Annotated in this window: 59 protein-coding genes, 1 tRNA gene and 1 riboswitch (2 of these 61 cut by a window edge); of the genes, 37 read left to right on the top strand and 23 right to left on the bottom strand. The window is 67.8% G+C overall.

The genetic code is table 11. From position 1 onward, the window contains the following. The 6 genes from IBJ06_RS11810 to IBJ06_RS11785 form a co-directional block, all read left to right on the top strand. Positions 1-218: the 3' portion of an ABC transporter permease gene (locus IBJ06_RS11810; protein WP_292160558.1), read on the top strand. The gene continues 631 nt to the left of window position 1, outside the view; the window shows 218 of its 849 coding nt (coding positions 632-849); its start codon lies beyond the left edge, outside the window; its stop codon occupies positions 216-218. A 136-nt stretch (positions 219-354) separates the two neighbouring features. Then, complete coding sequence (locus IBJ06_RS11805) at positions 355-1,527, top strand: aspartate aminotransferase family protein (RefSeq protein ID WP_292160767.1); 1,173 nt, start codon at positions 355-357, stop codon at positions 1,525-1,527. 40 nt (positions 1,528-1,567) lie between these two features. After that, positions 1,568-1,975, top strand: coding sequence for a GxxExxY protein (locus tag IBJ06_RS11800; protein ID WP_292160556.1), 408 nt, complete (start codon positions 1,568-1,570; stop codon positions 1,973-1,975). 94 nt (positions 1,976-2,069) lie between these two features. After that, entirely contained in the window at positions 2,070-2,990 is a 921-nt protein-coding gene (argF, locus tag IBJ06_RS11795; protein WP_292160554.1) for an ornithine carbamoyltransferase, read from the top strand. A gap of 94 nt (positions 2,991-3,084) precedes the next feature. Further along, a complete protein-coding gene (locus IBJ06_RS11790) occupies positions 3,085-3,441 on the top strand; it encodes a hypothetical protein (protein ID WP_292160552.1) in 357 nt (118 codons plus the stop codon). A 382-nt stretch (positions 3,442-3,823) separates the two neighbouring features. Beyond that, positions 3,824-4,237, top strand: a complete 414-nt coding sequence (locus tag IBJ06_RS11785) for a hypothetical protein (protein WP_292160550.1) — start codon at positions 3,824-3,826, stop codon at positions 4,235-4,237. A 3-nt stretch (positions 4,238-4,240) separates the two neighbouring features. On the opposite strand, the gene IBJ06_RS11780 is transcribed toward IBJ06_RS11785, so the two are convergent. Genes IBJ06_RS11780 through IBJ06_RS11770 form a run of 3 tightly spaced genes read right to left on the bottom strand, consistent with a single transcriptional unit; the run spans position 4,241 to position 5,210 of the window. After that, positions 4,241-4,444 (bottom strand): hypothetical protein, encoded by a 204-nt coding sequence (locus tag IBJ06_RS11780; RefSeq protein WP_292160548.1) that lies wholly within the window; start codon positions 4,442-4,444, stop codon positions 4,241-4,243. Beyond that, a complete protein-coding gene (locus tag IBJ06_RS11775; RefSeq protein WP_292160546.1) occupies positions 4,444-4,953 on the bottom strand; it encodes a pyridoxamine 5'-phosphate oxidase family protein in 510 nt (169 codons plus the stop codon). The genes IBJ06_RS11780 and IBJ06_RS11775 overlap by 1 nt, the downstream gene beginning before the upstream one ends. Positions 4,954-5,012: 59 nt before the next feature. Next, positions 5,013-5,210 carry a hypothetical protein gene (locus IBJ06_RS11770; protein WP_292160543.1) on the bottom strand — a complete coding sequence of 66 codons (198 nt, stop codon included), beginning with the start codon at positions 5,208-5,210 and terminating at the stop codon, positions 5,013-5,015. A gap of 198 nt (positions 5,211-5,408) precedes the next feature. Here IBJ06_RS11770 and IBJ06_RS11765 point away from each other — a divergent pair, with 198 nt between their 5' ends. The 4 genes from IBJ06_RS11765 to IBJ06_RS11750 all read left to right on the top strand — a co-directional run bounded on the left by IBJ06_RS11765 (position 5,409) and on the right by IBJ06_RS11750 (position 10,291). After that, positions 5,409-8,111: a hypothetical protein gene (locus IBJ06_RS11765; protein ID WP_292160541.1), complete on the top strand. Its 2,703-nt coding sequence runs from the start codon at positions 5,409-5,411 to the stop codon at positions 8,109-8,111. A gap of 101 nt (positions 8,112-8,212) precedes the next feature. Then, the gene (locus IBJ06_RS11760; RefSeq protein ID WP_292160539.1) at positions 8,213-9,136 is read left to right on the top strand and encodes a sulfite exporter TauE/SafE family protein; all 924 of its coding nucleotides are present in this window, start codon (positions 8,213-8,215) and stop codon (positions 9,134-9,136) included. 2 nt (positions 9,137-9,138) lie between these two features. Further along, positions 9,139-9,963, top strand: a complete 825-nt coding sequence (locus tag IBJ06_RS11755) for a TIGR02186 family protein (RefSeq protein ID WP_292160537.1) — start codon at positions 9,139-9,141, stop codon at positions 9,961-9,963. A 1-nt stretch (position 9,964) separates the two neighbouring features. Continuing rightward, a complete protein-coding gene (locus IBJ06_RS11750) occupies positions 9,965-10,291 on the top strand; it encodes a hypothetical protein (protein WP_292160535.1) in 327 nt (108 codons plus the stop codon). On the opposite strand, the gene hisC is transcribed toward IBJ06_RS11750, so the two are convergent. The 3 genes from hisC to IBJ06_RS11735 are packed head-to-tail and all read right to left on the bottom strand — an operon-like array spanning position 10,288 to position 13,120. After that, complete coding sequence (gene hisC / locus IBJ06_RS11745; RefSeq protein ID WP_292160533.1) at positions 10,288-11,397, bottom strand: histidinol-phosphate transaminase; 1,110 nt, start codon at positions 11,395-11,397, stop codon at positions 10,288-10,290. The genes IBJ06_RS11750 and hisC overlap by 4 nt on opposite strands. A 23-nt stretch (positions 11,398-11,420) precedes the next feature. Then, a complete protein-coding gene (locus IBJ06_RS11740; protein ID WP_292160531.1) occupies positions 11,421-12,068 on the bottom strand; it encodes a hypothetical protein in 648 nt (215 codons plus the stop codon). Then, positions 12,068-13,120 carry a DUF2125 domain-containing protein gene (locus tag IBJ06_RS11735; protein WP_292160529.1) on the bottom strand — a complete coding sequence of 351 codons (1,053 nt, stop codon included), beginning with the start codon at positions 13,118-13,120 and terminating at the stop codon, positions 12,068-12,070. Before IBJ06_RS11735 ends, IBJ06_RS11740 begins: the two co-directional genes overlap by 1 nt. A 131-nt stretch (positions 13,121-13,251) precedes the next feature. Here IBJ06_RS11735 and IBJ06_RS11730 point away from each other — a divergent pair, with 131 nt between their 5' ends. Continuing rightward, positions 13,252-13,686 carry a VOC family protein gene (locus IBJ06_RS11730; protein ID WP_292160528.1) on the top strand — a complete coding sequence of 145 codons (435 nt, stop codon included), beginning with the start codon at positions 13,252-13,254 and terminating at the stop codon, positions 13,684-13,686. A 17-nt stretch (positions 13,687-13,703) separates the two neighbouring features. On the opposite strand, the gene IBJ06_RS11725 is transcribed toward IBJ06_RS11730, so the two are convergent. Both IBJ06_RS11725 and IBJ06_RS11720 read right to left on the bottom strand, forming a co-directional pair. Then, a complete protein-coding gene (locus tag IBJ06_RS11725; protein ID WP_292160525.1) occupies positions 13,704-16,571 on the bottom strand; it encodes an ATP-dependent DNA helicase in 2,868 nt (955 codons plus the stop codon). Positions 16,572-16,630: 59 nt separating this feature from the next. Beyond that, positions 16,631-17,257, bottom strand: a complete 627-nt coding sequence (locus tag IBJ06_RS11720) for a hypothetical protein (protein ID WP_292160523.1) — start codon at positions 17,255-17,257, stop codon at positions 16,631-16,633. Between the two features lie 660 nt (positions 17,258-17,917). Between IBJ06_RS11720 and IBJ06_RS11715 the strand changes: the two genes are divergently transcribed. Beyond that, positions 17,918-18,451: a transposase gene (locus IBJ06_RS11715; protein ID WP_292160521.1), complete on the top strand. Its 534-nt coding sequence runs from the start codon at positions 17,918-17,920 to the stop codon at positions 18,449-18,451. Positions 18,452-18,609: 158 nt separating this feature from the next. On the opposite strand, the gene IBJ06_RS11710 is transcribed toward IBJ06_RS11715, so the two are convergent. After that, positions 18,610-19,239, bottom strand: coding sequence for a glutathione S-transferase family protein (locus IBJ06_RS11710; RefSeq protein WP_292160519.1), 630 nt, complete (start codon positions 19,237-19,239; stop codon positions 18,610-18,612). Between the two features lie 79 nt (positions 19,240-19,318). Next, on the bottom strand, positions 19,319-20,380 hold the full coding sequence (locus IBJ06_RS11705; RefSeq protein ID WP_292160517.1) for a ribonucleotide-diphosphate reductase subunit beta: 1,062 nt from the start codon (positions 20,378-20,380) through the stop codon (positions 19,319-19,321). 326 nt (positions 20,381-20,706) lie between these two features. Here IBJ06_RS11705 and IBJ06_RS11700 point away from each other — a divergent pair, with 326 nt between their 5' ends. Both IBJ06_RS11700 and IBJ06_RS11695 read left to right on the top strand, forming a co-directional pair. Then, a complete protein-coding gene (locus IBJ06_RS11700; protein WP_292160516.1) occupies positions 20,707-21,303 on the top strand; it encodes a tail fiber protein in 597 nt (198 codons plus the stop codon). Between the two features lie 12 nt (positions 21,304-21,315). Beyond that, the gene (locus IBJ06_RS11695) at positions 21,316-21,900 is read left to right on the top strand and encodes a tail fiber protein (protein WP_292160515.1); all 585 of its coding nucleotides are present in this window, start codon (positions 21,316-21,318) and stop codon (positions 21,898-21,900) included. 52 nt (positions 21,901-21,952) lie between these two features. Here the strand turns inward: IBJ06_RS11695 and IBJ06_RS11690 are convergent, their stop codons facing one another. Both IBJ06_RS11690 and IBJ06_RS11685 read right to left on the bottom strand, forming a co-directional pair. Further along, positions 21,953-22,531 (bottom strand): TMEM165/GDT1 family protein, encoded by a 579-nt coding sequence (locus IBJ06_RS11690; RefSeq protein ID WP_292160514.1) that lies wholly within the window; start codon positions 22,529-22,531, stop codon positions 21,953-21,955. 107 nt (positions 22,532-22,638) lie between these two features. Then, positions 22,639-22,756: riboswitch (yybP-ykoY riboswitch) on the bottom strand. 6 nt (positions 22,757-22,762) lie between these two features. Beyond that, the gene (locus IBJ06_RS11685; protein WP_292160512.1) at positions 22,763-23,533 is read right to left on the bottom strand and encodes a phosphatase PAP2 family protein; all 771 of its coding nucleotides are present in this window, start codon (positions 23,531-23,533) and stop codon (positions 22,763-22,765) included. A gap of 277 nt (positions 23,534-23,810) precedes the next feature. Here IBJ06_RS11685 and IBJ06_RS11680 point away from each other — a divergent pair, with 277 nt between their 5' ends. Both IBJ06_RS11680 and IBJ06_RS11675 read left to right on the top strand, forming a co-directional pair. Continuing rightward, positions 23,811-25,709 carry a ribonucleoside-diphosphate reductase subunit alpha gene (locus IBJ06_RS11680; protein WP_292160510.1) on the top strand — a complete coding sequence of 633 codons (1,899 nt, stop codon included), beginning with the start codon at positions 23,811-23,813 and terminating at the stop codon, positions 25,707-25,709. A 145-nt stretch (positions 25,710-25,854) separates the two neighbouring features. Continuing rightward, a complete protein-coding gene (locus IBJ06_RS11675) occupies positions 25,855-26,760 on the top strand; it encodes a lipid A-modifier LpxR family protein (protein WP_292160508.1) in 906 nt (301 codons plus the stop codon). 4 nt (positions 26,761-26,764) lie between these two features. Here the strand turns inward: IBJ06_RS11675 and IBJ06_RS11670 are convergent, their stop codons facing one another. After that, positions 26,765-28,516: a gamma-glutamyltransferase family protein gene (locus tag IBJ06_RS11670; RefSeq protein WP_292160507.1), complete on the bottom strand. Its 1,752-nt coding sequence runs from the start codon at positions 28,514-28,516 to the stop codon at positions 26,765-26,767. Between the two features lie 201 nt (positions 28,517-28,717). Here IBJ06_RS11670 and IBJ06_RS11665 point away from each other — a divergent pair. After that, positions 28,718-28,794: transfer RNA gene (locus tag IBJ06_RS11665), tRNA-Arg, on the top strand. A gap of 28 nt (positions 28,795-28,822) precedes the next feature. Here IBJ06_RS11665 and IBJ06_RS11660 read toward each other — a convergent pair. The 3 genes from IBJ06_RS11660 to IBJ06_RS11650 form a co-directional block, all read right to left on the bottom strand. Continuing rightward, positions 28,823-29,014, bottom strand: coding sequence for a hypothetical protein (locus IBJ06_RS11660; RefSeq protein ID WP_292160505.1), 192 nt, complete (start codon positions 29,012-29,014; stop codon positions 28,823-28,825). A 7-nt stretch (positions 29,015-29,021) separates the two neighbouring features. Next, positions 29,022-29,243 (bottom strand): hypothetical protein, encoded by a 222-nt coding sequence (locus IBJ06_RS11655; RefSeq protein ID WP_292160503.1) that lies wholly within the window; start codon positions 29,241-29,243, stop codon positions 29,022-29,024. Positions 29,244-29,448: 205 nt separating this feature from the next. Further along, positions 29,449-29,754: a plasmid stabilization protein gene (locus IBJ06_RS11650; protein ID WP_292160501.1), complete on the bottom strand. Its 306-nt coding sequence runs from the start codon at positions 29,752-29,754 to the stop codon at positions 29,449-29,451. Positions 29,755-29,895: 141 nt separating this feature from the next. On the opposite strand from IBJ06_RS11650, the gene hemN reads away from it, so the two are divergent. After that, positions 29,896-31,236 (top strand): oxygen-independent coproporphyrinogen III oxidase, encoded by a 1,341-nt coding sequence (gene hemN, locus IBJ06_RS11645; RefSeq protein ID WP_292160499.1) that lies wholly within the window; start codon positions 29,896-29,898, stop codon positions 31,234-31,236. Positions 31,237-31,239: 3 nt separating this feature from the next. Here the strand turns inward: hemN and IBJ06_RS11640 are convergent, their stop codons facing one another. The 4 genes from IBJ06_RS11640 to IBJ06_RS11625 all read right to left on the bottom strand — a co-directional run bounded on the left by IBJ06_RS11640 (position 31,240) and on the right by IBJ06_RS11625 (position 35,654). Then, the gene (locus IBJ06_RS11640) at positions 31,240-32,835 is read right to left on the bottom strand and encodes a carboxylesterase/lipase family protein (RefSeq protein WP_292160497.1); all 1,596 of its coding nucleotides are present in this window, start codon (positions 32,833-32,835) and stop codon (positions 31,240-31,242) included. A 65-nt stretch (positions 32,836-32,900) separates the two neighbouring features. Continuing rightward, positions 32,901-33,290 (bottom strand): hypothetical protein, encoded by a 390-nt coding sequence (locus IBJ06_RS11635; protein WP_292160495.1) that lies wholly within the window; start codon positions 33,288-33,290, stop codon positions 32,901-32,903. Positions 33,291-33,360: 70 nt separating this feature from the next. Beyond that, entirely contained in the window at positions 33,361-34,845 is a 1,485-nt protein-coding gene (locus IBJ06_RS11630; protein WP_292160493.1) for a HAMP domain-containing sensor histidine kinase, read from the bottom strand. Next, entirely contained in the window at positions 34,842-35,654 is an 813-nt protein-coding gene (locus IBJ06_RS11625; protein WP_292160491.1) for a TVP38/TMEM64 family protein, read from the bottom strand. The genes IBJ06_RS11630 and IBJ06_RS11625 overlap by 4 nt, the downstream gene beginning before the upstream one ends. Positions 35,655-35,791: 137 nt before the next feature. Here IBJ06_RS11625 and rpmH point away from each other — a divergent pair, with 137 nt between their 5' ends. Genes rpmH through yihA form a run of 4 tightly spaced genes read left to right on the top strand, consistent with a single transcriptional unit; the run spans position 35,792 to position 38,843 of the window. After that, entirely contained in the window at positions 35,792-35,926 is a 135-nt protein-coding gene (gene rpmH, locus IBJ06_RS11620; RefSeq protein WP_003164000.1) for a 50S ribosomal protein L34, read from the top strand. 37 nt (positions 35,927-35,963) lie between these two features. Continuing rightward, complete coding sequence (locus IBJ06_RS11615; RefSeq protein ID WP_292160489.1) at positions 35,964-36,353, top strand: ribonuclease P protein component; 390 nt, start codon at positions 35,964-35,966, stop codon at positions 36,351-36,353. Positions 36,354-36,387: 34 nt separating this feature from the next. Further along, the gene (gene yidC, locus IBJ06_RS11610; RefSeq protein WP_292160487.1) at positions 36,388-38,205 is read left to right on the top strand and encodes a membrane protein insertase YidC; all 1,818 of its coding nucleotides are present in this window, start codon (positions 36,388-36,390) and stop codon (positions 38,203-38,205) included. Then, entirely contained in the window at positions 38,202-38,843 is a 642-nt protein-coding gene (yihA, locus tag IBJ06_RS11605; protein WP_292160485.1) for a ribosome biogenesis GTP-binding protein YihA/YsxC, read from the top strand. Before yidC ends, yihA begins: the two co-directional genes overlap by 4 nt. A gap of 49 nt (positions 38,844-38,892) precedes the next feature. On the opposite strand, the gene ppk2 is transcribed toward yihA, so the two are convergent. Beyond that, positions 38,893-39,657 (bottom strand): polyphosphate kinase 2, encoded by a 765-nt coding sequence (ppk2, locus tag IBJ06_RS11600; RefSeq protein ID WP_292160483.1) that lies wholly within the window; start codon positions 39,655-39,657, stop codon positions 38,893-38,895. 66 nt (positions 39,658-39,723) lie between these two features. Here ppk2 and IBJ06_RS11595 point away from each other — a divergent pair, with 66 nt between their 5' ends. From IBJ06_RS11595 to IBJ06_RS11555, 9 genes are all read left to right on the top strand, one after another. Next, a complete protein-coding gene (locus IBJ06_RS11595; protein ID WP_292160481.1) occupies positions 39,724-40,443 on the top strand; it encodes a 16S rRNA (uracil(1498)-N(3))-methyltransferase in 720 nt (239 codons plus the stop codon). Positions 40,444-40,503: 60 nt separating this feature from the next. Continuing rightward, positions 40,504-41,865: a glutamate--cysteine ligase gene (locus IBJ06_RS11590; protein WP_292160479.1), complete on the top strand. Its 1,362-nt coding sequence runs from the start codon at positions 40,504-40,506 to the stop codon at positions 41,863-41,865. Positions 41,866-41,922: 57 nt separating this feature from the next. Further along, complete coding sequence (locus tag IBJ06_RS11585; protein ID WP_292160477.1) at positions 41,923-42,264, top strand: hypothetical protein; 342 nt, start codon at positions 41,923-41,925, stop codon at positions 42,262-42,264. 672 nt (positions 42,265-42,936) lie between these two features. Then, positions 42,937-43,089 (top strand): hypothetical protein, encoded by a 153-nt coding sequence (locus tag IBJ06_RS11580; RefSeq protein WP_292160475.1) that lies wholly within the window; start codon positions 42,937-42,939, stop codon positions 43,087-43,089. A gap of 420 nt (positions 43,090-43,509) precedes the next feature. Further along, positions 43,510-44,259, top strand: coding sequence for a DUF72 domain-containing protein (locus IBJ06_RS11575; RefSeq protein WP_292160472.1), 750 nt, complete (start codon positions 43,510-43,512; stop codon positions 44,257-44,259). Beyond that, positions 44,256-44,630, top strand: a complete 375-nt coding sequence (locus IBJ06_RS11570; RefSeq protein WP_292160470.1) for a GFA family protein — start codon at positions 44,256-44,258, stop codon at positions 44,628-44,630. The genes IBJ06_RS11575 and IBJ06_RS11570 overlap by 4 nt, the downstream gene beginning before the upstream one ends. A gap of 61 nt (positions 44,631-44,691) precedes the next feature. Then, positions 44,692-45,753 carry an NAD(P)-dependent alcohol dehydrogenase gene (locus IBJ06_RS11565; RefSeq protein WP_292160468.1) on the top strand — a complete coding sequence of 354 codons (1,062 nt, stop codon included), beginning with the start codon at positions 44,692-44,694 and terminating at the stop codon, positions 45,751-45,753. Between the two features lie 99 nt (positions 45,754-45,852). Further along, positions 45,853-46,578: an acetoacetyl-CoA reductase gene (gene phbB / locus IBJ06_RS11560; protein WP_292160466.1), complete on the top strand. Its 726-nt coding sequence runs from the start codon at positions 45,853-45,855 to the stop codon at positions 46,576-46,578. A gap of 48 nt (positions 46,579-46,626) precedes the next feature. Beyond that, positions 46,627-47,418 carry a DUF4908 domain-containing protein gene (locus IBJ06_RS11555; RefSeq protein WP_292160464.1) on the top strand — a complete coding sequence of 264 codons (792 nt, stop codon included), beginning with the start codon at positions 46,627-46,629 and terminating at the stop codon, positions 47,416-47,418. Position 47,419: 1 nt separating this feature from the next. On the opposite strand, the gene gloB is transcribed toward IBJ06_RS11555, so the two are convergent. Further along, complete coding sequence (gloB, locus tag IBJ06_RS11550) at positions 47,420-48,148, bottom strand: hydroxyacylglutathione hydrolase (protein ID WP_292160462.1); 729 nt, start codon at positions 48,146-48,148, stop codon at positions 47,420-47,422. Between the two features lie 47 nt (positions 48,149-48,195). On the opposite strand from gloB, the gene IBJ06_RS11545 reads away from it, so the two are divergent. The 5 genes from IBJ06_RS11545 (at position 48,196) to IBJ06_RS11525 (ending at position 52,890) form a co-directional block, all read left to right on the top strand. Beyond that, positions 48,196-48,957: a methyltransferase domain-containing protein gene (locus IBJ06_RS11545; RefSeq protein WP_292160460.1), complete on the top strand. Its 762-nt coding sequence runs from the start codon at positions 48,196-48,198 to the stop codon at positions 48,955-48,957. 9 nt (positions 48,958-48,966) lie between these two features. Next, positions 48,967-49,473, top strand: a complete 507-nt coding sequence (locus IBJ06_RS11540; protein ID WP_292160457.1) for a histidine phosphatase family protein — start codon at positions 48,967-48,969, stop codon at positions 49,471-49,473. Next, positions 49,470-49,832, top strand: coding sequence for a DUF952 domain-containing protein (locus IBJ06_RS11535; RefSeq protein ID WP_292160455.1), 363 nt, complete (start codon positions 49,470-49,472; stop codon positions 49,830-49,832). The genes IBJ06_RS11540 and IBJ06_RS11535 overlap by 4 nt, the downstream gene beginning before the upstream one ends. Continuing rightward, a complete protein-coding gene (locus IBJ06_RS11530; protein WP_292160453.1) occupies positions 49,829-50,860 on the top strand; it encodes a quinone-dependent dihydroorotate dehydrogenase in 1,032 nt (343 codons plus the stop codon). Before IBJ06_RS11535 ends, IBJ06_RS11530 begins: the two co-directional genes overlap by 4 nt. Before the next feature lie 65 nt (positions 50,861-50,925). Continuing rightward, positions 50,926-52,890 carry an ATP-binding protein gene (locus tag IBJ06_RS11525; protein WP_292160451.1) on the top strand — a complete coding sequence of 655 codons (1,965 nt, stop codon included), beginning with the start codon at positions 50,926-50,928 and terminating at the stop codon, positions 52,888-52,890. Here the strand turns inward: IBJ06_RS11525 and IBJ06_RS11520 are convergent. Beyond that, positions 52,887-53,369, bottom strand: a complete 483-nt coding sequence (locus tag IBJ06_RS11520) for a peroxiredoxin (RefSeq protein WP_292160449.1) — start codon at positions 53,367-53,369, stop codon at positions 52,887-52,889. The two genes, IBJ06_RS11525 and IBJ06_RS11520, sit on opposite strands and share 4 nt — an antisense overlap. 144 nt (positions 53,370-53,513) lie before the next feature. Here IBJ06_RS11520 and IBJ06_RS11515 point away from each other — a divergent pair, with 144 nt between their 5' ends. Beyond that, positions 53,514-53,687, top strand: the 5' end (the start) of a protein-coding gene (locus IBJ06_RS11515; protein WP_292160447.1) for a YqgE/AlgH family protein. It continues 396 nt past the right edge of the window; 174 of the gene's 570 nt are visible here — the first part of the coding sequence; its start codon is at positions 53,514-53,516; the stop codon falls past the right edge of the window.

Here is a 53,687-nt window from a genome sequence, read left to right as displayed (position 1 = left end):
CGGGGGCCTTCTATCTGGTCGAGCGCCTGCCCGAGCCGTTCGCCACCTTCAGCCGCTTCAACCCCTTCTTCTATCTGATCGACGGATTCCGGGCGGGTTTCATCGGCCAGGCCGAGAGCAATCTGCTGATCGGCGGAGCGGCCGCGGGCGTGCTGACCGTGGTGTTCGCCGTGATCTGCTGGGCCGTGCTCCGCTCGGGCTGGCGGCTGAAGAGCTGAGCGGGCGTATCCGGGCCGGTGTTGACTAAGCCCGGGCGGAGGCGGACAAGGCGAAGGTCTGTTTCATCGGTCCCGGTGCCGTCCGTGCGCCGGGGCCTTCGTCTTTTGGAGGTCTGATCCCGTGTCCAGCCATCTGATGGGTGTCTACAACCGCGCGCCGCTGGCCGTGGACCATGGCAAGGGGTCGCGCCTGTATGCGACGGACGGCACCGTCTATCTGGACTGCGTCTCGGGCATTTCGACCAATGCCCTGGGCCACGCCCACCCCCGGCTGGTGCAGGCGGTCAAGGACCAGGCCGAAAAGCTGTGGCACGTCTCGAACATCTTCCGCATTCCGGGTCAGGAAGAACTGGCCGACCGGCTTTGCGCCGACAGCTTTGCCGATGCGGTGTTCTTCACCAACTCGGGCTCGGAAGCGGTCGAGTGCGCGCTGAAAACCGCCCGCAAATATCACCACGCCAACGGCCAGCCCGAGCGGATCGAGATCTACGGCTTTGACGGCTCGTTCCACGGCCGCACCTATGGCGCCATCAATGCGGCCGGCAATCCCAACTATGTCGAGGGGTTCGGCCCGCGCCTGCCCGGCTATTCGCAGCTGACCTTCGGCGACCATGAGGCGATCAAGGCGGCCATCGCCCGGCCGGACACGGCGGCCATCATCCTCGAGCCCGTGCAGGGCGAGGGCGGGGCGCGCTCGGTGCCCGAAGTCTGCCTGCGCGGCCTGCGCGAGCTGTGCGACGAACACGGCGTGCTGATCATCTTTGACGAGGTCCAGTGCGGCATGGGCCGGACGGGCAAGCTGTGGGCCCATGAATGGGCCGGCATGGCGCCCGACATCATGGCCATCGCCAAGGCGCTGGGCGGCGGCTTCCCGATCGGGGCGTGCCTGGCCTCGGAAAAGGCGGCCAGGGGCATGACGGTCGGGGTGCACGGCTCGACCTTTGGCGGCAATCCGCTGGCCATGGCGGTGGGCCTGGCCGCCTATGACGAGATCTCGAAGCCCGAGACGCTTGAGAATGTGCGCGAGATCGCCGGCTATCTGAAGCAGCAGCTGGCCGGTCTGCAGGAGCGCTACCCCGATGTGATCGAGGATGTGCGCGGCAAGGGCCTGCTGATCGGGGTCAAGCTCAAGCCCAACAACCGCGAATTCATGGGCTGGGCCCGCGACGAGGCCCGGCTGCTGGTGGCCGGCGGCGGCGACAACTGCGTGCGCATGCTGCCCCCCCTCAACTTCACCCGCGAAGACGCCGCCGACGCCATCGCGCGGTTCGAGCGGACCTGTGAATTCGCGCGGTCCAAGGCCGGCTGACGGGTGAGGCAGGTTCGGTTCTTCACGGAGGACACGGGGGATGCACGGAGAGCACAGAGATCGCGAGCCGATCCCCGCCGCTGTGAACGACGTCGGCACCGCCGTTTTGAAGGCAGCCTTCTCTGTTCATGACTCTCTTGGGCCGGGCCTTCTGGAGTCAGTTTACGAGCATTGCCTGGCAGAGGAATTGCAGAGCGCGGGCCTGGCGACGGAGCGACAGGTAGGCGTACCCGTCAGCTATCGTGATGCTCGACTTGATGTCGGATTTCGCATCGATGTTCTGGTCGAGCGTTCGGTCGTCGTTGAAATCAAGGCGATCGACGCCCTGGCGTCGATCCATTCGGCTCAGGTTCTGACTTACCTGAGATTTTCAGGAGTGCGTCTCGGCTATCTGGTAAACTTCAACTCCGTGCGACTTAAGGACGGCATCCGCAGGCTTGTCCTTTGAAGTCGAGCGATACCCCCTCCGTGCCCTCCGTGTCTCCTCCGTGCTCTCTGTGATGAACCCCTTCTACGCCGCCCCCCTTTCCTCCCGCCCCTGAATGCCCATGACCCGACATTTTCTCGACATTTCCCGGCTGCCGGCCGAAGACCTGCGGGCCATTCTGGATGATGCCCATGCCCGCAAGGCGGCGCGCAAGGGCAGGCCGAAGGGCTGGGTCGATGCCGATGCGCCGGCGCGCGACCATGTGCTGGCGATGATCTTCGAGAAGAATTCGACCCGCACCCGGTTCAGCTTCGATGCCGCCATCCGCCAGCTGGGCGGATCGTCGATCATCGCCACGGCGTCGGACATGCAGCTGGGCCGGGGCGAGCCGGTCGAGGATACGGCGCGGGTGCTGTCGCGCATGGTCGATGCGGTGATGATCCGCGCCAATGACCATGAGGACGTCGAACGCTTTGCCCGTTTTTCGACCGTGCCGGTGATCAATGGCCTGACCGACCGCAGCCACCCCTGCCAGATCCTGGCCGACCTGATGACCATCGAGGAGCATCGCGGCCCGATCGCCGGCAAGACCGTGGCCTGGGTCGGGGACGGCAACAACGTCTGCCACAGCTTCATGCATGCCGCGCAGAAGCTGGGCTTTCACCTGAATGTGGCCTGCCCGCCGGAATACCATCCCGACCTGCGCGACCTGACCATTGGCGGGCCATCCGTGACCCTGACCTCTGACCCGCAGGAAGCCGTGCGCGGCGCCGATGTGGTGGTCACCGACACCTGGGTGTCGATGGGCGACAAGGACTATGAGGACCGGCTGGAAGCCTTCGAAGGCTATACGGTCGATGATGCCCTGATGAACGAAGCCGCGCCGGATGCCGTCTTCCTGCACTGCCTGCCCGCCCACCGGGGCGAGGAGGTCACCGACGCCGTGATCGACGGCCCCCGCTCGCTGGTCTGGGACGAGGCCGAAAACCGCATCCACGCGCAGAAGGCCGTGCTGGCCTGGTGCCTGGCGGGCTGAGGTCCTCGCGTCATTGTTACCTGCTACGCAGGCGTTGTGATTTCAGGTTGCGTTCCCGGGAGGGCAGGGTCTCTTCTCATTCATGGAAGCGCGCATGACCGACACCGGTCCGGGAACAACTGTGGACGACATCGTTGTCACCGGCCAGCGCGCCCGCGGGGCGTCGCCCTTCGCGGGCCTGCAATGGCCGTCGCGCGGCGGCGGAGGCAACCAGCAACTGGGATTGGGGGACGATGAAACCGGCGGCGGCCTGGAGCTTTCGGATGAGGAGCAGCAGTGCGCGACCGAGGAAAGCCGTCGGCAGTGGAATGCGGATGCCCGCGCGGCGGAAGCGGTAAGGCAGTTTCTGGATGAAGCGCTTCGATTGTTCGGTGAGAACGATTTAGCCAACCGCGAATTCGGCGCTCTCTTGTGTGATACAGGAGGTGGTATGTCGTCTTGGGGCCAATAGTTTCCGGCCCGCCGGTTATGGATGAGAACGGCCAGCCACTGGTGTATGGGGGCGGGCGGCCAACGATGGATATTCCACCCGGGGGCTGCGGAGCCGGGATGGTGGTGGGCAGTGTCCATAGCCATCTGTCTCCGGGTTCGTCGATCCCTTCTAACTTCGATTTTGCACATGCCCGGTGGCATAATGAACATAATGGAGCGCCCTCGAATTTCGGCATTTACATCGTGAGTCTCTTGCCCAACCCTGTGACTGGTTTGCCCGAGTATGGCGTCTCTCGGGCTGAGATCAGCGACGAGGAAGCGGCAGGTGCCGGAACGCTGGAGCCAACCAAGGTTAACCCGCAGGCGCAACCGTGCCCCGGAAGTGGAGGGGATGCCTAGGCATGTGGATCGGCATTCTTGCAGTCATTGCCTTCGTCTCTCCCCCCAGATCGGGTTGGGTTGATGCGGGCTACGAAGGCCGTGATCGTGTCGCGGTCAGTATTATGGCCTTGCCAAATGAACCCATCGAGCAGTTCTCGACAAGCTATGTCGCCGTGCCGCCCCAGCCCGCCTCTCGTCCCCGTCGCTACGTTCTTTGGCTGTCATCGTGGGATTGCGTGGCGGGGACACGGCACAGGCTCTGGCGCATTGACTATAGTCCGCATCATGATCCACGGCGGACAAGGCTTAACGAAAAGGTCGAGGCTGCGACAGACAATCCCGTCGTGGCGCGGCAGCTGAATATCCTGTGCAACTGGCGCGAGCTGACAAACGACGACGTCATGTCAATCGCCGCCTTCGTCGCGGCCGACTGAGCCTCAGACGCGGGGTTCGTCCGGCGGCCCGCGGCGCTTTCCGAAGGTGCCCTTGTGCCAGGCGAGGATGCCCAGATAGCCGAGGATGGCGCCGACGATCAGGCCGATCAGTCCATCGAAGATCGCCGACCCGATCAGGGCGGCGGCGATCAGCAGCAGCCAGTCGGTCGTGCGGAACGCCTTCAGATGGGCGCGGATTTCGTCCATCAGCGGGTGCCTCCCAGATCGACGTCGGCGACGCCACCGCTGTCGGGGGTGGTCTTTGTGATGTTGGCCTTCAGGATCTCATAGGCAAAGCCGAAGGTGCCCTTGTCGGCCACCCAGATACGGCCGTCGCCCGGCGCGAACTGCAGCAGCGTCAGATGGGGATCGTCCTTGCCCTCCGGATACCATGCGGCGACGACCGGGTTCCACCAGCGGTCGATCTTCTCGCGGTCATGGCGGCGTGTCAGCGTGCCGTGGATACAGGCGAACACATGCTGGTCCTTCGCCGCATAGGTGAACATGGCCGTGGCCCCCGTCCCGGTGTCGCGGACCAGATCGGTGTCGTCGCGGGAGAAGAACCAGATGGTGTCGGTCTGGTCATCGTGGAACGCGGTCATCGGCTGGCTGTGATAGCCCGGGCGGTCCAGTCCCAGCATGCCGGTGTTGGACTTTTTCAGGTGACGCCAGAATTCGATTTCGGCATCGGCGGGGCTGAGGCGGGTATCGGACATGCGGTTACTCCTGTTCCGGGGATGGGAAGAGAACAGGAGAGGAAGGCCTGCGGTTCCGTTCAGCTTCGGCCGGTCACCAGCCAGACCAGATGGACGATGAGGGCGAGCGCGATGGCCGCCGATACCACCATCAGAAAGCGCCATGGCACCAGACGGGGGCCACGGATCAGGTCGGGCGGGCGGGCGCCCCGCCATCCGGCGAACAGGCCAAAGGCCACCACGGCGATCAGCCAGAGAAGGGACGGGATCAGCGACATCGGGGCCCGGTCTTTACCAGAGAGTTAATCTTTACGAGGCGTTAACCCTGTCTGTTCACAAATTCACGCGCGGGAGGGCCCGTGGCATCGGATGTCCACAGGAAGATAGCGGCGTCTCTATATCTTGGGGTTAACCACACGTTTACACCCCTGATCTGGATCAGTAGCGTCAATGCCTAAAGGTCGGGAGGCGAATCAGTGAGCGCAGCCGCGCCGTGGAGCGTTAAGGGGATAGACCCCAAGGCTCGCGAAGTCGCCAAGGACCTTGCCCGCCGTTCAGGGATGACCCTGGGCGAGTGGCTGAACTCCATGATCATGGAAGGCGACGACGAGGACGGCATTGTCCCCCTGCCGCGCCGGAGCCACGCCGCCGATACTTATGAGCGCCGCAATCGCAGCCGTCGTCTGGACGATGCCTATGGTCTGGGCGGGGACGATCCGGTCCAGCGGCTGTCGGCCACCGTCGAGATGATGGCCGAGCGGCTGGAGGCGGCCGAGCGCCGCTCCACGGTCGCGATCCAGGGCGTCGATCAGGCGGTCGCCGGTCTGGTGCGGCGTCTGGATGCCCAGGACGGGCGTGACAACGGCCTGGTCCGCCGGATCGACGACATCGCCGAGGAATTGCGCGAGGGTCACCGCCGCCTGCGCCGCTTCGAACAGGAGACCGGGCCGAGCACCGCTGAGGGCTTTGCCAAGACCGAGACCGCCATCGGGGCCCTGTCCAGCCGCCTCTATGACATCGAGGAACGCCAGCGGATCGGCACCCATGAGCTGCGCCAGCGGCTGGATGCCGTTGAAAAGACGGCCGAGGCCAATCGCGGTGTCGAGATTCTGGAGCACGTCGGCCGCCGGCTGGACGCTGCCCAGGCCCAGACGGGCGAGGCGCTGCGCGGGCTGGAGCGGGCCTTCTCCGAACTGGACCGCCGCCTGGGTCTGGCCGAGGCGCGCGCCGAAACCCGCGGGCGCGGTGTCGATCCCGCCGAACGGTTCGACGGCCGACTGGAGAAGCTGGCCGAGGCCCTGACCCGTCAGGTCGAGGCCAGCCGCACCGAAATGATGCACCGGCTGGACGCCGCCCAGTCCGAAAACCGCATGGAGCGGATAGAGCGCGCGGTGGCCGCCCTCGGCGATCAGCTGCGCCAGGCCGAGCGCGGCTCGGCCCAGGCGGTCGAGGCCATGGGCCGCGAGGTGCTGCGCATCGCCCAGAACCTGAACGGTCGGGTCCAGAAGATGGAGATCGACAGCCCGGCCCGCATGGACCGGCTGGAGCGCGATCTGGAGATCAGGACCCAGGGCATGGAGCGCCGGCTGGTCGCCAGCGAGGATCGCCATGCGCTGGCGCTGGAAAAGCTGGGCACGGAGATCGGCCGCATTTCGGACCGGCTCAGTGAGCGGATCGCAGAGTCGGAACGCCGGTCCAGCCAGGCGCTGGACGAGATCGGCCAGAAGCTGACCGACAGCTCCTCGCGCATCGAGCAGCGCTATGACCGGGCCTCGGGCGAGCTGGCCGAGCGCATGCGCCAGAGCGAGGAGCGCACCGCCCGCCTGCTGGCCGAGGCCCGCGAAAGCATGGCCCGCCGCGCCGAGCCCGATGCGCCAAAACCCGAACCGGTGGCCGAGCCCGAGCCGGTCGCGCCCGCCGCCGACTGGCGCGCCGGAGCCTTTGGCGTGGCGGCCATGGCCGATGATCCGATCTGGTCCAGCGACCCGTTGGACGGCCCCGCCGATCCCTTCCCGACCGGGCGCGCGGCGACACCTGAGGCGGACCCCGTTGCCGACGCTGTCAGCGAGCCGGAACTCCTCCAGACGCCGAGTTTTGCGGCACCCCGCGCCGCATCCGCCCCGTTCGGCAGTCCGGCCGCCGCCAATCCGGCCCCGGTCGCCCGTGCGCCGCACGATTTCGGCGGGGCCGATGTCTCGGATGTCCTGGCCGCCACGGCGCCGGAAGAGGACGAGTTTTCCGGCGACACCGACTTCGTCGATCCGCGCACCCTGCGGGCGGCGGCGGCGGCCGGGCGCGCGTCCAGCTCGACGCGGGGCGCGGTCGAAGCGGCGCGCGCGGCCATGGCGACCCCGGAACCGGAACCGGCCCGCTCGGCCTTTGGCCTGAAGCGCGGTGGCAAGTCGCGCCTGCAGGAGCGCATGGACCGTCAGGCCAGCCGCGACGGTGCGACGATGAAGAAGGCGCTGGGCGCCTCGGCGGTGGCGGTCACCCTGATGGGCGGCCTCTATGCCTTTACCGAACTGACCGGCCAGGCCATGCCCTGGACATCGACCGGCCCGGGCAACCCCGCATTGGGAACGCCGCTGGTGGCGCTGGCGACCAGCGCGGCCCCGCTGTCAGCCGAAACGGTGGCCCAGGCGACCGACCTTTATGAGCGCGCCCTGACGGCGATCGAGGAGGACGAGCCCGCCGGGCTGGATCTGCTGACGCAATCGGCCGAGCTGGGCTATGGCCCCGCGCAACTGATGCTGGCGGGCCTGTATGAAACCGGCCAGGCCGGGGCCCCCGTCGACATGGCCGAGAGCCTCGGCTGGACCCGGCGCTCGGCCGAGGGCGGCTATCCGCGCGGCATGTTCGCCTATGGCATGCGCCTGTTCGAGGGGGCCGACGGCACCCCGGACCGGCCGTCAGGCCTCAACTGGATCGAGCGCGCGGCCCGGGCCGGTCTGGTCGATGCCCAATTCAACGCCGCCGTCATCCATGAGCGCGGCGAGGGCGGCATGCCGGTCGACAACGTCCAGGCCTATGCCTGGTACCGGGTCGCGGCGCGTTCGGGCGATGAGCCGGCGACCCAGTCCGTCACCCGCGTCGGCGCCCTTCTGAGCCCGGCGGAGCGCGCCCGGGCCGAGGCCCTGGCCCAGCAATTCCTGCCCGGAACCGTGCCGGACGCCAGCTGATCCTCGCCTGTCGCGTTCGTGCACTGGCCACGGCCGGTCGGCGGGGCTAAGCCCTGACGGTCACGCCGGTTTCGGGTCCTGTTCCAGCCGAAGGTCGCCCTTTGGATATCTATCTGCCGATCGCCGAGGTTTCGGTGAACTGGCCTGTCCTGGTTCTGCTGGGCGGGGTGGTCGGCTTTGTCTCGGGCCTGTTCGGCATCGGCGGCGGCTTCCTGATGGCGCCGATCCTGGTGTTCCTCGGCATCCCGCCGACCGTCGCGGTGGCCAGCCAGGCCAGTCACGTCGTCGCCTCCTCGACCTCGGGCGTGATCAGCTATTCCTCGCGCGGGGCGGTCGACTTCCGCATGGGCGGCATCATGGCCGGGGGCGGGATCCTGGGGGCGCTGGTCGGGGTCGAGATGTTCCGCTGGTTGCGCCTGATGGGGCAGGCCGATCTGGTGGTGGCCCTCGCCTATCTGGTGTTCCTCGGCGTCATCGGCACCCTGATGCTCAAGGAGAGTCTGGAGCAGATCCTGCGGCGCCGGCGCGGCCAGCCGGCCCCCCGCAAGGAGCGCCGCCGTCCGATGTGGCTGTATGGCCTGCCCTGGCGGATGCGGTTTCCGAAATCCGGCCTCTATATCTCGGCCATTCCGCCGCTGGCGCTGGGCGGCGGGGTCGGCATCCTGTCGGCCATCATGGGGGTGGGCGGCGGCTTCATCCTGCTGCCGGTCATGCTTTATGTCCTGAGGATGAAGGCGTCTGTGGTGGTCGGGACCAGCCTGTTCCAGATCATCATCACCACGGCCATGACCACGGTGCTGCAGGCCGGGCGCAACCAGACAGTCGATATCGTCCTGTCGTCGCTGCTGCTGTTCGGCGGGGTGATCGGGGCCCAGTACGGCGCCCGCCTGTCGGGCCGGTTCCGGGGCGAGGAACTGCGGGCCATGCTGGGCCTGATCGTGCTGGGCGTCGGCATCTATATGGGGCTGGAGCTGTTCGTGCGGCCCGGCGACCTGTTCGCCATCGCGCCGGGGGTCCCGGAATGATGATGCAGGACCTGCCCCCGCCGCCGCCCGCCATCGTGGCCCAGGCGCCTGCCCCGGAGCGGGCGCGTGACCCGTCGGTCGCCACGGGACGGATCCTGCGCATCTCGGCGGCCCTGACCGATACGGAGGTCCAGGTCGACTCGGGCTTCACCGGGGCGTCGATCGTCCTTTACGGTGCGGTCTTCAATCCGACCGACACGCCCGCGGATGTGGTGGTGGTGGTGCGCGGCCCCGACGCGCCCCTGCGTCTGGTGCGCAAGACCCAGACGGCGGGCGTCTGGCTGAACAGCCGACCCGTGCTGTTCGAGGGCGCGCCCGGCTTTTACATGACGGCCTCGACCCGCCCGCTCAGCGACATCGCCAACTTCGGCCAGCTGCGGCGGCTGGGGGTGGGGCTGGATCACCTGCGCATCGCCGCACCGGAGGAACGCCGCACCGTCACCCGCTATGGCGTGCGCGACGTGGTGGTCAGCCGGCTGGGCGAGGACTATCTGGACTGGCGCCGGGCCGTGATCCGCCTGCGCGAGGCGGACGGCCTCTATGCCGCCGACCCGCAGGGGGTGCGCTTCGTCGACGACGGCCTGTTCCGTGCCGAGGTGGTGCTGCCGACAAGCGCGCCTACCGGCACCTATCACGCCGAGGTCTGGCTGTTCCAGAACGGCGAGCCGGTCTCCAGCGCCGAGCTGGAACTGACCGTCGAAAAGGTCGGCATCGAGCGCGGGATCTATGAATTCGCCCATGGCCGCCCGTGGACCTATGGCGTCCTGTGCGTCATCCTCGCCGCCTTCACCGGCTGGGGAGCCAGCCGGGTGTTCCGGAGGAACTAGCATGGGGTGGTTGGAGGCCGTCCGCCGTGAACACCGGAAACGCAAGCGCCTCTATGCCCTGGCGACGGGCATTACGGTGTTCGCCTATGTGGGTATCCTCTTCGGGATCTACACTCTCTTTTGGGTCATCCTGGACATACGCCTGCCAATTGGCGTTTTCGAACACTTCATCAGTGGCCTCATCGCCATTGGCACTGGTCTATTGACCGTTTTCGGGCCAAAGCCTGTCAGCGGGAAAGAGCCCCCCGAATACATTGCCGCGAAGGCTTTCCGGGAGAGGCGGGATGTCCGGGCCGATGACAACCATTTTGAGGACCATAAGCCCTAGCTCGCCGCGAACTCGCTCAGGGCATCCATGACGGCGCGGTTCTGGTCGTCGGTGCCGATGGTGATGCGCAGCGCCTCGGGCAGGCCATAGCCGCCGACCGGTCGCACGATAATGCCCTTGGTGTTCAGATAGGCATTGGCGGCCTGGCACTGATCGGCATCCTTGAACCGCACCAGCACGAAGTTGCCGGCGCTGGGCAGGACCTGAAAGCCGAAACCGCGGATGGCCTGGGTCAGGCGCGGACGCCAGGTCTGGATCAGCTCGCGCGAGGCCTGCTGGTGGGCCTCATCGCCGAGCGCCGCGACCGCCGCCTCGATCCCGGCGACCGAGACATTGAAGGGCAGGCGGATGCGGTCGACCGCCTCGGCCACCTTCAGCGGCGCATAGCCATAGCCGATGCGCAGGCCGCCGAGGCCGTGGATCTTGGAGAAGGTGCGGGTGACGACGATGTTGTCGCTGTCGCGGGCCAGGTCGAAGCTGGTCTGCCAGTCCGGCTCGGTGACATATTCGGCATAGGCCTCGTCGATCACCAGAAGGATGTCGGGCGACAGGGCGGCGTGCAGCCGGCGGATTTCCTCGGCGGTATTGTAGCTGCCGGTCGGGTTCGACGGGCTGGAGACATAGACGATGCGGGTGCGGTCATCGACCTGGCCCAGAATGGCCTCGGGCGTCAGTTTATAGTCCGGCTCGGGTGCCAGCTTGACCTCGGCCTGGTTGGCTTTCGCCGAAATGCGATAGGCCAGAAAGCCGTATTGGCCCGAGACGATATTGTCGCCGGGCGTCAGATAGGTCTGGTTCAGGAGGGCGAACACCTCGTCCGAACCGTTGCCGAAGACCAGCCGCTCGGGTTCGAGGCCCATTTTGTCGGCCACCGCAGTGCGCAGTTTGACTGCCCGCCCATCGGGATAGATGTGGATGCCGCTGACCGCCCTGGCATAGGCCTCGCGCGCCTTCTCGCCGGCCCCCAGCATGTTCTCGTTCGACGACAGCTTCATCGGCTCGGCCACGCCGTCGATCTTCGACTTGCCGCCGACATAGGGGGCGATGTCCAGAATGCCGGGCTTGGGGGCGGGGGGCGAAGCGGCGGGGGCCTTGGCGTCGGTCATGGGGTCCTCGCGGGGTCAGGATGTCAGAAGGTGGGCGCGGCGCCGATGACGCCGGTCAGGGTGCCGGGCAGGCCGTCCAGCCGCCCGTCGTCGGCCTGCACATAGCCCGCGATCATCATCAGCTTCAAGCCGCCGGTTGCGATCAGGGGCGCGGCGGCCAGACCGTTCAGGCCCAGAACCTCGACCAGACGGGGCTCGGGCATCGGCGAGTCGGTCACCCAGAAGGTCCGGTCATCGCCGGTCGGCTCAGGGCGCGTGCGCCCGATCATCAGGGCCTGGGGCAGGCGGGCGGCATCGTCGGGCAGGGCACCGATCACCCGGACGTCGGGTGTCGCCAGCAGCCGCCCCCACCAGGCCGTGACCCCGGCCAGATCCATCAGCACGCGGGCACCGCCCGCCGCCTGTTTCAGCCCGTCCTCGGCCCTGGCAAGCCGCTCGAAGCCGAGACCGTACCGGTCAGCCGCCAGCAGGGCCGACAGCCCGCCATGCACATGCAGGGGGCCAGACGCAGCGCCTTCCACCCGACCCAGCACCGCGCGAACGGTGGCCTTCTGAGCCTGCGGCAGGGCAGTCAGCGTCCGGCGCAGATCGGCGATCGCCTCGCCATCGGTGGCCGGAGGCCTGAGGTCGGCGATGGCCTCCACCAGCCGCGTCAGATCGCTCCCGGCCATCAGAACAGCCGGGGGGCGGGGGCCAGGGTGAAGGGGCCCAGCCAGGTGCGCCCGTCGCGGAATTCGAGGGTCAGGGACAGGGGGGTTCGCTCGGCCACGGCCGCGGCCCCTGCCGCCGCCGCCGTCTGGGCCCGATCCACCGCCCCGTTTTCTGTGCCGGACAGTCCGGCGAGCGCGGGCGCGGCGCGCTCGGCCTGCACGCTCAGGCTGCCCGTCAGTCGCCCGTCCTCATCGGCGACCAGCGGTCCGCCCGTCAGCAGGGCGCGGCTGTCGCCGGACTGCAGCTCGACCCGCACATTGGCAAAGCGTCCGCCCGCCTGGGTCCAGGTATCGAAGACCCCGGCGCTGTCCATGCCGGTCAGGGCCCCGGCGCGTTCCAGGGTGACCTCGGTGCGCACGCTCAGTCGTCCCTCACCGGTCAGCCGGTCGACGGGGCCTGCCTCCCGCCCCGTGCCCTCGACCATCTGGAACAGGACGTCGAGATCGTCCGGACCCGGCGCGGGCGCTTCGGCGTCCCGGGGCCGGGCCGTCGCGGGGCGCGCTTCCAGCGTCAGGCGCTCGGCCGCCGAGATCGGAAAGGGCTCGGCCCCCCGCTCGGCCCGAAAGGTCGGCTTGATCAGCTCCAGCGCCATCTGCGGCCAGGCTTCGGAGACGTCGCGCACGCTCATGCGGATGGCATCGCCGCGCACGAACACCCGGCCCTTGTCGGCGCGCACCATCGTCAGCCCGTCCGGCGCGATCACCACCCAGTGCAGCGGGGCATAGGCATTGGCCTCGGCCACCAGTTCGCGGGCGCGGCCCCCGTGGCCCGACGGCGCGATCACCTCGACATCCCGGAGGGCCAGCCGGGCGCGGAAGGGCCAGCCGTCGACCGCGATCCGGCCGTGCCCGATCGTCCAGCCCGCCTCCCGCAATCCCTCGGCCCGGGTCAGAATCTCGCGCTCGATCCTCTGGGTCAGCACGAACCACCAGCCGGTCCAGGCGACCAGCAGGGCCAGCACGATGATCAGCGGAATGAACAGGCCACGGCGGGAATGGCGGGGAGAAGTCATCGCGGCTCCGGGGGTGGGATGGGCTTGTGAAGCCCCGAAACTCCGCCGCGTCAAGCGATGGCACAGGTCACCCGGGGGGAACGCCCGTGCGGCCGGTCCGTTCGACTCCTCCAGGGCAGAAGGAGATCGCCATGGAAACCCAACGCCTGTACCGCGGCCGTCTGATCGATCACATCCAGCTGGTGGTGCGGGACCTTGAGGCCAGCCGCACCTTCTACCGTGCCCTGTTCGATGCTCTGGAGCTTCCGCTCAGCGGGGAGGGCGAGGACTATTTCTGGGTGGATGAACTGTTCGTCTCCACCGCCGACAGCGAGGCTGCGGCGGGCGAGCTGACCGGGCGTCACCATCTGGCCTTCCAGGCCAGGGACCGGGCCATGGTCGAGGCCTGGCACAAGGCTGGCCTCGGCGCGGGCGGGGTGGACAATGGCGGTCCGGGCGAACGCGCCTATCACCCCGGCTACTTCGCCGCCTTCCTGATGGATCCCGACGGCAACAATGTCGAGGCCGTCTATCACGGCGAAGCCAGAAAGAGCGCCGACAGCATCGAGGTCACCTTCGAGGCCTGACTCAGGCGAGGAGGCCCTCAGGCGAGGAAGCCGCCGACCTGGTCCACCGCCTGGGCCAGCTCCATGCGTTCGACCTCGACACCGGGGGGCAGTCCCCCGAACAGCCGGGTGGGGCAGGCCGCGTCCAGCATGACGAACACCCCCCTGTCATCGGCCCGCCGGATCAACCGGCCAAAGGCCTGGGCCATGCGCCCGCGTGCGAGCGCATCGTCATAGATGCGTCCTCCGCCCGACCCGTCCACCCGGGCGAACCGTTCCCGCCGCGCCCGGTGCAGCAGGTCCGGCCGGGGCCAGGGCACGCGGTCAAACACCAGTAGCCTGAGCGACCGGCCCGGCACATCCACCCCGTCGCGGATGGCGTCGGTGCCGAGCAGGCAGCTGTCGCGCTCGGTGCGGAACACATCGACCAGCGCCCCCACATCCAGCGGATCAATGTGCTGGGCATAGAGGGGCAGGCCCGCCCGGCCCAGCTCGGGCCCCAGCAGGCCATAGACCGCCTTCAGCCGGCGGATGGCGGTAAACAGCCCCAGCGCCCCGCCGCCCGAGGCGAGGAACAGGGCCCGCATGGCCGCCGCCGTCCGGCGCGGATCGTCGCGCGGCACATCGGTGACGACGATCACCTTCGACTGGCTGGCATAGTCGAACGGGCTTTCGACCTTGAGCGTGCGGGCCGGCATGTCCAGCCGTCCGGTGGCCGAGCGCAGCCGCGCCAGATGGAAGGGGTCCTCGCCGAACTCCGGATCGGTCAGGGTGGCCGAGGTGACCAGCACCCCGTGCGACGGGCGGATCACGGTGGCTTCCAGCGGCTGGGTCGGGTCGACCCAATGCCGGCGCAGCGACACATCCGACAGCCGGCCAAAGGCGCTCTCGGCCGCCAGCCAGTCGACGAACTCCGGGTCACCTGCGGCATCCCCCGACGCCAGATCATTCAGCATGGCCCGCCACGACGGCAGGGTCATGCGCGCCCGCCGGTCCAGCCCGCGCAGCGCCCCCTCGATCCGCGCCCGGGCGCCGCCGTCCAGCGTCTCGGCCTCCTCGTCCAGCACATCCTCAAGATGGCGCGACAGGGCCAGAAGCGGTGCCTCGACCGCGGCCAGCGCCTCGGCCGCCTTTGCGGCAGCGGTGATCAGGTCCGGCGTGGCCGGCCGCGCGGCGCACTCCATGCCCTGATCCTCGGACCCGCTGCGGGGGTCGGCCCGCGCGCGCAGCTGGTCCAGCGCGGCCGCCAGAAACACCTCGACCGGCCCGGTCGGCGCGCCCGAGTCGGCGCCGCGCAGGATGCGCCCCTGCGCCCCTTCGCCCGGCAGGCGGGTGGCGGCGGCCAGCACATCGCCCAGCGCCTTCTTCGCCGGACCGTCGTCGCCGATCAGATCGCCCAGCCGCTGCTCCAGCCCGCGCCCGCGCCTCGCCCGCGTCTCCGGCCCCCGGATCCAGCGGCGCAGCTCGGCGGCTTCCTGACCGGACAGGCTGGAGGAAAAGGCGCTGTCAGCCGCCTCGAACAGGTGGTGGCCCTCGTCGAACACGATCCGCTTCAGGGCGGCGGTCTCGGTGTCGCTGGTGGCGGCGGGCCGGGCGGCGCGCGCCCCGTCGAACGCGGCCTGCACCATGACCAGCGCATGGTTGGCGATCACCACATCGGCGTGGCGGGCGGCCCGGACCGTCTTTTCCACGAAGCAGCGGCGATAGTGGGCGCAGGCGGCGTGGATGCACTCGCCGCGCCGATCGACCAGATTGGCGGGCGTCGGCTGGTGCGTGGCGGGCCCGGCATACAGCCCCGGCAGCCAGGCGGGAAAGTCGCCGCCCGTCATGTCGCCGTCGGCACAGGCCCCGGCCCAGCGCGCCGTCAGGCCAAGCCCCACCACATCGCCCGCGCCCAGCTGGGCCTGCTGCACCATCTCCTGCAGGTTCAGCAGGCAGAGGTAGTTTTCGCGCCCCTTCCGCACCACCACCCGCCGCCGCGTCTGCCCCTCATGATCGGGCAGGGCCAGACCCTCGCGCGCGATCTGGCGCTGCAGGGCGCGGGTATAGGTCGAGACCCAGACGGTGCCGTGATTGCGCTCGGCCCACAGACCGGCGGGTGCCAGATAGCCCAGCGTCTTGCCCGTACCCGTGCCGGCCTCGGCCAGCAGGGCGCGCGGCTGGTCCTTGTGGTCGCGCGGGGAAAAGGCAAAGGCGGCCTCGGCGGCATAGTCGGACTGGGTGGGCCGCGCCTCATCCAGCCCCAGCCCCTTCAGCATGTGATCCAGCCGGATGCGGGCGCTCTCGCTGTCGACCGGGTGCGATCCGGCCTCGCCACGCGGCGCAACCTCCTCCCACTCCGACAGCCGGTTCCAGACGTCGAGGCCCGTGCCCGGCTCACGCCGATCGCGAACGCTGCGGCCCGCCGCCTCCAGCCCGGTCCTCAGCGCCGCATCGACCCGCTCGCCCCAGCTCCAGCCCGCGCGGGTCAGCGTCGCATTCAGCGTCAGGGCGGCCTCAAGGTTCGGATAGTCCGCCGCCATGAGCTCGCCCAGCAACCGCCCGGCCACCGCGCGCAGCGCCTCGGCCTGGGCCACCGCCCCGACCGGCTCATCCAGCCCCAGCGCAATCGCCAGCCCCGTCGGCGTCGGCGCACAGAACCGCGCCGGCCGCACAAACACAAACAGCTCCAGCACATCCAGCAGGTGAGGGGCGCGCGCCGGCGCCTCCAGCCCCAACCGCCGCGCCGTCAGCCCCGCATGGGCGACCAACACCGGCGCCGGGCCACAGAACAGGCCCTCGGCCGCCCCCCGCCCGATCGCCCGCGCCCCACTTGCATCCGCCACCGCCCCCGCCCCGGGCGGAGTCGCCAGCGCGGGAGGGAGGTCGAGGGTCAGCGACGAAGGAGGGGCGGTAACAAGGGACACCGCCCTTCCTTACCCGCGCCCGCGCGGAAACGGAACGGGAACAGGGTGGGGACTGGCGACTATCCCTTCAGCACATGTAGGGAGCGGTCGTGCTGGGCAATTACTCGGTCATAATTATACCGGTCGCCTTCTGCGCCGCAGTGCCTTGGGCTAGCGAGATAGAACTCGGATTCATTGTCGTGGGCGAAGCAGAAGCCTGTGGCAAACTCATTGCCAGCCAGATCCCTGTAGACGACAAATCCCAGAAGGAAGAGGGTATCGCCGCGAGGTTCGTCCATCCGCCGCTGCTCAAACATGGCGGTGATCGGAAGAGCGTGGCCGGTCTTGAACTTCTCCGACTTCCCGCCGCTAGCGATCGTGATGCCGTAGGGAAGCTGAGTGCCCACGGTTTCGATAGGGTCGATGTGGTTGGGAAGGCCATCAGAGCGCCGGTATGTGAAGTGCTGACGTATGAGAATCGCGGGGGTTCTCCCGAGATTTTTGAAGATGTAGTGCACCTTCCCAAACGTAGTCCCTCTATCCTTGCAGACCACACCGGACTTGGTGATTTCGATGGCCAAGTAGGGCCGCTCCACGGTGGAGAGCGCCCTTTCAGCGGTGTCTGCACTGCTCTTGGTGTGTTCGGCGGCATTCTTGGCGAACACGGCGGCAGCTATTGCAGCGCCCATCGTCACGGCTCCGATCAATAAGCCTATCCCAGTGAACCAGCCTACCCGTCGCGTCCAGATGGCGGCCTCGTGAGCGCTGTCCGCAGCATACCACTGGGCGCATAGATCGGACTGGCGATTGTCCTCACCCTTTTCGCACGCGGCATAAAGCGGGTTGGGGTTCGGAACCTGCGTTGGTGAAGCACCAGCCAGCCCCGCCGCCACGAGAACCGCACATATCGAAAGTAGAATCCGCCCCATACCGCTCAGCTAAGGCCCGATTCCGGCGGAAGGCAAATCCCACCTCCTCAGGGTTGGGCCATGGTCGCGGTTCCTCCCCCATCGGGGGAGGGGGACCCCGTCAGGGGTGGAGGGGGCAGCGCCGCCACTGCTCCGGAGCATACGCGCCTCGCGCACCTGAGCCCTCATCGGCCCTGCGGGCCACTTCCCCCGAGGGGGGAAGAATGATGATCAGGCCAACCGCCCGCGTGCCGCCGCCAATCCCCGCACCCCCTCGCTGTGTCCTTCGTGGCTTTTCTTCGCTGTGTTCTCTGTGAAGAACCCTGGACCGTCAGCCTCAGCAACGCCCTCAGACGCGACGCACGCCCCAGCCCCCATCGGCCCTGCGGGCCACTTCCCCCGAGGGGGGAAGAATGCCCCCGTCCGTTTCTGACGCACCCGCGTGCCACCGTCGGCGCCATGACCACCGCCGCCCTCCCGGACGCCCCCGCCGACGACCTCTGGACGGTCGCGCGCGAGGCCTTTCAGGCCGGGGCGACGGCGCAGCGGGTGTGCCGCGAGCTGGACATTTCGCCCACCACCTTCTGGAAGCGCGCCGCGCGCGAGGGCTGGTTGCGCCGCGATCAGCCGCCCCCTCGGGCCCCGCTCGACCCGGGCCGGGCTGTCGATGATCTGGCGACCGCGCTCGACAAGGTCTGGCGACGGATCTGCATGGCCCTCGATGCCGGCGATGCCCTGGCGGCCGTCCGCTGGACCCGCATCCACAGCCAGCTGAAGGCCGAGGCCCTGGCCGAAGGCCGCGCCGAAGCCGCCGACCGCCGCCACGCCGGCCACACCCTCAGCCTGAACGCCCTGCGGACCGCGCGCGAGACCCCCCGCACGCCCGTCATTCCGGAAGCAAAAGTGGAGAAAGGGGAGTCTGTTTTCCCGGACTCTCTCTCCCCCGATCACGACACGCTGGGCCGCCCCCCGAGCCGCGGGGCCGATCCCTGACCCGCCCCCTCCGTCACGCCGCCTTGCGGCGCGCCACCTCCCCCATGAGGGGGAGGAGATGAAAAGGTGCCGCCGTCGACCCCCGCACCCCCTCGCTGTGGTCTTTGTGGCTTTTCTTCCTTGTGGTCTCTGTGATGAACCCTGGACCGGCAGCCCCGTCACGCCCCCTTCGGTATCAGGGCGTCGTCGATTTCGGTGGCGCGAACATAGGCGGGGCGGGCGCGCAGGCGTTCGGCATAGGCGGCGAAGGCCGGACGGTCGGGGAGGCTCTTGAACATCAGGCCCCAGTTGATCTGCGAGCCGACATAGACGTCCGCCGCGCTGAACCGGTCGCCGAGGATCCACGGGCCCTCACCGGATATCGCACCCTCGAGCGCATCCACCATGGCGTCATAGCTGCCGTAGCCGACGGTACCGGCCTTGTCGGCGGGCGGCTCGAGGCCGAGCGAGCGGGCGGTGACGGCGGCCTCCAGCGGGCCGGCGGCAAAGAACATCCAGCGCAGGTAGGTGCCGCGCCCGGCCTCGTTTACGCCCGGGGCCAGCTCCGCCTCGGGGAAGCGGTCGGCGAGGAAGGTGCAGATGGCGGCGCATTCGGTGACCACCTCGCCGTCGCAGACGATGGCCGGCACCTTGCCCATCGGATTGATGGCCAGATACTCGGGCGCCTTCATGGTGGTGCCGTAGTCCAGCACCCGGGTGTCATAGGGGCGGCCCACCTCTTCCAGCATCCAGCGGACGATGCGCCCGCGTGACATGGGGTTGGTGTAGAAGGTGATCGCTTCGGCCATGGTGTCCTCCCGGGTTTTCCGCAGACTAGACCGGGATTGTGACGACGTCACACGGACAGGGAGGTTCGGCGAGGGCTGGCTAGCCCTCGGCCGTTTCCTTGCGCCGCTTGACCATCAGGTCGAAGCTGTCCCAGACGCCGTCGGCCCCGTGCCAGGAGCCCCGGGTCGCGGCCTTGGAGTATTCGGTGGCCCGGGCCTCGAAGAAGTTGGCGTGCTCGACGCCCGACAACAGGGACTGCAGCCAGGGCAGGGGATTCTCGCGCGACCCGCCGTACAGCTCCGGCAGCTGCAGCTGGCGCAGGCGCCAATCGGCGATGAAGCGGATGTAGGCCTTGATGTCGTCAGGGGTCATGCCGTTCACCGGGCCCATTTCGAAGGCCAGGTCGATGAACTTGTCCTCCATGGTCACGACGGTTTCGCAGCACTGCAGGATGTCGTCGGCGACCGCCCTGGTGACCGCGCCCGTCTCCTTGTTGAAGGCGTGGTACAGCTTGATGATGCCCTCGCAGTGCAGGCTTTCGTCGCGCACCGACCAGCTGACGATCTGGCCCATGCCCTTCATCTTGTTCTGGCGCGGGAAGTTCATCAGCATGGCGAAGCTGGCGAACAGCTGAAGCCCTTCGGAAAAGCCGCCGAACATGGCCAGGGTGCGGCAGATGTCGGCGTCCGTCTCGACGCCGAACTGGCCCATGTAGTCGTGCTTGTCCTTCATGGCCTCATATTCCATGAAGGCGCCGAATTCGCTCTCGGGCATGCCGATGGTCTCGAGCAGCAGGGCATAGGCCGCGATATGGATGGTCTCCATATTGGCGAAGCTGGCCAGCATCATCTTGACCTCGGTCGGCTTGAAGACCCGACCGTAGCGCTCCATGTAATTGTCCTGCACCTCGATGTCCGCCTGGGTGAAGAAGCGGAAGATCTGGGTCAGCAGGTTGCGCTCGGCACTGCTCAGATTGGCCGCCCAGTCCTTGCAGTCCTCGCCCAGCGGCACCTCCTCGGGCATCCAGTGGACCTGCTGCTGCTTCTTCCACATGTCGAAGGCCCAAGGATAGCGGAACGGCTTGTAGGCCGCCGACGGGGTCAGAAGGCCGGGCAGGGCCCCGGCGGGTCTGGCGGGCGAAATCGGGCTGTGGGCGTTCATGCGTGTCTCGTGAAGTGGAGGGGGCATCGCAGGATGTCGAGTCTCACAATGCGCGGACACCCGGGGCCTGCCAAGAGGCATCGGGCCCGGATGTTGTGATTGTGATCGAACACACCCCCAAATCTTGTGGTTAATCGCGTTGGGTCTGGGGAAGAGCAATGATCTTCACGCCTCGCTCACGAGGCGAAAGGCGCTTTCTGGCCACCATCTTTGCTAGAATTACTGGAAACCGTTGTTATAGTTCCCCTGTGGGGGGAATCGCGACGGCGCTGTCGTCCGGGGTGCCCTCCGTCGTGGACACATGTCCGAACAGGGAGGCTAAAATCATGAAACGACTGAAACTTCTTGCCCTGGGGGCCACCGCGGCCCTGGGCCTCAATTCGGCGATGAGCGCGCCGGTGCTGGCCCAGGCGTCCGAGCCCTATGTGGGCCAGCTGGCCCTGTTCGCGACGGACTGGTGCCCGCGGGGCTGGGTCAAGGCCGATGGGTCCCTGCTGCCGATCAACCAGAACCAGGCGCTGTATTCCCTTTATGGCGTGACCTACGGCGGCAATGCCTCGACCAATTTCGGCGTGCCCAATCTGCAGGGGCGCGCGCCCGTCAGCTATGCGGCCAGTATGCCCCTTGGCCAGGCCTCGGGGTCGGCGACCGCGACGCTGACCGTGGCGCAGATGCCCGCCCACAACCACGTGCTGCTGGCGGCCACTTCGCTCCCGAGCACCAACAATCCGTCGGGCGGAAGCCTCGCCACCTTCCCGGCGGGCAGCAACATCTATGCGGCGGCCACGGAAACCCCGTCGGTGGCCATGCATCCGAACGTGCTGACTCCGACCGGTGGCAATCAGCCCTTTTCGACCCAGAGCCCGATCCTGGCCCTGAACTGGTGCGTGGCCACCGTGGGCATCTATCCGCCGCGGCCGTAAGGGGAACCGATCATGAAACGGACACTGAAAATCACCGGGCTGCTGGCCGGTCTGGCCATGGGCGCGACCCTGGCGACCCCGGCGACGGCCCAGGACCCCTTTACCGGACAACTGCAGCAGTTCGGCATGAACTGGTGCCCTGAGGGCTGGCACCGGGCGGATGGAAGCCTGCTGTCGATCGCCCAGTACCCTGCGGTCTACAGCCTGCTCGGCACAAGATACGGCGGGGACGGCAGTCAGACCTTCGGCCTGCCCGACCTGCGAACCCGCATGCCGGTCGGCTATAATGCGCAGTTGCCGATCAGCGTCATGACGGGCACGACGACGACGACCCTGCTGTTGTCCAATCTGCCGACCCACACCCATGACCTTCAGGGGGACGAGACCGGGCCGGTGACCAACCAGCCCAATGGCACCATGCTGGGCACCTTCCCGACCGCGTCGCCGATCTATTCGAGCGGCAATGGCACGGTCCCGATGAACGTTCATATTGTGCAAATCACAGGCGGCAATCAGCCGGTCACGATCCAGAGCCCGATCCTGGCCACCAACTGGTGCATCGCCCTTGAGGGAATCTATCCCCCGCGGCCGGACTAGATCTCCGGTCGTGACGATCTGCCCCGCCGGATGCCGTCCGACGGGGCCTTTTCTAGTCGAAGATCAGGACCGCCAGGCCGGTCAGGGCAAACCCCAGCGCAGCCGCCAGCCGGATCCAGGTCATGGGCAGGCGGACAGCGGCCTTTTCGCCCAGGAAGACGGCGGGGCCGTTGGCCAGCATCATACCCAGGGTCGAGCCGATCACGACCGGGATCAGGGCCTCGAACCGCACGGCCAGCGCCGCCGTGGCGATCTGGGTCTTGTCGCCCATCTCGAGCAGGAAGAAGGCCGCGGTGGTCGTAAGAAAAATCCCCCGCCAGGTGGTCTCCTTCGGGGCCGGACGCTCCCCCAGCCGATCGGGGATCAGGGTCCAGGCGCCAAAGGCCAGAAAGGTCAGGCCGATCCCCCATTTGACCCAGGGCCCCTCGGCGAAGCTGGCCAGGACCGAGCCGGCGATGGCCGCCACCGCGTGATTGGCCACGGTGGCCACCAGTATGCCGGCGAGAATGGGGATCGGCCGCCGCCAGGACGCGGCCAGCAGCACGGCCAGCAGCATGGTCTTGTCGCCGATCTCGGCCAGGGCCACCAGACCGGTCGAGACGGCGAGGGCCTCCCAGAAGGGACCGTCCACGAGAGGAATCACAACAGGTCACTCGGGCGGGGGCGACGGGCGAACCGGCGGTCATCGCGAACGCCCCCGCATGGATGCGCCCCGCGATGCCAGCGGTCTTGTCAAACAGCTCCGTGACCCTGAGGTCTGCCGGAGCCCCGCGCGCGCCATTCCCTCCGGGCGAGGGAAAGTGTGTTGACGCGCGCCCCACTTTTGCGTGGGCGACTACTCCCCGATGACGAGGAGGCCGCTTTACGCCGGAGGGGCGCGCGGCGCAAGCCGGGCCTCGCGGTGCCGGCCGTACCGCTCCAGCGCCCAGGCGGCCAGCCACAGACTCATGGCCCAGGCCGCGCCCACGCACCAGCCGGCCAGCACATCCGACAGCCAGTGGGCACCCAGATAGACCCGGGTGAGGCCGACGGTCAGGGCCAGCAGGACCGCCGCTCCCAGCACCCAGGCCTTGTCGCGCCGCCGGGTCAGCCCCTGCGCCACCAGCGTCCCCAGACTGAGATAGAAGACCGTGGCCAGAAGGGCATGGCCCGAGGGAAAGCTGGCGTTCAGCGTCTCAACCGCCTGATAGGCGACCGGCGGACGCTCGCGCTCGAACACGGACTTCAGCCCTTCGCTGAGGCCGACGGCCCCGATCAGGCCCAGCACCAGCCGCAGCGCCGCGCCCCGGTGGCGTTGCAGCAGCAGGTAGCTGACGGCCAGCAGGGTGAAGAGGGACAGGACGGAAATGCCGCCAAGCGAGGTCAGGTCGGCCGCCGCCTCCTCGACCCACCAGGGCCCGATGGGGTTGCCCACATCGCCGGGCTCGCGCAGGGCCTCCAGCACCTGATGGTCGAGACCCCGGTCGCCCTGTTCGGCCATTTCCTCGGCCAGCTCGAGAAACAGAAGCCCGCTCATCCCCATCACCAGAAAGGCCCCCAGCGCGGCGGCTTCGGTCCGGGCCAGCCTCAGCACGCGCACGGCGAGCGGCGGCAGGATGAGGGTCAGGCGACGGCGGATTTCGGCGAAGGTCATCGCGGCCAAACGGCCAAGGTTGCCCCCTGTTCCGGACGGCGGAAGCCCCGATCACGATTTCGTGAGATGGAGCCGGGCGTCACCCCGCTGTCACAGGCCTTTCCACAGCCGTGAGCGGCTTGCCCCCCCGATTCGCCAACATTGTGATCGTCAAGCCCGTTGACGGGTCGTTAGCGATCTGTGCCCCATATGTGGCGTCGGGACCTGCTTCGGCCACTAGATCGTGTGGTCGTTCAGGAGGCGCTGTTGCATTGGCATTCGGGGATCATCGAGCACTATGGCTGGCGTGGAAGCACTGAAATCGGCGGAAATGAAGATGGCGGAGACGTCGGGGACGGCCGTGGGCGCGGCCGGTGAACGACCGCATCTGAAGGTGGTGCCCTCCATCGTGCTGGATCGGTCGCGGGACGACCTGCTCACCGAATTCGGCAAGAAGACGCTGGAAGACCGCTATCTGCTGGCGGGGGAAAGCTATCAGGACATGTTCGCGCGGGTGGCCAATGCCTTCGCGGACGATGCCGACCACGCCCAGCGCATCTATGACTATATGAGCCGCCTGTGGTTCATGCCGGCCACCCCCGTCCTGTCGAACGGCGGGGCCAATCGCGGCCTGCCGATCTCCTGCTTCCTGAACGCCGTCGGCGACAGCCTGGACGGCATCCAGTCGGTCTGGAACGAGAATGTCGCCCTGGCCTCGAACGGCGGCGGCATCGGCACCTACTGGGGCGGCGTCCGCTCGATCGGCGAGAAGGTCAAGGGCGCGGGCCAGACCTCGGGCATCATCCCCTTCATCCGCGTGATGGACAGTCTGACGCTGGCGATCAGCCAGGGCTCGCTGCGCCGCGGTTCGGCCGCCGTCTATCTGGATGTGCACCACCCCGAGATCGAGGAGTTCCTCGAGATCCGCAAACCCTCGGGTGACTTCAACCGCAAGTCCCTGAACCTGCACCACGGCATCAACATCACCGACGCTTTCATGGAGGCGGTGCGCGACGGCAAGACCTTCGACCTGATCTCGCCCAAGGACCAGGCGGTCATGAAGACCGTCGACGCGCGGGCCCTGTGGCAGAAGATCCTGGAAATCCGCCTGCAGACGGGCGAGCCCTATCTGATCTTCTCCGACACGGTGAACCGCCAGATGCCGCGCCACCAGCGCGAGCTTGGCCTGTCGGTCAAACAGTCGAACCTGTGCTCGGAAATCATGCTGCACACGGGCCGCGACCATCTGGGAGTGGACCGGACGGCGGTCTGCTGCCTGTCGTCGGTCAATGCCGAGACCTTCCTCGAATGGAAGGACGAGCCGCGCTTCATCGAGGACGTCATGCGCTTCCTCGACAATGTGCTGGAGGACTTCATCCGCCGCGCGCCTGCGGAAATGTCGGCGGCCGTCTATTCGGCCAAGCGCGAGCGGTCGGTGGGCCTCGGCCTGATGGGCTTCCACTCCTTCCTGCAGGCCCAGGGCGTCGCTTTTGAAAGCGCCATGGCCAAGTCGTGGAACATGCGTCTGTTCAAGCACCTGCGTCGCGAGGCCGACAAGGCCAGCCGCCTGCTGGCCGAGGAGAAGGGCGCCTGTCCCGACGCCGAGGAGCGCGGCATCATGGAGCGCTTCAGTCACAAGCTGGCCATCGCCCCCACGGCGTCGATCTCGATCATCTGCGGCGGCACCTCGGCGGGCATCGAGCCGATCCCGGCCAACATCTATACGCACAAGACCCTGTCGGGCTCGTTCGCGGTCAAGAACCCTTATCTGGAGCAGGTTCTGGAGGCCAGGGGCCTGAACACCGACGCCGTGTGGAACTCGATCCTCGAGAACGAGGGCTCGGTCCAGCATCTGGACGAGCTGACCGACGACGAAAAGGCCATCTTCAAGACCGCCTTTGAACTGGACCAGCGCTGGGTGGTCGAACTGGCCGCCGACCGCACGCCCGAGATCTGCCAGGCCCAGTCGATCAACCTGTTCATCCCGGGCGACGTCGAGAAATGGGATCTGCACATGCTGCACTGGTCGGCGTGGGAGCGGGGCCTGAAGTCGCTCTACTACCTGCGCTCCAAGTCGGTGCAGCGGGCGGCGTTCGCCGGTTCCGAGGACAAGGCCGAGCAGGATGTCGATCCGAACCAGCCCGATCTGTTCTCGGTGGCGCGCACCGATTACGACGAGTGTCTGGCCTGCCAATAGGGCCCGGCGTCGGCGAGAGGGAACGCGGGACCTGTCCTGTCCGTTAGAGGGACAGAGCCGCGTCGCCGAAAAGTCATTTGTCGGACGCGGGTGAATGTAGCATGCTCAAGCGCGTAACGCTGCGTAAGGGCACGGTGAGGGGCCTGTGAAGCGATCGACGTCCATACTGGCCGGACTTGTCCTGGCCACCGGCTTCGGGGGAGCTGCCTATGCACAGGCGGGCCCGTCAGCGACGGCGTCGTTCAATACAGATTCCTGGGAAGACAGCTGGGAAGCCCAACGTCGCGACCGCGAGATCACCACCCGCCTGAATGCCGACACCACCTATACCGCGCGTGTCCAGACCGTCGCGGGGCCGGCCTATATCCCCGACACTCGCGCCGTGGATGTGCGTCCGGTAGAGGCCGAGCGCGGCTCGCCCTGGGTGGCGACCAGCCGCGAGGTCTGGCGCGAGACCGACACCTATACCGAAAGCCTGCGGATCGACAGCGCGGGAACTCTCCGACGCGCGGACGGCAGTCCGCTGCCCCCGGGCGCCGGCGATGCCGTCATGGTCGATGACGAACGCTATGGCCTCAGCTATCGCCGGGGCTGGCCCTCCACGCTCGGCTATACCGCCTCGGGTCTGGAAGTGACCCTGACCCCTCACGCCGGGGTCGGCCTGACCCCGCTGGGCCCTGTGGCCGAGGCGGGCGCCACCCTGTCGATCGGCCCCGACATGGATCGCCTCGTCCCCGAGGGACAGGAGGTCTTCGGCGACCGGGCGCGCTGGTATGTGTTCGCCGCCGGCTCCGGTCGCGCCGTCGGCTATAACTTCGCCCGCACCCGCGACGGCGACTATGCCCGCTCGGGATACAGCCAGGACTCCGGGGCCTTCCTCGGCGATGCCTCGATCGGGGTCGCCTTCCGCCGCGGCGATGTGCACAGCTCGGTCGGCCTGGTCTATCGCGAGATCGAGCCCGGCGGCATGCGCAGCGTCAGCAACGGCGTCGACACCGATGTGACCGAGGGCATGGTGGCCTTCCAGCTGTCGATCAAACCCGACTGGTGATCCCTTAACGGGTCGCGACCACCCCTTCGCGCCGGTCGTCGGCCCCCCCGTCCCAGGCCCAGCCGTCCGGCCCCAGCCGCCACAGACCCCCGTGCAGGCCCGAGTTCTCGCTGGCATTCGGCCGCAGGTGCAGCCCCTGTGCCGCGAGCGCCGCCTGCAGCGCCGGGGAAAACCGCTCGGTGTCGGCGCCCAGTCCGGTTCCGCGCGCCACCAGATTGGGCAGGTCGAAGGCGTCCTGTACGCCGAGACCCCAGTCCAGGGTGCCGATCAGCGCCTTGGCATTATAGGCCAGGATGGAGGAGCCCCCCGGGGATCCCAGGCCGCCCACCAGCCGTCCCTCGCGGTCGAAGATCAGCACCGGCGCCATCGACGAGCGGGGCCGCTTGCCTCCCGCCACCGCATTGGCCACCGGACGTCCCAGATCATCGACCGGCTCGAACGAGAAGTCGGTCAGCTGATTGTTGAGGAAGAAGCCGCCGCTCATCCGGCCCGAGCCGAACACGCTTTCGACCGTGGTCGTCATGCTGACCGCATTGCCCCATTGGTCGACGATGAAGAAGTGCGAGGTTCCCGCGGGCTCGACCGTGGCGTCGGTGCCGACGGTGACGATGCCGGGGGGGTGGCCGGCCTCTGCCGCCCCGGTCAGGCCGGGCACCAGCGCGGCACGCCCGGCGACATAGCCGGGATCCAGCAGGCCCGCGACGGGGACGTAGACAAAGTCCGCATCGGCCACATAGCGGTCGCGGTCGGCATACATCAGCCGCTGCAGCCGGGCAAAGGCGACCCAGGCCCCGGCATCGTCCGGCCCGGCCGAGACCTCCGGCACATGCTCGGCCATGGCCAGCAGCTGCAACAGCGACACGCCGCTGGACGGCGGCGGTGGCACGCAGACGACATAGATCCGGTAGGGGCGGCACAGGGGCCCCCTCACCTTCGGCTGATAGCCGGCCATGTCTTCCAGCGTGAGGGGTCCGGGCAGGGGAGCCTGGCCGACCGTCGCGACAATGCCCTCGGCGATCGGGCCCTCATACAGGGCGCGGGACCCCCCGGCGGCCAGGGCGCGCACCGTTTCGGCATAGGCCCGGTTGGTCAGTATATCGCCCGTCTGGACGCGTTTCCCGTCGGCTCCGGTGAAATACGCATTGGCCCAGTCGCTGCGGGCCTGACCCCGGGTGGCGGCAATGAACCCGCCCAGTCGCGGGCTGACCTCGAATCCATCCTCGGCCAGTCGCTCGGCATCGCCGAACAGGTCCGCCCAGGCCAGGCGGCCGTGTCGGGTCTGGGCCAGACCCAGCATGGCCACCACGCCCGGCACGCCGGTCGAGCGCCCGGACAGGACCGCCTCGGCAAAGCCCAGCGGCCTGCCCTCCTGCCAGAACAGGTCGGGCGTGGCCGCCGCCGGTGCCGTCTCGCGCCCGTCATAGACGGTGACGGTGCCGCTTTCGGCGTCGAACCACATCATGAAGGCCCCGCCGCCGAGGCCCGACGACTGGGGCTCGACCAGGCCCAGCACGGCCTGGACCGCCACTGCCGCATCGGCGGCCGTGCCGCCTCGTTCCAGCACCGTCATGCCGGCCGCGACCGCATGCGGATTGGCCGCCGAGACGAAAGGGCCGACCGCCTTCGCCCCCTCCGCCACGACCGGGGCCGTGGCCTCGACCGGCCGGGCCTCGGGCTTCGCGCAGGCACCGACGACCAGCATCAGCGCCGACAGGGCGGTGGCGGACAGAAGACTGAGGGGGCTCGGCACAGTCATGGGCAAAGGGCAGGTCCGCGACAACAAGAGGGAGGTGTGATCCGGCCTAGCCCATTTTGGCCCTCCGTTCGACGGTCCCGTGCCCCGCCGGGCGATTTCTCTCCCCTTCAGATCGCACAAGGCCTTGCGCCGTCGAAACCGAGCCGCTAGAGAACCGCCCCTGCCCCGCAAGGGTCAGACCTGCCCGCAAGGGTCAGATGCGCGCCCGTAGCTCAGCTGGATAGAGCACCAGACTACGAATCTGGGGGTCAGAGGTTCGAATCCTTTCGGGCGCGCCATTTTTTGTCGTGAGGTCCGGCCGGGAGGTTACCCTTCGGGATCGTCATCCTCCCCGACGTGGTGCTCGATGCAGCCCCGCTCGACCTCGCTTCGGGAAAAGACCTCCTCCTGACCGTCCTCGAGCAACTCGGGGAGGGGGTCCGCAGATCGCGGGGCGGGCGTGTCTTCGCCGGGGAAGGGACCGGACGAGTGGCGAGATATGTCTTCGGACATGGCCATGCCGGGTCTAGGTGATCCGGTCCGGATGGGTCTGGGTCCCGGGGGGCGGGCCGTCCACCTGCTGATAGGGGTCATCGATTTCCATGACGTCCAGAATGGCTTCGCCCGGTTTCATCAGGCCCACGGCGGCGTCGCTCGCCTGAACGTCGGTCTTTGAGGGAACCTTCAACTCGCGGCGCGCCCCTCCGTCGGGATTCCCGACGGTAACGCGGTAAATTCTCATGGTCATGGCTTGCTCCTGGCCTGTTCGCCCCGTGGCGGGTGCTTGAAGGTGTCCCCCACTTCGGTGGCGTCCGGGCCATCCGGTCCGGCGCTGTGTCTCGATCGTTCACCGGTGCGTTTCACGGCCGCGTCCGACGTGGTCGCGTCAGGCTTGCCGCCCGGCGTTGCTCCGTTGTCCTTGCGGCCCTGGCTCTGTTTGCGATCCATGGGGGTCAGTGCGCGGCCTTGCGGCGGCGCGTCTCCCAACCCTTCTTCGCCGCGGCGGACCGATCCGCCCTGGAGCGGCTGGCGGACGCGGCACCCCCCTTGCGACCGCCCTTATGGGCGGCGGGATTGCCGGTGTGCTTACCCCGCCCGGAGCCGCTCCTGTTGCCGCCGCCGTCATCCTTGTTGACGGTGGCCCAGGCGCGGCGCTCAGCCTCCTTGGCGGAAACACCGCGTTCCTTGTATCCGGCCGCGATGTGGTCGGCCTTGCGTTCCTGCTTGTCCGTATAGGCGGACTTGTCGCCTCTGGGCATGGCAAAGTCTCCTCTCGGGAAGAGGAAACCCCCAGCGGGCGAAGGGTTTCAGCTTGGGCATATGCCGCTGAGGCAGATCCTCGCGCGCAGGACTTGATCCATCTCAATGCGTGACAGACGGGGACGGCGCATCGCCCGGGCATGATCCGTGTTCCTTCCCCTGATCGCCTGCGGGCCCCGACGCCGCGCTACACCAGCTATCCCACGGCGGTGCATTTCAGCAGCGCGGTCGGTCCGGACGAGAGCGGCGCGTGGATCGCTGCCCTGCCCGAGACGGCGGCCCTGTCGCTGTATGTGCATATCCCCTTCTGTGGGGCCCTGTGCTGGTACTGCGGCTGCGCGACCACGGTGGTGAACACGCCGGGGCCGATCGCGGGCTATCTCGAGGCTCTGGAGGCCGAGATCGGGGCGGTGGCCGACCGGCTGGGGCCGCGACGGCGGGTGACGCATCTGCACTGGGGCGGAGGCTCGCCCAACAGCCTTCAGCCGGACCAGATACTGGGGCTCGCCGGGGGACTGCGGGACCGGTTCACCCTCGACCCCGAGGCCGAATTCGCGGTCGAGATCGACCCGCGCTTCATGGATGCGGCGCGGGCCGAAGCGCTCGCCCGGGCAGGGGTCAACCGCGTCTCGATCGGCGTTCAGGACTTCAGTCCCGAGGTCCAGGCCGCCATCAACCGGCGGCAATCGTTCGAGACGACCCGGGCGGTGGTCGAAGACCTGCGCCGCGCGGGCATAGGGGCGCTGAACATCGATCTGGTCTATGGCCTGCCGCACCAGACCGAGGCCCGGCTGGCCGATACGCTGGATCAGGCGCTGGCGCTCCGGCCCGATCGGCTGGCGGTCTTCGGCTATGCCCATCTGCCCCAGCGCATTCGCCACCAGCGGCTGATCCCCGAGGCCGCCCTGCCGGGGTTCGAGGCACGCCTGCGGCTGGCGGAACTGGCGACCCGGCGGCTGGTGGACGCAGGCTATGTGCGGATCGGACTGGACCATTTCGCTCAGCCAGACGATCCCCTGGCGCAGGCCCCGGCGCAGCGGAATTTTCAGGGCTATACGACGGACCGCGCCGATGCCCTGATCGGCCTCGGCGCCTCGGCCATCAGCCGGTTCCCGCAGGGCTATGCCCAGAATGCCACCGGGGTCGCCGACTATCGGGCACGGATCGCCGCAGGCGGACGGGCGACCGCGCGGGGTGTGGCGCTGAGCGACGACGACCGCCTGCGGGCCCATGTGATCGAGCGGCTGATGTGCGATCTGACCTATTCGGATGCCGGCCTGCGCCGGCGGTTCGGCGACCGGGCCCGGTCGCTGGCCGGGATCGTGGCCGACATGGACGACCTCGAGGCCGAGGGCCTGATCGAACGGACGGACGACGGCTTTCGCATCCCAGAGGCCGCCGCCCCCTTCGTCCGCACGGTCTGCACCCGCTTCGACGCCTGGCTGGCCCGGGCCGATGCGATCCACGCCCCGGCGGTGTAGGGGTCAGGTTCCCGGCTGGATGTAGGGAATCCGCGCAAACCACGCCCGTTCGGCCCCGCGCGGGTCGTTCTCCATGCGCGGTGGCCGGTCGAGCACCAGTGTCTCGCGACGCGCCAGCGAATAGGGGGTCCAGTCCGGCAGGTCCGCGCCATTGGGGTCACCGGTCGCGGCATAGCGGGCGACGAAGCCGCTCATCCGGTCGGCCATGTCCTGTGCCTCGGATCCGATGGCCCCCGAGCCCTCGGCGGACAGGGTGTCGAACACCAGCGGAATGTCCGAGGTGTGAAACGCCCCGGTCCGGCCGTTCGGCAGGCGGGCGGGCCAGTCCAGCTGATAGACCCGGGCCGGACTGCCCTGCCGCGCGCGCTCCTCGGCCTCGATCACCGCCGCGCGCCAGGACCGGCCCGCGGTCGTGGCCCGGATCAGCACCTCATCGGGCGACATCTGCGGATAGAGGTCGCGGTAAAAGGCGATTACGGCCTCGGGTGCCACGTCGATCCGCAACTGGGCAGGCGTCAGCCGCGCGGGCAGGCTGTCCCACGTCAGATTGGCATTGGCGGGATCGTTGCCGAGGAAGGCCAGCGTCTCTTCGCGGGTATTGCCGATGATCATCGGAATGTCGGCCGACAGGGCGGGGGCATCCGGATAGAAGGGGTGGCGCATCAGCACCCGCTCGTCCAGCACCGGACCGAAATAGAGACTGCCGCCCAGAATGGGGTCCTCGGCCCGGGTGGCCTCGATCAGCCGTTCGACGGGCAGGGTGCGCAGCTGGCCGATCCGGTCCGGCGCAAGGCCCAGCGCATCCAGCCACACCTCGGCCCGGCGCGTGGCGTTCAGCGGGCCCGACGCGGTCACCTGCTGGCCGCTCATGGTCATGACGCGGTGAAACAGGCCGCGCGCCTGCGGCATGGCCATCAGGGTCGCGATCTTGGCCCCGCCGCCCGACTGCCCGATCAGGGTCACGCGGGACGGGTCGCCGCCGAAGGCCGCGATACTGTCGCGCACCCACTCCAGCGCCAGCACCAGATCCAGCTGGCCCAGATTGCCGCTGTCCTCGAAGCCGGTGATCCCCTGGCCCGCCGCCAGTCGCGCCAGATAGGCATAGCCCAGCGCATTCAGCCGGTGGTTCAGCGTCACCACCACCAGCCCGTGCCGCCGGGCGAGCCGCGCCCCGTCGGTCAGGGGGCTGGAGCCCGAGCCGGTCGCATAGGCGCCGCCGTGGATATAGACGATGACCGGGCGCGGCTCGTCGACGCGCGCCGGTGTCCAGACATTCAGGCGCAGGCAGTCCTCGGACGTCGCCCCTGCCTCGGCCCGTTGGGGGGCAGACGGACCATAGACGGTGGCCTCGAACGGTGCCGTCCACGACGCGGGCGGGGCGGGCGGGGCAAACCGCCGGGGGCCGGTGTCCGCCCCGTAGGGTATGCCGAGGAAGACGCGCACATCCTGATCGGTGAAGCCGCGCACGGGACCATACCGGGTCTGAACCAGCGCGGGATCACCCGCGCCGGCGGTCCCCCTGCCGGGCCATGCGGCGGCCAGTCCCGCGCCGATCAGCACGCCACGGCGCGAGGTCCAGGGTCCGCCTCGAAATACCATTCTGTGTCCCCCAGCCGTCCGAAGGCGGAGGCTGTCACGGCTTCACAGCGGCATCAATGGCCGTGTCAGTTCCCGGCGCAGGCGGCGCGGACGCCCCGCTGGCAGGCCGCGACCTGGTCGCGCCAGCGGGCCTGACGGGCCTCGGCGGCGGCCACCTCGGCGCGGTGCTCGGCCATGCGGGTTTCATAGGCGGCCCGCTCGCGGGCGGCTTCGGCCTCGATCTCGGCGATCCGGGCTTCGCGCTCGGCGACGGCGGCCTCATAGGCGGCGCGGCCCTGGGCCTCGACGGCATTGGCACCCTCCAGCCGGGTCAGGACCCGGGCGTTCAGGCGGTGGGTTTCGTCATCGCCGGAATCCTGCTGCACGACAGGGTCCTGCGCGGGTTGCCGGGGCGGGTCCTGCATCAGGGGGCCGCCCAGCAGAAGGACAGTGGAAACGGTCACAAGTGAAATCATGGGATCCTCCGAAGGAACACACATACCCCATGCGAAACGGTCAAGCCTTTGAAAGTTTCCTCATGGGGACTCAGGCGTTCAGCACCAGTTCGAAGATCGTCCCCTGCGGGCCGGTCGAGACCAGCCGCAGCGTGCCACCCTGGGCCTCGGCCAGCTCGCGGGAAATGGTCAGGCCCAGACCCGAGCCCTCGCGCCCGGCGCCCGAGACAAAGGCCTTGAACAATTGTTCTTCGATGCGCGGGGGGATGCCCGGGCCATTGTCCTCCAGCCGGACATGGACTCGGGTGCCCCGCACCTCGGCGGCGACCCTCAGGCGCGGCGGGCGGGTGCCGCTGACGGCCTCGGGCGTGTCGCTCAGCGCCTGACGGGCATTCCGCATCAGATTGACCAGGATGCGATGCAGCTGATCCGGGTCGGCGGTCACCGCCAGCCGGGCGGGCAGGGCGCGCACCAGCTTGATCCGGCTGTGCTCCAGGCCGGCGTCCTGGGCGGCGGCGGTAACGGCCGCGCCCAGCGGCACGCGGCGCAGCTGGGGCTCGGGCTCCTCGGTCTTGCCGTAGTCCAGCACATTGCGGGTCAGGGCCGTGGCCCGGCCGAGCGCCCGCTCCAGCCGGGGCAGGGCCCGGGCCACCGTGGGGTCCGCGGAATCCGCCATCCGGTCCGAGGCGATCTGGGCGGCGCTCAGCATGTTTCTCAGGTCGTGATTGATCTTGGCCACCGCCTCGCCGAGCGCCGCCAGCCGGGCGCGGGAGCGCAGGGCCAGCCGGACCTCGCCCTGCATGCGCGCCAGTTCGCGCTCGACCTGACCGATTTCGTCACGCCGGTCGGACGGGGGCTCCGGGTCCGACTCGGGATCACCCGCGAACCGCTCGATCGAGCGCGTCACCCGGTTGAGCGGTCGCAGCACCAGCACCGCCAGCGCGGCATACAGCATCAGACCCGCCAGCCCCGCGACCAGAACGGCGGTGAGCAGGCTGTTCACCAGCGTGGCGCGCAGCTCCTGTTTGAGGGGTTCGGCCGGGGTCAGGATCTCCACATAGTCGCCCGAGCGATAGCTGGGCCGGGCCTGCACCCGGATCGATCGGTCGGGGTGGCCGAACAGGGTCCGCCAGGGCTCGACCACCCGGGTCCAGGCATCCCGGCCCCTCAGGTCGATGACATCGGGCGCGCGCGGCAGATTGGGGGCCTGCAGCAACAGGCGGCGCACGCCCTGATCGCCGACCACCACGGCCTGCACCCCGCCGATGGTCATCAGCTGCTCGGCCACCTCATCGTCCACCATACTGTAGGGCAGAGCCTCGACCGCCGTGGAGGCCAGCTCGGCCGCCTGCAGCCGGTCGCGCAGCCAGCGCTCATGAAAGCTCGCGGCATTGGGGACGATGATCAGGGCACCGACGGCGAAGGTGAAGATCACCGTCAGCAGCAGCAGGCGAAAGGCCAGACCCGAGAAGATGCGGGGGCCGACGCGGGACGTGGCGGGCGCGCCGGCGCGCGCCTTCAAGGCCGTCAGGGGCTTTACCGCCCAGCGATAGACCCGGTCCGTGGCCGCCGTCATGCCATCCTCTTCCGACGGCGCTTGTACCACGCCTGTCCGCCCTTGATCATCAGCGGCAACAGGATCGACAGGAAGGCCACCCCCATCAGCGGCCAGAAGAATTTCGAGACCAGCATGTTCAGGTCCGGCTGCACCCCCTGCCGCAAAAGGTCGCCCAGCCCCCAGCCGATCCAGGTGTAGATGTAGGTCGAGGGCAGCAGGCCCAGAAAGGTCGCGGCGATATAGGGGCGGAGCGGAGCGGCGACCATGCCCGCCGTGGCATTGATCAGCACGAACGGCACGCTCGGGATCAGCCGCAGGGTCAACAGGGTGACGAAGGCATTGCGGTCGATGCCGGTGGCGATCCGGTGCATCATCCCGGCGTCCGCCTCGAACTTGGCGCGCAGCCAGGTGCCGATGGCACTGCGGTACAGCATATAGATGGCGATCGAGCCCAGCGTCGCGCCGGTCGCCTGGGCGAGGGCCCCGACCAGAGGCCCGAACATCATCCCGCCCAGAAGCGTCAGGAACACCGGGCCCGGAATGGTGCTGGCGGTCGCCAGGGCATAGACGGCGATGAAGATCACCAGCGCCAGCAGGAACCGCTCGGCGGCGAAGGCCTGAAGATTCAGCCCGTGCTCGCGCAGCATCTCCATCGACAGATATTTGTTCCAGCCCATGGCAAAGGCCAGGATGACCAGGCCGGCCAGCGCCAGGATCGGCGACAGGCGCAGGATCCAGTCCTTCAGCGACCGGGGCGCATGCCCCTTGCTCGGGCTGGAAGGCTCGGCGTCGGGCTCGGGATCAGCGGGGGTCGGGGGCTCGGTCATGGCTTCACGGTCTCATTCTGGGGCCAGGCGGCACGCCGACGGCGTTGACACCCGCGCCCCGGGGTCTTATACGCCCGCCCTCTTGCGGTGGACGCCTTCCTGTCCGCCGCTTCATCGCTAGATAAATGGAGCCGACCGTGAAGCGGACCTATCAGCCGTCGCGACTCGTGCGCAAGCGCCGTCACGGCTTCCGTTCGCGGATGGCCACCAAGAACGGTCAGAAGATCGTTGCGCGTCGTCGCGCCAAGGGCCGCAAGCGCCTGACCGCCTGATGCGTCGGGTCTCTCCGTCCGGAGAGACCGTGTGGCCATGACCCGCATTGAACGTCTTGTTTCGCGGCCCCAGTTTCTGGCGGCCGCGAAAGGCATGTCCGAAGCCCGGGGCGGTGTCGTTATCCAGCGGCGCGACCGGGGCGATGGCGACCCCCGGATCGGAGTCGGCTTTACAGCCACGCGCAAGATTGGCGGGGCGGTGATCCGCAACCGGGCCAAACGCCGTCTGCGAGAGGTCGCGCGCCTGCTGATTCCCGAACTTGGACGGCCCGGATCCGACTATGTGCTGATCGCGCGCATGGGCACGGTCGACCGCGCTTGGCCACGTTTGCTTGACGATGTGAAATGGGCCCTTACAAGGCTCGCGACCCCGCGCCCGCCGCGGCCGGATGCGCCCGACGGGCCGTCGGCCTCGACCGCGCCCTGAACGCTTCGCCACACCTGGCCAGGACCGCCGATTCATGAACAGCGAAAACAGTCGCAACACGATCATCTTCATCGTGGTCACGGTGATCTTCCTGTTCGCCTATCAGGCCTTTGTGCTGCAGCCCCAGGCGGACCAGCGCAAGGCGGCCCTCGATGCCCAGCGCGAGGCCACGGCGGCGCAGAGCCAGCCGGGCGTGGCCCTGCCGACCGATTCCGCCGACATTCCGGCGACCCCGCCCGTCTTCATCACCGACCGCCAGGCCGCTCTCGGCACCGCCAGCCGGGTAGCCATCGAAACCGACACCCTGAGGGGGTCCCTGTCGCTCGAGGGCGGCAAGATCGATGACCTGTTCCTGCTGGGCTATGACCAGACGCTGGGCTCGGACCAGCCCGTGGAACTGTTCCGGCCGCAGGGCATGGAATATGCCTATTTCGCCCAGTTCGGCTGGCTGGGCACCAATGTCGCCGGCGGCGTTCCGGGGCTGGACACACCCTGGCGGCTGACCTCGGGCGAAACCCTGACGCCCTCGACCCCCGTCACCCTGACCTGGGACAACGGCCAGGGCCTGCGCTTTACCCGCGTCATTTCGGTGGACGAGCAGTATCTGTTCACCGTCACCGACACGGTCGCCAACTTCAGCGCCCAGCCGATCACGGTCGCGCCCTATGGCTCGGTCCGCCGTCAGGGTGTGCCGCCGACGCTGGGCCGCGAGATGATCTCGCACGAGGGTGCCATCGGCACCTTCGGCAAGGGCGGCGGCTACACGACCGAGCAGCACAAGTACAACGACTGGGCCAAGAAGCCGCCGATCCGCAAGGAATCGACCGGCGGCTGGCTGGGCATCACCGACAAATTCTGGCTGGCGGCGCTTATCCCCGATCAGGGCGAGGCCATCGAGGCCGAGTTCCGCGTCCGCGACCAGGGCAACGTCAAGTCGATGCAGGCCAATATGCTGGGCGAGGCCGTGACCATCCAGCCTGGCCGCCAGATCACCGAAACCCGTCACCTGTTCGCCGGCGCCAAGCGTAATGAAATCCTCAAGAGCTATGAGGAGCAACTGGGCCTGCCGCGCTTCATCTATGCGATCGACTGGGGCTTCCTGTTCTTCCTGACCCGCCCGATCTTCCTGATCGTCGACTTCTTCTATGGCGTGCTGGGCAATTTCGGTCTGGCCATCCTGGCCCTGACCGTGGTGGTCAAGCTGGTCATGTTCCCGCTGGCCAACAAGGCCTATGAGAGCATGTCCAAGATGCGCAAGCTCCAGCCGAAGATGGAGGAGATCAAGAAGAAGCACGAAGGCGACATCCAGAAGCAGCAGCAGGAGACCATGGCCCTGTATCAGCGCGAGAAGATCAATCCGCTGGCGGGCTGTATTCCGATCCTGATCCAGATCCCGGTCTTCTATGCCCTCTACAAGGTGCTGTTCGTCACCATCGAGATGCGCCACGCGCCCTTCTTCGGATGGATTCAGGATCTGTCGGCGCGTGACCCCTCCAACATCTGGAACCTGTTCGGCCTGATCCCGTGGGATCCGGGCAGCCTGCCCCTGCTGGGCGGCCTGCTGGTCGGGGCCCTGGGCCTCGGCGTGCTTACGATCTTCTACGGCCTGACCATGTGGCTGCAGATGGCCATGAACCCGCCGCCGCCCGATCCGATGCAGCGCAAGATCTTTGCCTTCCTGCCGTTCGTCTTCACCTTCATCATGGCGCCGTTCGCGGCCGGCCTGCTGGTCTACTGGGCGTGGAACAACATCCTGTCGATTATCCAGCAGTACATCATCATGCACCGCTTCAAGGCCGAGAACCCGATCGATACCTTTATCGACCGCTACATCAAGAAGAAGGCCGCGTGACCGACTTCACCGAGGAAGAGCTGGAGGCCGCGCGGGTGCTGTTCGCACGGCCCGCCACCTTCATCATGGGCTGTGCGAAGATCGAGCAGTTGCCGCCGCCCGACTGGCCCGAGATCGCCTTTGCCGGGCGCTCCAATGTCGGGAAGTCCAGCCTGATCAACGCCCTGGTGGGCATGAAGGGTCTGGCCCGTGCCTCCAACGAGCCGGGCCGCACGCGCGAGGTCAACTTCTTCGACCTGGATGGACGCATGCGTCTGGTCGACCTGCCGGGCTATGGATGGGCCAAGGCGTCCAGGGGCGAGGTCAAGCGATTCCAGAACCTCGGCCGCGACTACCTCCGGGGGCGGGTGACGCTGAAACGGGTCTATCTGCTGATCGATGCGCGCCACGGGCTGAAGGCGGTCGACTCCGAGGCCCTCGACGCCCTGGATCTCGCCGCCGTCTCCTATCAGATCGTTCTGACCAAGGCCGACAAGCTGAAGGCGGGCGAGGGGGAGAAGCGCGTCGCTGAAACCCTGAAGGCCATTTCCAAACGCCCCGCCGCCTATCCCGAGGTGGCGCTGACGTCGTCGGAAAAGGGCTGGGGCATTCCCGAGCTCCGCGCCTGGGCCATGACCGCCGCCGAGGTCGCGCCCTAGCTGTTTCGTCCCGTGCAGAGTGTACGGACCACCTGCGGGTAATCTCGCCTTACCGCGCCATGCGGCCGTCCTTCAGGGACTCGGGCTCGAACGGGAAGGCAATGGCGGGATCAACCGGACGCGTCGAGACACTGAGGCCGTGCACCCCCAGGCGCTCGACCAGATGGCGCATGACGTTCAGCCGGGCCTGCTTCTTGTCGTCGGTGGCGACGATCAGCCACGGCGCATGGGGCGTATGGCTGCGCAGCAGCATGGTGTCACGGGCCTCGGAATAGGCGTGCCAGCGCTTCTGGGCCTCGGCATCCAGCGGTGACGTCTTGAAATGTTTCAGGGGGTCCTCGACCCGGGCCTCAAGCCTGCGCGCCTGTTCGCCCTTGGTAATGTCCAGCCAGATCTTGATCGGGACGATATTGGCTTCGGTCAGCATGGCCTCGAAGGCCGGGACATCGCGGATGAAGTCGGCCTGTTCCCCGGCCGTGGAAAAGCCCATCACCACCTCGACCCCCGCCCGGTTGTACCAGGACCGGTTGAAGATCACGATCTCGCCCGCCGCCGGCAGGTGGGCGACGTAGCGCTGGAAATACCACTGGGTCTGTTCGCGGTCGCTCGGCTTGGGCAGGGAGACGACCCGGGTATGGCGCGGGGCCATGTGCTCGGTGACCCGCTTGATGGCGCCATCCTTGCCCGCCGTGTCCCGCCCCTCGAACAGGATCAGCACCTTGCGGCCCTCGGCGATCAGCCGGGCCTGGCTTTCGACCAGGGCGATCTGGAGGGTGCGCAGCTCGGCCTCATAGGCCTCATTTTTCTTTCCCATGGCTGACATGGGGCCCAAGGCGGTCGATAGATGCAAGCGAAAGCCGCAGCCTCCGACCGACGTCTCATGATCCGCCTCCATATTCCCCAACCCCTGTCGCCCGGCGCCGCGCTTGCGCCGACGCTGGAGCAGTCGCGCTATCTGACCCAGGTGATGCGGCTGAAGGCGGGCGATGCTCTTCTGGTCTTCAACGGTCGCGACGGTGAGTGGCGCTGTTCCGTGACCGAGGTGCTGAAGCGGGGTTGCCTGCTGAAGGCGGAGGAACGGGTCCGCGACCAGATCCTGCCGCCCGATGTCGAGCTGATCCTGGCTGTGGTGAAGAAGAGCCCGCTGGAGTTCGCGGTCGAAAAGGCCACGGAACTGGGCGCGCGCCGTATACGGCTGGTGCGCACGGCCCGCACCCAGCCGCAGACCATCCGGCTGGACCGGCTGGAGACCATCGCGGTCGAGTCCGCCGAGCAGACCGGACGTATGGATGTGCCGGAGATTGTCGCGTCCGAGCCCCTCGACGCCATTCTGGACGGGTGGGACCCGGACCGCCGCCTGATGTTCTGCGACGAGACGGGCGGCCCGCCGGCGCTGACGGCCTTGCCCGCTGCGGGTGGCAAGGCCTGGGGCATATTGATCGGGCCGGAGGGCGGGTTCTCTCCCGAGGAGCGGGACCGCTTGCGGGCCCTGCCGTTCACGACGGCGGTCTCGCTGGGATCCCGGGTGCTGCGGGCCGACACGGCGGCCGTCGTGGCCCTGACCCTGTGGCAGGCGACCCTGGGCGACTGGCCACGCTGAGGCCACTTGTGCCCGGCCCCGGGACCGCCCATTTCGCCAGACGAACGAGGGACCCCTTTCATGGCTGATGCTGCACCGCTGACCCGCGAGGCCCTGATCGGGGCGCTGTCGAAGGGGATCAAGCCGAAAGACCATTGGAGGATCGGGGCCGAGCACGAAAAATTCGGCTTCGACAAGGCGACGCTGCGTCGACCGGCCTATGACGGACCATCCGGCATCCGCGCCATGCTGGAGGGGCTGCAGCGGTTCGGCTGGAGCCCGGTCGAGGAGGCCGGCCATGTCATCGCCCTCGAGCGCAAGAATGCCGAGGGCTATACCGCCTCCATCAGTCTGGAGCCGGGCGGGCAGTTCGAGCTGTCGGGCGCGCCGCTGAAGGATATTCACGACATCTGTTCCGAGACCGGCCAGCATCTGGTCGAGGTCAAGATGGTGGCCGACGAGCTGGGGCTGGGATTCCTCGGCTCGGGTTTTGATCCCTTGTGGCCGCGCGAGGATGTGCCGGTCATGCCCAAGGGCCGCTACGACATCATGCGGGCCTATATGCCGAAGCGGGGCGCGCTGGGCCTCGACATGATGCTGCGCACCTGCACCATCCAGGCCAACCTGGACTTCGACTCCGAAGCCGACATGGTGATGAAGTTCCGGACCTCGCTGGCGCTGCAGCCGGTGGCAACGGCCCTGTTCGCCAATTCTCCGTTCACGGAAGGTCGGCCGAACGGGTTCCTGACCGCCCGCGCCAATGTCTGGACCGATACCGACCCTGACCGCACCGGCATGCTGGATTTCGTCTTCGCAGACGGCTTCGGCTTCGAGGCCTATGTCGACTATGCGCTGGACGTGCCGATGTATTTCGCCAAGCGGGGCGACCGCTATGTCGATCTGTCGGGCCAGTCGTTCCGGGCCTTCATCGACGGCAGACTGGACGCCCTGCCGGGCGATCGTGCGACGACGAAGGACTGGGCCGATCATCTGACCACCCTGTTCCCCGAGGTGCGTCTGAAACAGTATCTGGAGATGCGCGGGGCCGACGGCGGTCCCTGGAGCCGCATCTGCGCCCTGCCCGCGCTTTGGGCGGGGATTCTGTATGACGCCCCGTCGCTGGCGGCGGCCTGGGACCTCTGCAAGGACTGGCAGATCGAGGATCACGAGCGTCTGCGGCGCGACGTCACCCGCCTGGGCTTGCGGGCCGAGGTGAACGGGCGGGTCCTGAGGGACGTGGCCGTCGATCTGGTGGCCATCGCCCGGCAGGGGCTGAAGAACCGGGCGCGCTTCTCGGGCGGCATGGTCGATGAGCGCGGCTATCTGTCGGAACTCGAGGACACGGCCGACAGCGGCGTCACCCCGGCCGAGCGCCTGCTGGACCTGTATCACGGGCCCTGGGCCGGCGATGTGCGCAGGCTTTACTCGGACTATGCCTACTGAGGCAGTGGCGCGGAGTCGCCTTGCGGAACAACGGTGGCGCTTGCGGGTTTCCTTGGCATGACCATCGAAAATCGCCCCCCCGAAGAGCCCACGGATGTCCTGCCTGGTCAGGAGCCCGCCGAGGCCGACGCCCGTGAAGCCGATGGGCCCGTCGTCGACGCAGGCCGCACCAAGCAGGGCCGCAGCGGCCTCAGGATCCTGATTGTGCTGGTGGTCTCCATCACCCTGATCCTGATCATCTACGCCATCATGGTCATGGCCAGCCAGCCTGCTCTGGATTCCGCTTCGGACATGGCGGACGAACAGCCCATGCCCGCCGAGCTGCAGCCCGTGCCGAACGCGTCGCCGGGCGGATCCCCGGCGGCTGTGCCGGAAACGGATCAGCCGCCGGCCCAGTAGGCCCGCAGCGCCATGTCTCGACTAGGTTTGCCGAGGCACGGACGCCTCCCTTGAAGGAGACGCACAATGGCGACCATGAACATCCCCGAGCCCGCCGTTCTCGGCATCGCTTGCGACCATTGTGCGGGGCATTAACTACGGCCATGCAACGGGGGCGCCCCACGTTGCGTGGTCCTGTCCGATCCTGCCGCCGAACCTCACATGCGCGATCTCGTGACGCTTCAGGCCTTCGACGGACCGCTGGAGGCCGTGGGGCCAGCGAGGCCAGCTTCGAATCCAATGTTGAAGGGCGTCTCGTGACGACCCACGGTCGCTTTACGCCGGTCGCCGTCGAGCGGTTCGAAGTCGATAGAAAACCCGGAATGAGCCGTCATCACCTGTGGAATCAATGACCCTGAGACCGGTTGCCATGCCGCCGGCGGCGAATGTCTGTGGGCGGTAGTCAGCGAAGATGCCAGCTCAGTCCTGATTTTGTCCAGCGGCTTTCCCAACGGACTCGAAGCGGGCGGCGGGGCCGTCTCGCCGTTGCGGCTCCTGCCGGTCGAGGAAGATGGTTGCGGCAGTCCCAATAATAAACCTTGAACTGTCTTGTACAAGGTTGTTGACGGCTCAAAACAAGGTTGCTACAAGGGTCCTGCTCGAGGCGCTTACGCCAAAATCAGGAGATAAGAGATGATCAAGACAGTTTACACCGTCGACGAAGCCGTCAAGGATACTGGGTTCACCCGCGCCGCCGTCATTGCTATGTTCCAAGCTATCGCGTTCAAGGGAATCGCTGATTTCAAGATCGGGCGTCGCGGGCATCCCAGCCGCCTTGAGGGCTAAGAAACCTATGGATAATGCAACTCAAGCAATCGCTGATTTCATTTGGTCCACGAGGGAAAATGAAGTCCCGGTGGAGCTCATAGAGAAGAGGCTCAAACTGGCGCGCCATGAGGTGGTGTCGTCACTGCAGGACCTTGCAGCGGCTGGTCATGGCACATTCGTGCCTGGCCGCCGGAGCCGACCCTCGCGTATTGTAAAGGCCTTAAATCGACCCGTACCGCCCCCTACACCGGGTGTGGTAAGCCCGACGCCATCGCCCGAGAGCCCTAACCCATTGCCAGAAAGTGAAAATTTGGAAGTCGGGGTCCAGGTTTTCGTGCTTAAGCGCGACAAGCCTTTCCGTTTTGTTGTGCCCGACGACATTACTAGGTCTGAGGCGGAAAAAATAGCGAAGTGGCTTGATTTGGTGGCAGAAGGTTAATGACTAATCCCATCCACATCGGCATCGGCGGCTGGACCTATGAGCCCTGGCGGGGCGTCTTCTATCCCGAAGGCCTGGTCCAGAAGCGCGAGCTGGAATACGCGGCCGGAAAGCTGACCTCGATCGAGATCAACGGCACCTATTATTCGACCTTCAAGCCCGACAGCTGGATGAAGTGGCGCGACGAGACGCCCGACGGTTTCGTCTTTGCCGTCAAGGCCAGCCGCTATTGCACCAATCGCAAGGTGCTGTCCGAGGGCCAGGAGAGCTTTGACCGGTTTCTGGATCAGGGCCTGACGGCGCTGGGCGACAGGCTGGGGCCGATCAACTGGCAGTTCATGGCGACCAAGAAGTTCGATCCGGTCGATTTCGAGGGCTTTCTGAAGCTCTTGCCGAAGGAGAAGGACGGCCTTCGCCTGCGTCATGCGCTGGAGGTTCGGCACCCCAGCTTCGACGCCCAGGAATTCTATGATCTGGCGGCGAAATACGGCTGTGCCATCGTCTATGCCGAGGATGATGAGGCGCCGGAATGGCCGCGCATCGATCAACCGACCGCAGACTTTTCCTATGCCCGGCTGATGTCGAGCCGCGAGGACGAGCCGACCGGCATGTCGCCCGCCGAACTCGACGCCGCCGCAGACCGCCTGCGGGGCTGGGCGAAGCGGGGCGATGTGTTCGCTTATATGATCGCCGGGGCCAAGGTCCGGAATCCGGCGGCCGCCATGGCCCTGATCGAGCGCGTGGAATGACCGGTGAGCTCCTGCGGGGCAGCTGTCACTGCGGGGCCCAGCGGTTCGCGGCGGCAGCACCCGAAACCGTCACTCACTGCACCTGCACCACCTGCACCAAGCGGGGAACCTTGGCCGCATATTACGCGCCTGCGGCGGTTCAACTCACTCTCACGCCCGCGCTCTTGACGCCCTATGAGTGGGGCGACCGGATGATGACCTTTTACCACTGCGCGACCTGTGGCTGCGCGGTCCATGCCGAGGTGCCGGCCTGGACGACGGATGACGGCGAGGTGCGGCCTGCCCGGGTGGTCCTCAATGCCCGGCTGTTCGAGGGGCTGGACCTGGCCGCCGTGCCGATCCGGCATGTCGACGGGCGAAACGAATGGTAGGGTTGCGCCGATTGTCCGCCATGGACACCTGTAGCGGATAGCCCTCTGAAGGATACGCCCCATGCCCATCGCCACCCGCGCGTTTGCCGCCGTCGCCGCCGACAAGCCGCTCGAGCCCTGGGCCTTTGACCGGCGCGATCCGGGTCCGGACGATGTGGCGATCGAGATCAGATACTGCGGTGTCTGCCACTCCGACCTGCATGTGGCCCGGAATGAACTGGGCGGCGGAACCCGCTATCCGATCGTGCCCGGGCATGAGATCGCCGGCGTGGTGACGGCGGTCGGAGCGAACGTCACGCGCTTCAGGGAAGGCGACCGGGTCGGTGTTGGCTGCATGGTCGACAGCTGCCGGACCTGCGCCTCCTGCCAGGAAGGGCTGGAACAGTACTGCGTCCCGGGCATGACGCAGACGTATGGTTCGCCCGATCCGAAGGGGGCAGAGGTCGGGCAAAAGATCACCCAGGGCGGCTATTCCGACCGGATCACCGTCGACCAGAACTATGTGTTGCGCATTCCGGACGCCCTTCCGCTGGATGCCGCAGCCCCCTTGCTGTGCGCCGGGATCACCACCTGGTCGCCATTGCGCCACTGGAAGGTCGGCCCGGGCTCAAAGGTGGCGGTCGTCGGCCTGGGCGGCCTCGGCCATATGGCGGTCAAGCTGGCCGCGGCCATGGGGGCAGAGGTCACCGTCCTGTCGACGTCGGACCGCAAGAAGGCCGATGCCGAACGCATGGGGGCGAAGCATTTCCTGATCAACTCGGACAAGGCGGCGATGGCGGCCTCGACCGAAAAGTTCGACCTGATCATCAATACCGTCTCGGCTACGCATGAGATCGCCGGGCATCTGAACCTGCTGGCCCGAGACGGCACCATGGTCATGCTGGGCCTGACGACCGAGGGCCTGCCGGTGTATGCCATGCCCCTTCTGTGGCGCCGTCGCTCCGTGGCCGGCTCGCTGATCGGCGGCATCCGCGAGACGCAGGAAATGCTCGACTTCTGCGCCGAACACGACATCGCCTGTGACATCGAGGTGATCGCTCCGTCACAGATCAACGAGGCCTATGCGCGGATGCAGAAGTCCGACGTGCGCTATCGCTTCGTGCTGGATATGGCACAGCTGTGAAGAAGCTGCCCTAGCCGGGAACCCCGTGTTTCGTTAAGGCTTGGGGGACGGAGGGGCGCACGCAGACGCTCCCCGCACCGGAAACGCGAAGGACTGCATATGGCACGGGTGGCACTGGTCACCGGGGGAACCCGGGGCATCGGCAAGGCAATCGTTCAACGCCTGAAGGAAGACGGCATGGCCGTCGCCGCGGGCTATTCCGGCAATACCGAGGCGGCCGAGGCCACGGCTCGCGAGCTGGGCGTCATGGTGGTCAAGGGCAACGTCGGCTCGTTCGACGACTGCGCCCGCGCCGTTCAGGAGGTCGAGGCCGAACTGGGACCGATCGAGGTGCTGGTCAACAATGCCGGCATCACCCGCGACGGCTTCTTCCACAAGATGACCGCGGACCAGTGGTCCGATGTGATCCGGGTGAACATGGATTCCGTGTTCAACATGACCCGCCAGGTGATCGGCGGCATGCGCGACCGGGGCTTTGGCCGGATCGTCAACATCAGCTCGATCAACGGCCAGAAGGGTCAGATCGGCCAGACCAACTATTCCGCCGCCAAGGCCGGCATGATCGGCTTCACCAAGGCTCTGGCGCTCGAGAATGCGAGGAAGGGCGTCACCGTAAACTGTATCGCTCCGGGCTATATCGACACAGAAATGGTCGGGGCCATGGACCAGAAGGTGCTGGACGCCATCATCGCCCAGATCCCGGTCGGACGGCTGGGCAAGGGCGAGGAGATCGCCGACATGGTGTCCTGGCTGGCCGGGGAACGTGCCGGATATGTCACAGGCTGCACCCTGTCGCTGAACGGCGGTCAGTATCTGGTTGGCTGAGCCGGCCTTGCCTAAAATCTGCCGGGGTGGGGAGTCATCCCTCAATCCATGAACAGCGGGAGACAGGTCGGAGCGACACGGCGCCCGGCACCCCTTGCCGTAACGGTGGGGGTGATGGTCTTCGGCTGGCTGTGCCTGGCCCTGCCCGGCCATGCCCAGGTCAGCGCCAACTTCCAGAGCGAGGACTCCCGGTCCCAGAGGGACAGGGGCCCCGCCACCAGCCTGCCCGACAGTGGTCGCTATGTGTCCGAGACCGGCCAGGGCTTTATTCTTGATCGGTCTGGCAACGGGACGCTGATGCGGTTCGACCGCTCGACCGAGGTCTGGGTGCTGCGTCCGTCGCCGGCTCCGCGCGGGGATGTGATTTTTCGCAACGATGCCGGGGATCAGGTTCTCCGGGTGACCCCCAATGGGGGTATGACCCTCTACACGACCGCCGCCCCGCAGGGCGCGCCGGTCTCTCTGGCCGGTCCTGCGCCGGAACTGCTGGCCCCCACCCTGACCGCCTTTCAGCTGATGGACTTCATCCTGCGCCAGAGCGACCGGGCCACGCGCGCGGTCGGTGAACTAGTCGTGGTGGACATGGATATCCAGCCGGGCTCGGAGGCGGTGGCCACCGATGCCCTGTCGACGGCGGTGGACGCCATTGTCCGCATGGCCCGCTCGCCCAATCTGCGGCGGGATGTGGCCCGGGTCCGCCGGATCATCATCACGGACGTCGGGCCGCGTCAGGTCAGTTTTTCACGGGGCACGCTGCGGATCGTGATCGATGCCGATGCCGGTTTCGCCGGTCGCCCGTCCTCGGCGCGGATCGTGCGGGTCATTTCGGAAACGCAATAGATCAGCCGCGAAAGCCGTCCTTGGCCGCGCGTCGCTCGGCAAAGGTCGCGGCGTCTCCGGCGGTCAGGAACGGGTTGAACCGCCGCTCGGCACCCAGGGTGGTGGGAACGGTCGGCTGGCCTGCCTCGATCCGGCGCATGAGGCCCGCGACATGGTCGCGCAGCTCGGAGCGGTCATCGACGCTCAGGGCAAACCGGGCATTCGACGCGGTGTATTCATGGGCGCACCAGAGGACCGTCTTATCCGGCCACGCCATCAGCGCCGAGAGGCTGGCCCACATCTGGTCGGGCGTGCCTTCGAACAGTCGCCCGCAGCCGAGCGTGAACAGCACATCGCCAACAAAGGCCGTGTGCCCCTCGACATCATGCAGCACCACATGGCCGAGCGTATGGCCGGGGGCGGCGGTGACCCGAAGCCGGGTCTGACCCACGGACACCGTGTCTCCATCCACGATCACATGGTCGAGGGGGGCGGCGCGACGGACCTCCTCGGGCCCGTGAATGACGCAGCCCGTGGCGGCCTTCAGCGCGGCATTGCCGCCCGTGTGGTCCGGGTGCCAGTGGGTGTTGAGGATCAGGTCCAGACGGCCCCATCCCAGACCCTCAAGCTCCTCAAGGATCCGGTCGGCATCGGGGGTGTCGATGGCGGCGACGGTGCCGGTGGCCCGGTCGCGGACCAGCAGGCCGTAGTTGTCCGACAGGCAGGGGAACAGGTGCACATCCAGAGACATGGCCCGGACCCTAGCAGGGACGGGCAGTCCGGGGCTATCCTCCGCGCATGCGGATGGCCATCGAGGATCTGAGACTGTTCTATGGCGAGCCGTCGGGACGGCTGGTCCGGCGGCTGCTGGCCGAGCGGCTGGAGACCGCCTGGGGTGAGGCTGAGGGGCTGGATGTTCTGGGGCTGGGTTACGCCACCCCATGGCTAGGGGCCTTCGTCGGCGCGCGCCGCCTGATCGCCGCCATGCCTTCGGGACAGGGGGTCGAGGCCTGGCCACGGGGGGGCCGCAACCGCTCGGTGCTGGTCGATGACCGGGCCCTGCCCTTTGCCGCCGGCAGTTTTGATCGCGTGCTGGTGGTTCACGCCCTTGAGGAAGCCGATGACGTCCGCGCCCTGATGGCCGAGGCGATCCGGGTGCTGACGCCTGCGGGCCGGATCATCCTTGTCGCCGCGGCGCGTGGCGGCCTCTGGGCCCGGGCCGAGAGCACCCCCTTTGGTCACGGTCGCCCCTTTACGCGGCGTCAGCTGGAGCGTCTGGTGCGCGAGGGAGGGCTGGAGCCCGCCGCCTGGTCGCAGACCCTTTATGTGCCCCCCTGGCCGGTGCTGTACGGCATGGCGGACGGCTTCGAACAGATCGGCCGCCGGGTGGTGCCGGGAGCGGCCGGTCTGATCCTGCTGGAAGCCACACGGCATGCCTATGCCCGGGTGCAGCCGGTCGGGGTCGCCGAGCGGGTCCCGCTGCGGGGCGCGGTCCTTCAGCCCACGCCGGCGGGCCGCGGCGCAAGCCGGGCTCTGGTCCAGCCGTGCGAACACGCCTAGATCGTCGCCATGCACCGACTGATCCTGATGCGCCATGCCAAGGCCGAACGCGGCTCTCCCTCCGGGCGGGACAAGGACCGACCCCTGGCGGCCCGCGGTCGCGAGGATGCCGTGCGCGTCGGCAAGGCGCTGGCGCTCCGCAGGCTCAGGCCGGACCGGGCGCTGGTGTCCGGGGCCGCGCGGACCCGCCAGACCTGGGATATCGTCCATGACAGCATGGGGGATGTCGAGGTGGCCATCATGGACGACCTCTACGAAGCCGACCCCGATCTCCTGCGGGCCCGCATCGAGGCCGAGATGGACGCGGCCGGCTGTCTGATCCTGATCGGACACAATCCCGGTATCCACCAGCTGGCGGTCGAACTGCTGATCGAGGGGGCAGCGGCACCCTCGGTTCTGGAGCGCCTCAGCAGTGGTTTTCCGACCGGCATGGCTGCGATCTTTTCGGTCGATGCCGCCGGGCGATATGCCCTGGAGGGCCTGATCCGGCCCGACGATGCCGGGGCGGAGGCGTGACCGGTCCCGAGGTGATCTTCAAACTGGTGGATGCCGGGGACTGGCGGATCGCAACGGCGGACGGAGCCTATCCCGGATCGGCTGTCGACCTCCGCGACGGCTATATTCACATGTCGACCGCCGACCAGCTGGACGAAACCGCGCGTCGGCATTTCAGCGGCATGCGTGACCTGCTGAAGGTGACGATCCGGGTGGCGGCGCTGGCCGCCCTGCCAGACGAGGGCCTGCGCTGGGAGCCTTCTCGCGGCGGAGCCCTGTTTCCGCATCTGTATGCGCCGCTGCCATTGTCCGCTGTGCAGGCGATTGAGCCCTGTCGCGTGGATGCGGACGGTCGACTGGTCCTGGAGGACAGGGCATGAGCCTGCTGGACATCGGCACCGCCCTGCTGAGGCGGCTGGATGCCGAACGCGCGCACGAGCTGGCGATCGCGGGGCTCAGCCATCTGCCGCTGGCAGTGGCACCGGACGATCCCGTGCTGAAGACCGAGGTGGCGGGCCTGAACCTGCCCAACCCCGTCGGCCTCGCAGCCGGACTGGACAAGAACGCGGTCGCCATCCGGGGTCTGGCCGGGCTGGGGTTCGGTTTTGTCGAATGCGGCTCGGTGACGCCCCGCCCGCAGGCCGGCAACCCCCGCCCGCGCCTGTTCCGGCTGGAAGAGGACCGGGCCATCATCAACCGGATGGGGTTCAACAACGATGGACTGGAGGCTTTTGCCGCGCGGCTGGAGCGACGTCCGCCCGGGATCGTGGTCGGGGCCAATCTGGGTGCCAACAAGGATGCCGCAGACCGGATCGCCGACTATGAGACGGGGCTGAGACGGCTGGGGGGACTGGCCGACTATCTGACGGTCAACGTATCCTCTCCCAATACACCCGGCCTGCGCGGCCTCCAGACGGTCGAGGCGCTGGAGCCCCTGCTGGCGCGGATCCGGGCGGCGCGGCCGACCAATCGGCCCGTCTTTCTGAAGATCGCGCCGGATCTCCCGGGCGAGGACATCGGCCGGATCGTGGAGGCCAGCCTGGCGCATGGGCTGGATGGACTGATCGTGTCGAACACCACCCTGGACCGTCCCCCCTCCCTGAAGTCCGCCCATGCCGGGGAGGCCGGGGGCCTGTCGGGCGCACCGCTTCAGGCCCGCGCTGCCATGGCGCTGGCGGCGGCGGTCGAGGCCTCGGCCGGGCGCCTTCCCCTGATCGCTGTCGGCGGGATTTCCGATGGTGCAGAGGCCTATGCCCGCATCCGGGCCGGGGCCAGCGCAATCCAGCTGTATTCCGCCCTGATCTTTGAAGGGCCCGGACTGGTACGCCGGATCAAGCAGGATCTGGCCGCCCGCCTGCGCGCCGACGGATTTTCCACAGTCCGGGAGGCTGTCGGCACCGCGCGTTGACGGAGCGTTAGGGCTGCCCCGTCACTATGGCGGAAAGGGCTTGAAGCCCGCTCACGGGGATGCGCATGTCCATGACAACGGCCGACTTGTCGTCAGGCTGGGTCGAAGCGGTCCGGCAGCGTCGCAAGGCGTTGCTGCAACGGCTGGGCATGGGCGCGGCCAGCGCCCTGGTCTTCAGTCCGATTCTGGGCTGGGATTTTTCGGCCCTGTGGGTGGCGGGCTATTTTCTTGTCCAGGTGCTGGACCTGTGGGTCTTCGGGCCGGTTAACGGGGGGCGCACGGAATCGTTCGGCCCCCTGCGGTTCTCTGCCGCATCCGCCATGCTGGTGCTGAACGCGGCCTATTTCGGCAGCCTGTCGGTGCCCCTGTGGCTGGTCGGCGGGCCGATGGGCGGGGTCTGTGCCGCCATCCTGCTGTCTTCGGGGGCCATCTATGCCGTGGTCAACGCGCCCCGGTCGCGGACGGTCCTGGCGCTCAGCATTACGCCGCAGTTCCTGTATCTGGCGGCGACCCCGGTCTTCATGGTGATATTCGGTGCCTCGGCGGCCTTCGCCACGGCGGTCGCCATCGCCATCACGGTCTTCATGGCCTACTGCCTGAGCACCTGGCTTCGCATGGAAACGTCGCGAAAGGCCGAGGCGGCCGCCCGGCTCGACGCCGAACGCCGTAGGGTCGAGGCGGAGCGCGTCATGGAAAGCCGCCAGGCCTTTCTGGCGGCGGTCGGGCATGATCTTCGCACACCGATCAGCGCCATCCTGGCCGGGGCCGGAGTTCTGCAGGAAGGCGCCGGCGACTGGACGGCCCGCAACCAGGCCCAGCTGATCACCGATGCGGGGCTCATGATGAAGTCCCTGCTGGATGACCTGCTGGACCACGCCAAGATCGAGGCGGGAGGCATGACCGTAGAGGTCAATGACTTCAACCTGCGGTCCCTGATCGCTCAGACGGCGCGGCTGTGGCAGGGGCCAATCGCGTCGAAGGGGCTGAAGCTGCGGATCGAGGGCTCGGCCCACGTCCCGGCGCGGGTACGCGGCGACGCCATGCGCCTGCGCCAGGTGCTGAACAATCTGATCTCGAATGCGGTGAAGTTCACGGACAGCGGCAGCATTACCCTGAAGCTCACCGTGTGGGACGAAGAACCGTCCGGCCACGCCATGCTGATCGAGGTCAGGGACACCGGGCCGGGCATGACGTCGGCCCAGATCACCCGTCTGTTCCAGCCCTTTGACCAGACCGCCGAGGGGGTCAGCGCGCGCCATGGCGGCACGGGACTGGGGCTGGCGATCAGTCGCCACCTGACGGAATTGATGGGCGGGCGCCTGACCGCGCGCAGTCATCCGGGCACCGGCTCCAGCTTCACCGTCGCCATCAGCTTCCCACGCGCCCTTTCGGACAGTCAGGACCTGCCGACGCTGGACCGTGCCGGTCGCGAGGTGGTGGCCCGCGCCCTCGGGGGCTTGCCCGCGTCGGCTCCGGTGGCCGAAACGTCCCGCGAGGACGCTCCGGCCGGGCCGTCACCCCTATCTGAAGTGGCTCCCGAGCCCGCGCCCGTGCCGGACCCTGAGCCGGTCGACTCCGTGGACGAAGGGGCCGACGACGACGCCCCCATGCGGGTGCTGGTGGTTGACGACCATGACATCAACCGTCGCGCCATACAGTTGATCCTGCAGCCGCTGGGTTGCGAGGTCACGACGGCGGCCGACGGCATGGCGGCGCTGAAGGCCTGCGATGCCCAGACGTTCGATTTGATCTTCATGGACGTTCGCATGCCCGAGCTGGACGGCCGCGAGACCACACGCCGTCTGCGCGCCTCGGACAATGCCAACGCCCGGGTGCCGGTCATCGCCGTGACCGCCGATACCAGCCCTGACGATATCACCGCCTGTGCCGATGCCGGCATGACCTATTTCGTGCCCAAGCCGATCACGCCGGCGACCCTGCTGGGCGCGGTCAATCACGTCATGAACGGCGAGACGATCCAGGGCTCGGGCCAGAGCCCGGCCCCGGACCGGCTGGAGGCGGTGGCCTAAAGCTGGCCCAGCAGGTGTTCGGCGGACGACACCTTGAACTCGCCGCCCTGCTCGATGTTGAGCTGCTCGACCACGCCGTCCCTGACCAGCATGGAGTAGCGCTGCGAGCGCTCGCCCATGCCAAAGCCCTTGGCGTCCAGGGTCAGACCCACTGCACGGGTGAACTCGCCATTGCCGTCGGCCAGCATGAGGATCCTGTCGGCCCCTTCCTGCGACTGGGCCCAGGCCCCCATGACGAAGGCGTCGTTGACCGAAACGCAGGCGACGGTGTCCACGCCCTTCGATTTCAGCGTCTCGAGGTTCTCGGCGAAGCCCGGCAGGTGACGCGCCGAACAGGTCGGGGTGAAGGCCCCCGGCACGGCGAACAGGGCCACGGTCTTGCCGTTGAAGATTTCCGAAACATTGACCGGCTTCGGCCCCTCGGAGGTGGCCTTCATCAGGGTGGCTTCAGGCAGGCGGTCACCGATGTTGATCGTCATGGGAAAGTCTCCGCTGGGGGTTGGGCCGGTCGGGCCGTTCCCGACCAGATAGACACGCGACCGGTCCGGGCCAAGGGTTCATCGGGTAGGGGTGCACGAAACTGTGTCCTTGCGTCCGGCGGGGACAGGTCCGATGATCAGGGGATGGACGGCTTCTCCTCCCTCGCCGGTCGCCTGCTGATCGCCATGCCCGGCATTGATGACGAGCGCTTTCGTCAAGCGGTGATCCTGGTCTGCGCCCACGGTCCGGATCACGCCATGGGCGTGCGCATCGACCAGCCCCTGGTCGGCGTCGACCTGTCGACCGTTCTGGAAAAG

The sequence above is a fragment of the Brevundimonas sp. genome, from assembly GCF_016742135.1.
In the GTDB taxonomy this organism is placed as follows: domain Bacteria; phylum Pseudomonadota; class Alphaproteobacteria; order Caulobacterales; family Caulobacteraceae; genus Brevundimonas.
Note: the sequence above shows the minus strand (reverse complement) of the source record. Positions and strands in the feature narration are given on the sequence as shown.

Excerpts from the sequence above, each read along its gene's own strand:
- IBJ06_RS11805 (WP_292160767.1), top strand. The coding sequence starts at position 355 with ATGGGTGTCTACAACCGCGCGCCGCTGGCCGTGGACCATGGCAAGGGG.
- IBJ06_RS11800 (WP_292160556.1), top strand. The coding sequence starts at position 1,568 with ATGCACGGAGAGCACAGAGATCGCGAGCCGATCCCCGCCGCTGTGAAC.
- argF (WP_292160554.1), top strand. The coding sequence starts at position 2,070 with ATGCCCATGACCCGACATTTTCTCGACATTTCCCGGCTGCCGGCCGAA.
- IBJ06_RS11790 (WP_292160552.1), top strand. The coding sequence starts at position 3,085 with ATGACCGACACCGGTCCGGGAACAACTGTGGACGACATCGTTGTCACC.
- IBJ06_RS11785 (WP_292160550.1), top strand. The coding sequence starts at position 3,824 with ATGTGGATCGGCATTCTTGCAGTCATTGCCTTCGTCTCTCCCCCCAGA.
- IBJ06_RS11780 (WP_292160548.1), bottom strand. The coding sequence starts at position 4,444 with ATGGACGAAATCCGCGCCCATCTGAAGGCGTTCCGCACGACCGACTGG.
- IBJ06_RS11775 (WP_292160546.1), bottom strand. The coding sequence starts at position 4,953 with ATGTCCGATACCCGCCTCAGCCCCGCCGATGCCGAAATCGAATTCTGG.
- IBJ06_RS11770 (WP_292160543.1), bottom strand. The coding sequence starts at position 5,210 with ATGTCGCTGATCCCGTCCCTTCTCTGGCTGATCGCCGTGGTGGCCTTT.
- IBJ06_RS11755 (WP_292160537.1), top strand. The coding sequence starts at position 9,139 with ATGCAGGACCTGCCCCCGCCGCCGCCCGCCATCGTGGCCCAGGCGCCT.
- IBJ06_RS11750 (WP_292160535.1), top strand. The coding sequence starts at position 9,965 with ATGGGGTGGTTGGAGGCCGTCCGCCGTGAACACCGGAAACGCAAGCGC.
- hisC (WP_292160533.1), bottom strand. The coding sequence starts at position 11,397 with ATGACCGACGCCAAGGCCCCCGCCGCTTCGCCCCCCGCCCCCAAGCCC.
- IBJ06_RS11740 (WP_292160531.1), bottom strand. The coding sequence starts at position 12,068 with ATGGCCGGGAGCGATCTGACGCGGCTGGTGGAGGCCATCGCCGACCTC.
- IBJ06_RS11735 (WP_292160529.1), bottom strand. The coding sequence starts at position 13,120 with ATGACTTCTCCCCGCCATTCCCGCCGTGGCCTGTTCATTCCGCTGATC.
- IBJ06_RS11730 (WP_292160528.1), top strand. The coding sequence starts at position 13,252 with ATGGAAACCCAACGCCTGTACCGCGGCCGTCTGATCGATCACATCCAG.
- IBJ06_RS11715 (WP_292160521.1), top strand. The coding sequence starts at position 17,918 with ATGACCACCGCCGCCCTCCCGGACGCCCCCGCCGACGACCTCTGGACG.
- IBJ06_RS11710 (WP_292160519.1), bottom strand. The coding sequence starts at position 19,239 with ATGGCCGAAGCGATCACCTTCTACACCAACCCCATGTCACGCGGGCGC.
- IBJ06_RS11705 (WP_292160517.1), bottom strand. The coding sequence starts at position 20,380 with ATGAACGCCCACAGCCCGATTTCGCCCGCCAGACCCGCCGGGGCCCTG.
- IBJ06_RS11700 (WP_292160516.1), top strand. The coding sequence starts at position 20,707 with ATGAAACGACTGAAACTTCTTGCCCTGGGGGCCACCGCGGCCCTGGGC.
- IBJ06_RS11695 (WP_292160515.1), top strand. The coding sequence starts at position 21,316 with ATGAAACGGACACTGAAAATCACCGGGCTGCTGGCCGGTCTGGCCATG.
- IBJ06_RS11685 (WP_292160512.1), bottom strand. The coding sequence starts at position 23,533 with ATGACCTTCGCCGAAATCCGCCGTCGCCTGACCCTCATCCTGCCGCCG.
- IBJ06_RS11680 (WP_292160510.1), top strand. The coding sequence starts at position 23,811 with ATGGCTGGCGTGGAAGCACTGAAATCGGCGGAAATGAAGATGGCGGAG.
- IBJ06_RS11670 (WP_292160507.1), bottom strand. The coding sequence starts at position 28,516 with ATGACTGTGCCGAGCCCCCTCAGTCTTCTGTCCGCCACCGCCCTGTCG.
- IBJ06_RS11660 (WP_292160505.1), bottom strand. The coding sequence starts at position 29,014 with ATGGCCATGTCCGAAGACATATCTCGCCACTCGTCCGGTCCCTTCCCC.
- IBJ06_RS11655 (WP_292160503.1), bottom strand. The coding sequence starts at position 29,243 with ATGACCATGAGAATTTACCGCGTTACCGTCGGGAATCCCGACGGAGGG.
- IBJ06_RS11650 (WP_292160501.1), bottom strand. The coding sequence starts at position 29,754 with ATGCCCAGAGGCGACAAGTCCGCCTATACGGACAAGCAGGAACGCAAG.
- hemN (WP_292160499.1), top strand. The coding sequence starts at position 29,896 with ATGATCCGTGTTCCTTCCCCTGATCGCCTGCGGGCCCCGACGCCGCGC.
- IBJ06_RS11640 (WP_292160497.1), bottom strand. The coding sequence starts at position 32,835 with ATGGTATTTCGAGGCGGACCCTGGACCTCGCGCCGTGGCGTGCTGATC.
- IBJ06_RS11635 (WP_292160495.1), bottom strand. The coding sequence starts at position 33,290 with ATGATTTCACTTGTGACCGTTTCCACTGTCCTTCTGCTGGGCGGCCCC.
- IBJ06_RS11630 (WP_292160493.1), bottom strand. The coding sequence starts at position 34,845 with ATGACGGCGGCCACGGACCGGGTCTATCGCTGGGCGGTAAAGCCCCTG.
- IBJ06_RS11625 (WP_292160491.1), bottom strand. The coding sequence starts at position 35,654 with ATGACCGAGCCCCCGACCCCCGCTGATCCCGAGCCCGACGCCGAGCCT.
- IBJ06_RS11615 (WP_292160489.1), top strand. The coding sequence starts at position 35,964 with ATGACCCGCATTGAACGTCTTGTTTCGCGGCCCCAGTTTCTGGCGGCC.
- yidC (WP_292160487.1), top strand. The coding sequence starts at position 36,388 with ATGAACAGCGAAAACAGTCGCAACACGATCATCTTCATCGTGGTCACG.
- ppk2 (WP_292160483.1), bottom strand. The coding sequence starts at position 39,657 with ATGGGAAAGAAAAATGAGGCCTATGAGGCCGAGCTGCGCACCCTCCAG.
- IBJ06_RS11595 (WP_292160481.1), top strand. The coding sequence starts at position 39,724 with ATGATCCGCCTCCATATTCCCCAACCCCTGTCGCCCGGCGCCGCGCTT.
- IBJ06_RS11590 (WP_292160479.1), top strand. The coding sequence starts at position 40,504 with ATGGCTGATGCTGCACCGCTGACCCGCGAGGCCCTGATCGGGGCGCTG.
- IBJ06_RS11585 (WP_292160477.1), top strand. The coding sequence starts at position 41,923 with ATGACCATCGAAAATCGCCCCCCCGAAGAGCCCACGGATGTCCTGCCT.
- IBJ06_RS11580 (WP_292160475.1), top strand. The coding sequence starts at position 42,937 with ATGATCAAGACAGTTTACACCGTCGACGAAGCCGTCAAGGATACTGGG.
- IBJ06_RS11575 (WP_292160472.1), top strand. The coding sequence starts at position 43,510 with ATGACTAATCCCATCCACATCGGCATCGGCGGCTGGACCTATGAGCCC.
- IBJ06_RS11570 (WP_292160470.1), top strand. The coding sequence starts at position 44,256 with ATGACCGGTGAGCTCCTGCGGGGCAGCTGTCACTGCGGGGCCCAGCGG.
- IBJ06_RS11565 (WP_292160468.1), top strand. The coding sequence starts at position 44,692 with ATGCCCATCGCCACCCGCGCGTTTGCCGCCGTCGCCGCCGACAAGCCG.
- phbB (WP_292160466.1), top strand. The coding sequence starts at position 45,853 with ATGGCACGGGTGGCACTGGTCACCGGGGGAACCCGGGGCATCGGCAAG.
- IBJ06_RS11555 (WP_292160464.1), top strand. The coding sequence starts at position 46,627 with ATGAACAGCGGGAGACAGGTCGGAGCGACACGGCGCCCGGCACCCCTT.
- gloB (WP_292160462.1), bottom strand. The coding sequence starts at position 48,148 with ATGTCTCTGGATGTGCACCTGTTCCCCTGCCTGTCGGACAACTACGGC.
- IBJ06_RS11545 (WP_292160460.1), top strand. The coding sequence starts at position 48,196 with ATGCGGATGGCCATCGAGGATCTGAGACTGTTCTATGGCGAGCCGTCG.
- IBJ06_RS11540 (WP_292160457.1), top strand. The coding sequence starts at position 48,967 with ATGCACCGACTGATCCTGATGCGCCATGCCAAGGCCGAACGCGGCTCT.
- IBJ06_RS11530 (WP_292160453.1), top strand. The coding sequence starts at position 49,829 with ATGAGCCTGCTGGACATCGGCACCGCCCTGCTGAGGCGGCTGGATGCC.
- IBJ06_RS11525 (WP_292160451.1), top strand. The coding sequence starts at position 50,926 with ATGTCCATGACAACGGCCGACTTGTCGTCAGGCTGGGTCGAAGCGGTC.
- IBJ06_RS11520 (WP_292160449.1), bottom strand. The coding sequence starts at position 53,369 with ATGACGATCAACATCGGTGACCGCCTGCCTGAAGCCACCCTGATGAAG.